Below are 55,315 nucleotides of genomic sequence, written 5' to 3'. Positions count from 1 at the left end.
TCCGCTCCTCGTCGGCATCCGCGAACAGCCCCAGGTCGTCACGCACCGTGCCCGCGAACACATGGGGCTCCTGGCTCAGCATGATCACGGCATCCTGCAGGTCGTGCGGGTGCCACTCCCCGATCGCGCTCCCATCGTGGCGGACGTCTCCCCCGCCCACGGGGAGCGCACCCGCGAGCACGCGGGCGAGCGTCGTCTTGCCCGCACCGCTCGCCCCGACCACCGCGATCCTCTCGCCCGCCGATGCGCGCAGTGAGACACCGGCGAGGTCGTCACGATCGGGACGATGTCCGAAGCGCAGTCCCTCGACGTCGATCGCGCCGCGACGGGCGGGCCTCTCCTGCGTTCGTGGCGCGGGAGAGGGGAGGCCGATCACTCCGAACAGGCGCGCGAGGCTGGCGCCGGCATCCTGCAGGTCGTCGATCCGGTAGAGCAGGCTGCTCATCGGCCCGAAGAGCCCGAGGAAGTAGAGCGCGGCGGCGGTCGCGGCGCCCAGCTCGACCAGACCGCCCGCGACGAGGAAGTACCCCGTCACCAGGACGGCCGCGAGCCCCAGGAACTCGGCCCCGTTGAGGAAGACGTTGAAGTCGTTGCGCACCCGCGTCGCGCGCACCTCGAGCCCGATCGCCTGCTCGCTGGCCTCGGCGATCCCGGCCAGGTGCCTCTCCTCGGTGCGCAGCGCGACGACGGTGTCGACCCCGCGCACCGCCTCGATCGTGCGCTGCCCCCGCTCGGCCACCACCGTGCGATGCGCGCGATAGATCGGAGCGGACCGGCGCAGGAACCAGCGCAGTGCGAAGAACTGCACCGGGGCGGCGCAGAGGGCCGCCAGTGCGAAGCGCGCGTCGAGCGCCCCCATGCCGATCAGGCTCAGCACGATCCCGAAGACCGCGGTCAGGAAGGCGGGCAACGCGCCCTCGACGACTTCGCCCACCGCACGCACGTCGCCCGAGAGACGCGCGACCAGGTCGCCGGTCCCCGCCGCCTCGATCCGCGACGTCGGTTGGGCGAGAGCCGTGCGGAACGCCGACTCGCGCACCTCGCGGATCGTGCCCTGTCCCAGCCGGGCCAGCAGCACGCGCCCCACCCACGTGAGCACGGCCGCCGACACCACGGATGCCGCGAGCACCAGTCCGAAGGGCAGCAGCCCCGTGCCGCCCCCCACGATGTCGTCGACCATGAGCCCGATCACCCACGGGGCGACGAGCGCCGCCCCGACGCCCGCGAACAGGGTCACGAGCGCGAGGAGCACGAGACCCCGTCGATGCCCGAGCGCCGCGAGGAGTCCGCGCGCGGTGTCGCGGCGGCTCGCGACCGGCAGCTTCTCGTCGCTCATGCGTCGCCCCTCCGGTCGCGGTCGTCGCGCGGATCGGGGTCGTCCCGCAGATCGGAATCGTCCCGCGGATCGCGGTCGTCCCGCGGATCGGGGTCCTCCCGCAGATCGTGCACGTGCGCGCACGCCGCGAGCAGCGAGGCGCGGTCGGTGAGCAGCAGGATCGTGCGCCCGTCACGGGCGAGACCCTCGGCGACCTGCGCCTCGGTGATCGGATCGATCGCGGTGGTCGGCTCGTGCAGCACCAGCAGGGGCTGCGGTTGGTGCAGGGCGCGGGCGAGCAGAAGGCGCTGACGCTGACCGCCCGAGAGCCGCAGGCCGCGCTCGCCCACGCGCTCGTCGAGACCGTCGGGTAGCCGGCGCAGCACCTCGTCGAACGCGGATGCCTCGAGGTGCGCGGCGTCGATCGGATCGGCGATGTTCTCGGCCGCCGTGCCGCTGAACACCGCAGCGTCGTGCGGCGGGGCGAACACCCGGGACCGGCGACCCTCGGCATCGAGGCGGGCGGCATCCGTTCCGGTCAGAAGCAGCTCGCCGACCTCGGGCTCGCGCTGCCCGCCGAACAGACGCGCGAGATCGGCGATCCTCGCCGGGTCTGCGCGAATCCCCGTGAGCTCGCCCGCGCAGATCTCGATCGGCCGCCCGTCGACATCGAGGCGCGCGACCACTCCGCCCGCGGGCACTCCACCTGCAGCCAGAGCGCCGGCGTCCGTCACCGGCATCCGCTCGACGGCATCCGCTCCCGCCTCGACGGCATCCATTTCCGCCTCGGCGGCATCCGCTCCCACCTCGGCGGCATCCATTTCCGCTTCGGCGGTGAACTCGGCGATGCGCGTCGCCGACCCGTGCTTGCTCGCGATCTGCGCCGGCAGATAGCCGAGCGCCTGCAGAGGTCCGCGGATCGTCTGCGCGAGCCCCATCGCCGTGACGAATCCGCCGACCGTGATCGCGCCCTCCAGCGCGAGCCAGCCGCCGAGCATCGCGATGCCGGTGAAGGCGAGACCGCTCACCAGCAGGTTCAGTGCGGTGAGCCCGGCCGTCGCCTTCTCGGCGCGATAGGCGGCCTCGCCCGCGACCGCGCTCTCGGCGACGTAGCGTTCGGCCGCTCGGGGCGCTCCGCCCAGGGCGCCGAGCACGCGCAGGCCGGTCGCGAAGTCGGTGCTCACCGCGTCGAGCCGCGCGGCCTGCTTCTGCGCCGCGTATCCGCGACGGCGCAGGCCACCGCTCACGGCGTGCACGACGAACGCCTGCACGAGCGTGCCGATCACGACGGCGATCGCGAGCGGCCAGGCGATGACGAGCAGCGTGATGCAGGCGACGAGCACCGCCGTCGCCGCGGCCGCCTGCTCGGCGATCACCCAGAAGAACCCGGCCGTCTGCCCGGCATCCGACGAGGAGATCGTCAGCACCTCGCCGGCCGGACGGCGCACGCGACGGCGCAGCGCGAGCCCGAGCACCCCCTGCCGCAGCGCGTGCTCGCCGCGCGAGTAGACGACGGTGGCGGAGCGATCACCCACCTGCCACGCGCAGATCAGTACCGCGAACACGGCGACGAGGAACGCCAGCGCCCACCCGAGCGCGACCGGGTCGTGCGGAGCGATCGCGCTGTCGATCACGACGCCCACCGCGACGGGCACCATGACCTCGGCGAGTTGATGCCCGCAGAAACCCGCGATCGACAGCGCCGCGCGCAGCCGACGCCCACGCCCCCACACTCCCTCGCGGAACGCCCCTCCCACGGTCGTCGGAGCAGGATTCGGCGCGAGGTTCGGCGCAGGGCGGGGCATCGGGACTCCAGGAATCGGGGGCCCTCTTCACGCTAGCGACGGCGGGTGTCGCTCAGCGGACAAGTGCTGTCGACCACCGGACCGGTTCGCGGGGCCGGGGATCCCGCCTCGGTCACGGCGTCGATCCGGGCGTGCGTCGCCGCGCGGAGTACTGCCACACTGGTGCGCGGAGAGGGAGTCCCATGAGCGCGCACGACCACGAACCAGAACCGGCACGACCCGCGAAGGCGCGTCGTCCGTGGCGGCGGACGAAGATCGCCGTCGCCTGCGTCGTCGGGGTGGCCGCGGTCGTGGCGATCGTCGGCTCGCTCACTCCGTGGCCGTCGGCCATGATCATCCGCGCCGTGTTCACCAAGGGCGGTGACGAGACAGCGGCGGAGATGGAGAAGCACGTGCCCGACGTCGAGCTCACCGAGCAGCTCGACGTCGCCTACGGGGACCGGGGTGCCGACACGACCCTGGACGTCTTCTCCCCGGCATCCGCCACCGGCCCGCTGCCCACGGTCGTCTGGATCCACGGCGGCGCCTGGATCTCGGGCGCGAAGGAGAACGTCGATCCGTACCTGCGCATCCTCGCCGCCGCGGGTTACACGACGATCGGCGTGAACTACACGATCGGCCCCGAGGGCGTGTACCCGCTCGCGGTGAACCAGCTCAACGAGGCGCTCGCCTACATCGACGAGCATGCCGCCGAGCTGGGCGTCGATCCCACGCGGATCGTGCTCGCCGGGGACTCCGCCGGTGCCCAGCTCGCCAGCCAGATGGCCACGCTCATCACGAGCCCCGACTACGCCGAGATCATGGACATCACTCCGTCGATCGAGGCCTCGCACCTGGTCGCGACCGTGCTCAACTGCGGCGTCTACGATCTGTCGGCGCTCGCGCAGCTCGACGGGATCGCCGGCTGGGGCTTCAAGTCGGCGATGTGGGCGTACTCCGGCACCAAGACCTGGGCCGAGGACTCGACGGGCGCGACGATGTCGACCGTGGACTGGGTGACCGCGGACTTCCCCGCGACCTACATCTCGGGCGGCAACGGTGACGGCCTCACCTGGCTGCAGTCGATCCCGATGGCGAAGCGCCTCGACGAGGTGGGGGTCGAGGTGACAACGCTCTTCTGGCCGGCACCGCACGAGCCGGCGCTCCCCCACGAGTACCAGTTCCACCTCGACCTGCCGGATGCCCGGACCGCCCTGCAGAAGACCATCGACTTCCTGGACGCGCACACGAGTCGCTGAGGCGCGCTGTCAGGCCATGGTGTCGAGGATGCCGACGAGGTCTTCGAAGGTCGTGAGCGGGTTGAGGATCGCGAAGCGCGTGTTCGGGCGGCCCTTGTGCGAGCTCGGCACGACGAAGGCGCGCTGCGAGTCGAGCAGGGCGGCCGACCAGCGGTCGTAGTCGGCGCGTTCCCACCCGTCACGCTCGAACACGACGACCGACAGCTGCGGATCGCGCACGAGCCGGAGCCCGGGGCGTGCCGCGATCTCGTCGGCGATGCGGCGCGTGAGCGCCATCGTCGCCCCGACCGCGTCGCGGTAGGACGTGACGCCGTACGTCGCGAGCGAGAACCAGAGCGGCAGACCGCGGGGGCGCCGGGTGAGCTGGATCGAGTAGTCGGACGGGCTGAAGTCGTCGCCGTCGGTGAGCGTATCGAGGTACTCGGCGTGCTGGGTGTGCGCGCGGCGTCCCGCCTCCGGATCGCGGTAGATCAGGGCGCAGCAGTCGAACGGCGCGAACAGCCACTTGTGCGGATCGACGATCACCGAGTCCGCGCGCTCCACCCCGGCGAAGATGTGCCGCGCCTCGGGCGACAGCATCGCGGTGAGTCCGTACGCGCCGTCGATGTGCAGCCAGAACTCGAACTCGTCCTTCAGAGCAGCGATGCCGGCGATGTCGTCGACGATGCCGAAGTTCGTCGATCCCCCGGTCGCGACGACCGCGCAGATCTCGTCACCGTGTTCGGCGAGGGCGTCGCGCACGGCATCCGCGCGGAGAACGCCGTCGTCGCCCGCCGGCACGAGCAGCACGTCGGCATCCATCACCCGCGCGGCCGATTTGTTCGAGGAGTGCGCCTCGACGCTGCAGACGATCTTCCACCGCGACGGGAGCTGCTTGCCCGCATCGAGGAGCCGTGCCTTGGCGGCCTCGCGCGCGGCGACCAGCGCCGACAGGTTGCCGATCGTACCGCCCTGCACGAAGACCCCGCCCGCGGTGTCGGGAAGCCCGAACTCCTTCGCCAGGAACGAGAGCACCTCGTTCTCGGCGTGCACGGCGCCCGCTCCCTCGAGCCAGCTGCCGCCGTAGAGACCGGATGCCGACACCACCAGGTCGAACGCGATCGCCGCCATGGTCGGCGCGGTGGGGATGAACGACAGGTACAGCGGATGACTCGTGGTCAGGCACGCCGGCGCGAGGATGTGCTCGAACACGCTGAGCGCCCGGTTGGCCCCCAGTCCCGCGTCGGTGATCGTGGCCCCGACGAGCCGGTTGAGCTCGGCCTCGCTCTGCGGCTTGTCGAGCGGCACGTCGGCCGCCAGCATCCGCCGTCGGGAGTAGTCGAGCACCGCGTCGACGATGGCCGTCGACTCGGCCGAGGCGGCGTGCATGCGCACAGCATCCATGGGGCGTTCCTTACTTCGCGGAGGAGGGAGCGGACGCCGGGGCGTCGAGCGGGTTCGGGGTGAGCGTGTTCGGGGTGAGGGGATCCGGGGTGAGGGGATTCGGCGCATCGTCGCGCGGATCGAGCACGACGGCGAGCGTGCGCCGGGCGAGGGCGGCGCGGTCGTGCGGCGCCCACTTCACCAACGAGTGCGCGTTCATGCCGTCGATCATCGCGAGCAGCAGCCAGGCCGCGGTCTCGGTGCGGGTCGCCGAGATCTCGCCCGAGGCGACGGCACGGGCGAGATGCGCCTCGAGGGCGCTCTGCCAGAGGTCCATCTCGGAGCGCACGCGCGCGGCGAGCGCCTCGTTGCGCGCCCCCAGCGCCCACGCCTGCACCCATACGAGGGTGACGTCGTCACGCCGACCGTCGAGCAGCGTCTCGGTCATGTGAAGCAAGTTGTCGCGCACGGTCGCGCCGGGGTCGAACGACGCCATCACCTCGTCGCGCTCGGCCGCCACGATCTCGCCGAAGACATCGGCGAGGAAGGCGTCCATGCCCGGGCGGTAGTGCGCGACGAGAGCCGGGGTGACGCCCACGCGGGCGGCGACGGCACGCAGGGTGAGCGCCTCCAGCCCGCTCTCGCGGGCGAGCCCGACGGCCCCCTCGAGGATCGAGCGGTCGCGCTCTTCGGGAGGGAGGCGCCGGGGGCCGGAGACTCTTGACGTCGTGTTCATCACGGGTTACCGTAGCACCTGTTGATCGCATGTTCAATAACCACTCCACCGCGAGGAGACACCGATGGCCTGGCGCATGCCCGCAGAGACCGCACGCCACGACCGCACCTGGATGGCCTTCCCCGTCGAGGGCCAGACGCTCGGCGAGAGCGCGGCCGAGCGCGACGAGGGGTACGCGACGTGGACGGCGGTGGCGCACGCCGTCGCCGAGTTCGAGCCGGTCACGATGCTGGTCGATCCGCGCGAGCTCGCGCGGGCGAGACGGATGCTGGGAGCGGGTGTCGAGGTCGTGGAGGCACCGGTCGACGAGTTCTGGATGCGCGACTCCGGGCCGACCTTCGTGATCGACGACGAACGCCCCGAGGCGCTCGGCGCGGTCGACTGGATCTTCAACGGCTGGGGCGACCCGGAGTGGGCCGACTGGGCGGCGGCCGCGCAGCACGCCCGCATCATCGCACGCGGCGTCGACGCCGAGCTCGTGAGCTCGACCCTCGTGAACGAGGGCGGCGGGATCCACGTCGACGGCCAGGGCACCGTGCTGCTCACCGAGACCGTGCAGCTCGACCCGCGCCGCAATCCCTACGCCGACCGGCAGCGCGTCGAGGCCGAGATGCTGCGCACGATCGGGGCGACCAAGGCGGTCTGGCTGCCGCGCGGCCTCACTCGCGACTACGACGACTTCGGCACCAACGGGCACGTCGACATCGTGGCGACGATCGTCTCACCCGGGCGCCTGCTGCTGCACGCGCAGAACGATCCCGCGCACCCCGACCACGCGGTGACGCGCGAGCTGCGGGCGCACCTCACCGAGCAGACGGATGCCGCCGGCCGCAGCTTCGAGGTGATCGATCTCCCCGCGCCCTCCACGCTGCGCGATGACGAGGGCTTCGTGGACTGGAGCTACGTCAACCATCTCGTGACGAACGACGGCGTGGTCGCCTGCGGGTTCGGAGACGAACGAGCGGACGCCGTGGCGCGCGAGATCCTCGCCGAGGCCTATCCCGGCCGACGCGTCGTGACCGTCGATGCACGACCGCTGTTCGACCGCGGGGGCGGCATCCACTGCATCACCCAGCAGCAGCCAGCGCTCGGGCAGTCCTCACCCACGGGCGCACTCGCATGATCGATGTCGTCGAGGCGTCGATCGCCGACCTGCGGCGCGCCCTCGACGAGGGAGCGGCGACGGCGGTCGACCTCGTCGACGCCTATCTCGCCCGTATCGACGCCTATGACGGCCCGGGCACGCCCACCGCACTGAACGCGGTCGTCGTGCGCAACCCGGAGGCCCGCGCCGAGGCGGCGGCATCCGACGAGCGTCGGGCGCGCGGCGAGACCCTCGGCCCGCTCGACGGCATCCCCTACACGGCCAAGGACAGCTACCTCGTGCGCGGGCTCACCGCCGCCGCCGGCAGTCCGGCCTTCGCGCGGCTCGTCGCCCAGCGCGACGCGTTCACCATCGAGCGGCTGCGGGCCGGCGGGGCCATCTGCCTCGGACTCACCAACATGCCGCCGATGGCGAACGGCGGCATGCAGCGCGGGGTCTACGGACGCGCCGAGAGTCCGTACAGCGCGCAATGGCTCACCGCGCCCTTCGCCTCCGGATCGTCGAACGGCTCGGGCACCGCGACCGCCGCGAGCTTCGCCGCGTTCGGCCTGGCCGAGGAGACCTGGTCGAGCGGTCGAGGCCCGGCGACGAACAACGCCCTCTGCGCGTACACGCCCTCGCGCGGCGTGATCTCGGTGCGCGGCAACTGGCCCCTCGTGCCCACGATGGACGTGGTGGTGCCGCACGCTCGCACGATGGCCGATCTGCTCGAGGTGCTCGACGTCATCGTCGCCGACGACGCCGAGACGCGCGGAGACTTCTGGCGCACGCAGCCGTGGGTGCCGATCCCGGCCGCCTCCGCGGTGCGTCCCGCCTCCTATCCGGCGCTCGCCGCGACCGGCACGCTCGCCGCGACCGGCACGCCCCCTTCCGTCCGCGCGAGCACCCTCGCCGGCCTCCGGCTCGGCATCCCCCGCATGTACATCGACGCCGACCCCGAGGCGGGCAGCGCCGCGCACCCCGGGATCGGCGGGCCGACCGGTCGACGCATCGACACCCGCCCCTCGGTCCTCACTCGCTGGGCGGCAGCCCGCCGCGACCTCGAGGCGGCGGGGGCGACCGTGCTCGAGGTCGACTTCCCCGTGGTGTCGAACTACGAGGGCGACCGCCCCGGCGCCCCGACGATCGCGACGCGCGGGCTCGTCTCGCCCGCCTACCTGCACCGCGAGATCGTCGATCTCTCGGCGTGGGCGTGGGAGGACTTCCTGCGGGCCAACGGCGACCCCGCCCTCGACTCACTGACCGGCATCGACGGATCCACGATCTTCCCGCACCCGGACGGCGCGCTGCCCGACCGCTACACCGGCTTCGACGACGACATCGCCGAGTACCCCGACTGGGTGCGGGCGCATCCCGACACCGGCCCCGACGACATGCCCGAACTGCCCGAGGGTCTCCGCGGGCTGGAGGAGACCCGGCGCCGCGATCTCGAGCAGTGGATGGACGGCCTCGGCCTCGACGCCGTCGTCTTCCCCGCCGTCGCCGACCTCGGCCCCGCCGACATGGACGTCGATCCGGCATCCGCCGACCTCGGCTGGCGCAACGGCACCTGGATCGCGAACGGCAACCTCGCCATCCGTCACCTCGGCATCCCGACCGTCACGGTGCCGATGGGCCTCCTCGACGACATCGGCATGCCGATCGGACTCACCTTCGTCGGCCGCGCCTACGACGACGCGCGCCTGCTGCGGCTCGCGGCGGCGTTCGAGGCATCCGGAGCACCCGGCGAGCGCCGCACGCCCCCGCCGCACACGCCCGCGCTCTGAACGGCGGACCACAGCAGGGAGATAGGGGATCCCCTCACTCCCAGGTGTGCACCGGCTCCCCGGCCCGCGCGAGCTCGAGGTAGTCGCCGAGCATGCCGTGCAGCGCCTCCGCCCGGGTCTGCCCCGCGCGCTCCCGCGCCGCGACGCTGCCCCGCTGCCAGGTCGCCCCGTTGCGCCCGGTCACGCAGCGCTGCTCGATGATGCCGAGGTACCGATCGCGTGCCGCCGGGTCGACACCGTACGCGTCGAGCCCCTCGGCGGCCATCGGCAGCAGTCGCCGCAGCACGAGCTCGCGCGCGCCGACCCAGCCCACCTCGGGCCAGTAGAGTCGCGCCTCGATCCCGTCGCGCGCGCCCGCCCGCAGGTTCTCGGCCGCGGCATCGAAGCTCATCTGCGTCCACAGCGGACGATCCGCCTCGGCGAGCGTGCGCACGAGACCGTAGTAGAAGGCCGTGTCGGCGAGCACATCCACGACCGTCGGCCCCGCGGGCAGCACGCGGTTCTCGACGCGCAGGTGGGCGGTGCCGTCGACCGTGTCGTAGATGGGTCGGTTCCAGCGGTACACCGTGCCGTTGTGCATGCGCAGCTCGGCGAGGGAGGGCGCGCGGCCGGCGGCGAGTTCCGCGAAGGGGTCCTCGTCGGCGACGGCCGGCAGCAGCGCCGGGAAGTACCGCGAGTTCTCCTCGAAGAGGTCGAAGATCGAGGTGACCCAGCGCTCCCCGAACCACACGCGCGGACGCACGCCCTGATTCTTCAGCTCCTGCGAGCGGGTGTCGGTGGCCTGCTCGAACATCGGGATGCGGGTCTCGTGCCACAGGGCGCGTCCCGCGAAGAACGGGGAGTTGGCGGCGAGCGCGACCTGCACCCCGGCCATGGCCTGCGCCGCGTTCCAGTACGGCGCGAAGGAGTCCGGCTCGACCTGCAGGTGCAACTGCACCGAGGTGCAGGCGGCCTCGGGAAGGATCGTGTCGGTCACGATGTCGAGGCTCTCGCGGGGGCTGCCCGGCAGCGGTACGCCGTCCAGCTTCAGCTCGATGTCCTCCCCGCGCGCGGCGAGGACCTGCTGGCCGAGCAGGCTGTAGCGCGGATCCTCCGAGATCCAGCGCTCGGTGAAGTGGTGCTCGTCGAGGGTGGGCAGCATCCCGATCATCGCGATCGCATTGCCGGTCGCCGCCTGCACCCGGGCATCCGCCTCGTCGATGGCGTTGCGCAACGACGTCTCGAGATCGCGCGTGCGCCCTCCGCCGATCGGGCGCGGCGCGACGTTGACCTCGATGTTGAACCGGCCGAGTTCGGTCTGGAACGCGGGGCTGGCGATCGCTTCCAGCGCCGCTTCGTTGGCCATGGCCGGATCCCCGGCGGGGTCGACGAGGTTGAGCTCGATCTCGAGGCCGAGCTGAGGCAGCGCTCCGTCGAAGCGTCCATCGGCGAGCATCTCGGCGAGCGCGTCGAGGCACTGCTCGGTCTTGGCGCGGAACTTCGTACGGTCCTGGCGCGTGAAACTGCGCGCGTCGATGCGGTCACCCATCCCTCGACGGTAGCGGCCGTACGCGAATCACCCCGACCCCTTGACATTTCATCATTGTGACGAACGGCACATCCGTTATACGTTTGCCCCATGAGCGTCGAGAGCCCGAATCCCGAGAGCACCCCGGCCACGCAGGCCACCCCCGCCGAGAACACCACCGCCGATAACACGCGTGCGCTCGAGGGCGGGATCGTGACCGACCTCGAAGGCAAGATGACCTACGGCTCGTACCTCGGGCTCGACCAGCTGCTCACGGCGCAGCGCCCGGTGAGCAGCCCCGAGCACCACGACGAGATGCTGTTCATCATCCAGCACCAGACCACCGAGCTGTGGCTCAAGCAGCTGCTGCACGAGCTCTCGTCGGCGCGTGAACTGCTCGCCCGCGACGACCTGCGCGAGGCCCTCAAGCGCATCGCCCGCGTCAAGCGCATCCAGGACGTCATGACCCAGCAGTGGGCGGTGCTCGCGACCCTCACCCCCACGGAGTACGCGCAGTTCCGCGGCGCGTTGGGCAACTCCTCGGGCTTTCAGTCGGTGCAGTACCGTGCGGTCGAGTTCGCCCTCGGCAACAAGAACGAGAAGATGCTCGGCGTCTTCCGCGATCACCCCGCCAACCTCGCACTGCTCACCGCCGAGTGGGAGAAGCCGACCCTGTACGACGAGTTCCTGCGCTTCGCCGCCCGCCGTGGGCTGCCGATCCCCGCTGAGATCCTCGACCGCGACGTGCGGGAGCCTTACCGGATGACGACCGAGCTCGTGCCCGCGATCCGCGAGATCTACCAGGACCCGAGCCGGTACTGGGACCTCTACGAGGCGTGCGAAGACCTCGTCGACCTCGAGGACAACTTCCAGTTCTGGCGCTTCCGCCACCTCAAGACCGTGGCCCGCACGATCGGCATGAAGGTGGGCACCGGCGGCTCCAGCGGCGTCGGATTCCTGCAGCGCGCGCTCGATCTGACCTTCTTCCCCGAGCTCTACGCCGTGCGCACCGAGATCGGCAGCTGATGAGGGCGGCGACCTTCTTCGACGGCGAGGAATGGCGCGAGGGCGTGATCGAGACGTCGGGCGATCGGATGCTCGTGCGCGATGCGACCCCGGCCGATCAGCTCCCCCGCCTCGACGGCGTCGTGATGGGCGGGTTCACCGACCACCACGTGCACCTGCAGCTCGTCGACACGACGGGCCTCGCCGCCTCGACGCTCGGCCGCGTCATCGACCTCGGGGCGAACGTGACCGAGATCGCACGGCTCGGCGAGACGCTCGCCCCCGTGCGTCTCGAATACGCCGGCGCCTTCCTCACGGCCCCGGGCGGCTACCCCTCCGACCGCGCGTGGGCCCCGGCGGGTTCGGTGCGCGAGATCAACGACGCGGCGCAGGCCGCCGAGGCCGTGGACGAGATGGCGGATGCCGGTGCCCGGTGCCTCAAGATCGCCAGCAACACGACCGCGGGGCCGGTGTTCGGCGATGAGCTCATCCGCACGATCGTCGACCTGGCCGCCGCCCACGGCCTCACGGTCACCGCTCACGCGGAAGGACCGGGGGAGGCGGAGCGCCTCGCGCGACTCGGCGTCGCGCGCCTCGCGCATGCTCCCTTCACCGAGGTGCTCGACGACGACGAGATCGCCGCGCAGGCGGCATCCGTCGCGTGGATCTCGACGCTCGCCGTGCACGACGACGCGACCCGCGCGGTCGCGGTCGGGAACGTGCGACGCTTCCACGCCGCTGGGGGCACGGTGCTCTACGGCACCGACATGGGCAACGGCCCGACACCCGTCGGTCTGAACCCGGGCGAGATCGCGGCGCTCCGCGACGCCGGTCTCGACGACGACGCCCTGCTGCGGGCGCTGGCACCGCTCGACCCGCGCGACCCCGGCGCCCGACCGCTCGTCATCCCCGGAGCGCCCGGCACCTCCCCCGACCCGCTCCGCGCCCGCCCCCTCCTCTCCGCAGACCTGAAGGTGTGACATGACCGACCTCCACGACTCCGCCGTTCTCGACTCCACCCTTCTCGAGCACGCCCGCGCCCTCGACGCCGCCGATCCGCTCGCGGCGCACCTCGACGCCTTCGCCGATGCCCCGGGCGTCGACGCCTACCTCGACGGGAACTCGCTCGGCCGCCCCCTGCGCGACATCCCGGAGCGGCTCGCGGCCTTCGTGCGCGAGGACTGGGGCACGCGCCTCATCCGGTCGTGGGACGAGCAGTGGATGGCGCTGCCGATGGAGCTCGGCGACCGCATCGGCCGCGTCGCGCTGGGTGCGGCATCCGGTCAGACCGTCGTCGCCGACTCGACGAGCGTGCTCATCTACAAGCTGATGCGCGCCGCGGCCGCCGCCGACCCGATCCGCACCGAGCTCGTGATCGAGGCGGGCAACTTTCCCACCGACCGATTCCTCGCCGAGGGCGTCGCTGCCGAGACCGGCATGACGCTGCGCTGGATCGAGCCCGACCCCGTGCTCGGCGTGAGCGTCGCCGACGTCGTCGCCGTCGTGTCGGAGCGCACCGCGCTCGTCTCGCTCAGCCACGTCGACTACCGCTCCGGCGCGCTGGCCGACATGCCCGCGATCACGGATGCCGTGCACGCCTCGGGCGCACTCATGATGTGGGACCTCTGCCACTCGGCGGGCGTCGTTCCGATGCACCTCGACGCGTGGGGCGTCGACATGGCGGTCGGCTGCACCTACAAGTACCTGAACGGCGGCCCGGGATCCCCGGCGTTCGCCTATCTCAACCGTGCGCACCAGGGCACGCTGCGCCAGCCGATCCAGGGGTGGTGGAGCGCCGCCGACATCTTCGCCATGGGGCCGGAGTACGTGCCCGCCGGCGACATCCGGCAGCTGCTCAGCGGCACGCCGCCGGTCACCTCGATGCTGGCGATGCAGGGGATGCTCGACCTGATCGAGGAGTCCGGCATCGATGCGGTGCGCGCGAAGTCCCGCTCGCTGACCGACCTCGCGGTGCGCGCGTTCGACGAGCAGCTCGCCCCGCTCGGCGTGCGGCTGCTCAGCCCGCGCGACGCCGACCTGCGCGGCGGGCACGTCACGATCGGGCACCCCGACTTCCGGGAGGTCACGCAGAAGCTCTGGGCGGAGGGCGTCATCCCCGACTTCCGGTTCCCCGACGGCATCCGCCTGGGCCTGTCCCCGCTGAGCACCTCGCACGTCGAGACCGTGACCGGCGTGCTGGCGGTGCGTGACGCGCTGCGCGCATGACGGTGACGGCGGAGGGCGCGGGGGCGGCGGCATCCGTCGTCGACGACATCGACGCGCGCCCCGGCAGCACGGCGTCGCTGCTGCGCACGGTCGTGGGCCTGTTCCTGCGCCCGCTCGGCTGGATCTCGACGGCCGATCTCGTCTCGCTCGCCGGTGATCTCGGGATCGAAGCCGCGCAGGCCCGCACCGGCATCGCGCGCCTCAAGCAGAAGGGCCTGCTGCTGGCCGAGCGGCGCGATGCCGTCGGGTACCGCCTGAACCCGGCCGCTCTGGCGATGCTGCAGCGCGGCGATCGGCGCATCTTCGCGATGCGGCAGATGACGGATGCCGATCCCTGGTGCCTCGTGTCGTTCTCGATCCCCGAGACCGAGAGGTCGGTGCGGCATCAGCTGCGCCGGCGCCTGCACTGGATCGGCGCGGGGGTCGTGTCCTCCGCCCTGTGGGTCTGCCCCGGGCACCTGCAGGACGAGGTGCGGCAGATCGTCGACGAGGTCGGGGCGCGGGCGTGGGTCACACTCTTCCCCGCCGGGATGCCGGTGACCGATCGCACGCCGGCCGAATCGGCGGCATCCTGGTGGGATCTCGACGCGCTCGCCGACGAGCACCGCCGGTTCCAGGAGTCGCTCACGACGCTGCCCGCCGAGCCGTTCGCCGCGTACGTCCATCTGCTCGATCGCTGGCGCACACTCCCCTACCTCGACCCGGGTCTGCCCCCGTCGATGCTGCCCGCCGACTGGCCGGGCACCCGCAGCTTCGCCGAGTTCGCCTGGCTGTCGGACACGCTCGAGGGCCCGGCCATGGCGCACGTGCGCGCGGTCACCGGGGGCTGACGGAGGGTCTCGCACGAGACGGGCTCAGCGCCCCGGCGACTCCGGCTGCGGGGCCGTCGTCCCACGCACGACCAGTCGGGTCGGCAGGGTCACGTGGAGCTCGTCGAGCTGCTCGCCGGCGAGCAGCGAGAACACCATCTCGGCCGCGACCGAGCCGAGTCGGCGCATCGGCTGCTGGATCGTCGTCAACGGCTGTGCGCGTCGCGACGCCTCGGGCACGTCGTCGAAACCGATCACGGAGAGGTCCTCGGGCACCCGGATGCCCATCTCGCGGGCGACGTCGATCACGGCGATCGCCGAGAGGTCGTTCGCGGCGAACACGGCCGTCGGGCGGTCCGGGCCGGCGAGCAGCACGCGCGCCGAGTCCCGGGTGGTCTGCCACTCGTAGAGACCGGGACGGATGAGGTCGGGGTCGACGGGCAGGCCGGCATCGCGAAGCGCGCGTCGATAGCCGGCGTCGCGCAGGCCCGCGGAGCGCAGGTCGGGACGCCCGCCGAGGAAGCTGATGCGACGGTGACCGAGCTCGAGCAGATGACGCGTAGCGGTCAGTGCGCCGCCGAAGCTGTCGGACTCGACCGTCGGCAGATCGGCGCGGCCGGTATGCGGGTCGACGGCGACCACCGGGATCTCCGTGGCGGCGTTCACGATCGTCGGCGTCACCATGATCGCGGCGTCGATGAGGGTGCCGGAGAGGCGGCTCAGCGATCGGCGCTCCCACCCCTCCCCCGCTCCCTGATGCGACCCGCTGTAGGCGAGCAGGTCGAACGCCGTGTCGTGCACCGCGGCGCCGACGCCCTTGAGGATCTCGGCGCTGAAGGGCTCGAAGTCGGCGAGCAGCACCCCGATCACGCCGGTGCGCCGCGCGCGCATGCTGCTGGCCACGAGGCTCGATTCGTAGCCGAGCTCGCGCACCGCGTCGAGCACACGACGCACCGTGGCGTCGGCGATGCCGTACCGGCCGTTCACGGCCTTCGACACGGTCGAGACCGAGACTCCCGCCGCCTTCGCGACGTCGTGGATCGTGGTCCGCCCGCTCATGAGCGCCCATCGTATCCGCACAGGTCGGGCTTTCGGAAACTGTTTTCGAAAACGTTTGACGCCCGTCATCTCCGGCAAGAGACTGCTCTGCGACGCGGTCTCACCCTGCTGCCGCGAGCGTCCGCATCGGTGCGGATGCACACACTCTCGATGAGGAGAACGATCACATGAACAGCAGAAGGCACTCCCTCGCCGCCGCGGCGGCACTGACCGCCGTCGGCGCGCTCGTCCTGAGCGGATGCACCGGCGGCACCCCCGACGGCGGCGGCGACGGCGACGGCTCGTCGATGACCCTGTGGCACAACTCGACCACCGGCCCCGGCGTCGAGTTCTGGGAGAAGACGGTCGCCGACTTCGAGGAGGCCAACCCCGGCGTCTCGATCACCGTCCAGTCGATCCAGAACGAAGATCTCGACGGCAAGCTCCAGACCGCGCTCAACTCCGGCGATGCCCCCGACATCTTCCTGCAGCGCGGAGGCGGCAAGATGGCCGCGATGGTCAAGGCCGGTCAGCTCAAGGACCTCACCGGTTCGCTGTCGGATGCCGTGACCGACGAGATCCCCGCCGCCGCGTTCTCGGCCAGCAGCCTCGACGACAAGATCTACGCGATGCCCGTCGCCGTGCTGCCCGGCGGGCTGTTCTACAGCCAGGACCTCTTCGACGAGGCCGGCATCACCGAGAACCCCACGACGCTGTCCGAGCTCGAGGACGCGACGGCCGCGCTGCGCACCGCCGGCATCGAACCCATCGCGCTCGGCGCGAAGGACGCCTGGCCCGCCGCGCACTGGTACTACTGGATGGCCCTGCGCGAGTGCAGCGCCGACACGCTGGCGAAGGCCGCCGACGAGATGAACTTCGACGACGACTGCTGGGTGCGCGCGGGCGAGGATCTCGAGGCCTTCGCCGCGACCGAGCCGTTCAACTCCGGATTCCTCACGACCACGGCCCAGCAGGGTGCGGGTAGCTCGGCCGGACTCATCGCGAACCACCAGGCCGGCATGGAGCTGATGGGTGCCTGGAACCCCGGCGTCATCGGCTCCCTGACTCCCGACCAGCAGCCGCTCGCCGACCTCGCCTGGTTCCCGTTCCCCGAGATCGAGGGTGGCGAGGGCGAGCCCGGTTCGATGATGGGCGGCGTCGACGGGTACTCGTGCTCGGTCGATGCTCCGGACGCCTGCGTCGATTTCCTGAACTACCTCGGGTCGGCCGAGGTGCAGACCGCCTACTACACCGCGTTCAACGCCCCGCCCGTGAACACGGTGGCGCAGGAGGCCGTGACCGAGCCGTACCTGCAGTCGATCCTCGAGGCCTACAACGCCGCGCCGTACGCGTCGCAGTGGCTCGACACCGTCTACGGCCAGAACGTCGGCAACGCCCTCAACGTCGCCGTCGTCGACATGCTCGCGGGTCAGGGATCACCGGAAGACATCGTCAAGGCTGTCCAGGATGCCGCTGCGAAGGCGTGAGGCGGCCGCCCGGCTGGAAGTGATCCTTCTGGCCGGGCCCGCCCTGGTCGTCTTCCTCGCCTTCGTCATCTTCCCCGTGCTGATGGCCGCGTACTACGGCTTCTTCAGCTGGCAGGGGTACGGGGCTCCCACCGACTTCGTGGGTCTGAAGAACTATCTGACGATCCTGCAGGACCCGCTGTTCCACGACGCCCTGGCGCACAACGGCTTCATCCTGGTGATGTCGCTCGTGCTGCAGGGCCCGGCCGCCATCCTGCTCGCACTGCTGCTCAACCGGCGCATGCGCGGGCAGTCGCTGATCCGGGTGCTCATCTTCATCCCCTACGTGATCTCCGAGGTCGTCGTCGGCACCGGGTGGAGCCTGATGCTCCAGACCAGCGGCGCCTTCAACGCCCTGCTCGAGAACGCGGGCCTGGGGTGGCTGGCGGCGGACTGGCTGTCGAATCCCGACATCGCGATCTGGACGCTGATGGTCATCATCACCTGGAAGTACGTCGGGTTCGCCGTGATCCTGTTCCTCGCGGGCCTCCAGGGCATTCCCGAGGAGCTGCACGAGGCGGCCGCGATCGACGGGGCCTCGTACTGGCAGATCCAGTGGCGCATCACGCTGCCGCTGCTCGCCCCGACGCTGCGCATCTGGGCCTTCCTGTCGATCATCGGCTCGCTGCAGCTGTTCGATCTCGTCTACATCATCTGGGGGCAGTACATCGCCTCGACCGCCGGCACCTCGACCATGGCCACGTACATGGTCGGCGAGGGCCGCAACGCCGGCAACTTCGGCTACGGCAACGCCGTCGCCGTCGTGCTGTTCCTGATCTCGCTCGTGGTCGCCCTCATCTATCAGCGCGCCGTGCTCAAGCGCGACACCGAGGGCGCCCTCACCGGGCCCGCCTCCGCAAAGAGGAAGAGGAAGAACCGATGACCGCCACCTCGCTGCTCGTGACGCAGCGTCCCGGGCGCACCGGGCGATCCGCCCGTCCCCGCCTGCCCTGGGCGCACCCGACCGTGTACTTCGTTGCGCTGATCGTCGTCGGGCTCATGCTCGCCCCGATCGCCTACATCGTCATCGGCGGCTTCCGTACGAACGCGCAGATCACGACCGACCCCTCCGGTCTCCCGCAGCCGTGGGTGTTCTCGAACTACCTCGACGTGATCACCGGAGGGATCTTCTGGCGTCAGGTGCTCAACTCGACGATCGTCGCGGTCGCCACCACCGCCGGGGTGGTCGCGCTGGGACTCATGGCCGCCTACGTGCTGGCCCGCTACCGGTTCGCCGGTCGCGGCGTGCTCTACGCCTTCTTCGCGGCGGGGCTCATGTTCCCGCTGACGGTCGCGATCACGCCGTTGTACATCGTGGTGCGCAACCTCGGCCTGATGAACTCCCTCGGGGGCGTGATCCTCCCGCAGATCGCCTTCGCCCTGCCCACCACGATCATCATCCTCGTGCCGTTCCTCCGGGCGATCCCCGACGAGATCCAGGAGGCCGCCTTCATCGACGGCTGCAGCCGCATCGGCTTCTTCTGGCGCATGGTGCTGCCGCTGTCTCTGCCGGGGGTCATCACCACCGGCATCCTGGCGTTCATCGGCAGCTGGAACGGCTACCTGCTGCCGCTGTTCATCCTCAACGACGCCTCGGCGTTCACCCTCCCGCTCGGCGTGCAGTCGTTCTCGTCGCAGTATTCGGTCGACACGGCCAAAGTGCTCGCGTTCACGTCGCTGTCGATGATCCCCGCGCTCATCTTCTTCAGCCTGTTCGAGCGTCGCATCGTGGGCGGGCTGACCGGTGCCGTCAAGGGCTGAACGCGCCATCGGCGCCCCATCGCACTCCGTACGGAAAGAGATCATCGTGTCACACGACACCACTGCGCGCTCGACGCCCACCGCGTCGACGCAGACCCCGCGCCCGCCCCTCTCGCCGCGCGTCGCCGCGCTCCTCGCCGAGATGACCCTCGATGAGAAGCAGGCACAGCTGGTCGGGTTCTGGGTCGACCAGGGAGACGAGGTCGTCGCCCCGATGGCCGGCGAGAAGAAGACCTCGACGCGCTACGAAGAGGCCACCGCGCACGGCATCGGACACCTCACGCGCGTCTACGGCACCCGACCCGTCGACCCCGGCGAGCGCGCCGCATGGCTGTGGTCGGAGCAGGCCCGCCTGCAGCGCGAGACCCGCCTCGGCATTCCCGCGCTCGTGCACGAGGAGTGCCTGACCGGCCTCGCGGCATGGCAGGCGGCGACGTATCCGACGCCGCTCGCCTGGGGAGCGTCGTTCGACCCGGCGCTCGTGGAGCGGGTGGGCGCGGCGATCGGCTCGTCGATGCGCACGCTCGGCATCCACCAGGGGCTGGCCCCCGTGCTCGACGTCGTGCGCGATCCGCGGTGGGGGCGCGTCGACGAGTGCATCGCCGAGGACCCCCTGGTCGTCGGCGTGATCGGCACCGCCTACGTGCGCGGCATGCAGTCGCAGGGCGTGCACGCGACGCTCAAGCACTTCGTGGGGTACTCGGCGTCGCGCGCCGGGCGCAACCACGCTCCGGTGCACGCCGGTGGGCGCGAGATCGAGGACGTGCTGCTGCCGCCGTTCGAGATGGCCGTGCGCGAGGGCGGAGTGCGCAGCGTCATGAACTCGTACACCGACATCGACGGCATCCCGGTGGCGGCCGACGCGCACTACCTCGACGACATCCTGCGCGAGCGGTGGGGGTTCGACGGTGTGGTGGTGTCGGACTACTTCGCCGTCGACTTCCTGCGCTCGATGCACCGCATCGCCGCCGACTCGTCCGAGGCCGCGGCTCTGGCCCTCACCGCCGGCATCGACGTCGAGCTCCCCTCGCCCGACGCGTACACCACGCTCGCGGCGCAGGTGCGCCAGGGCACGCTCGCCGAAGAGCTGCTCGATCGAGCGGTCGGTCGTGTGCTCGCGCAGAAGGAGGAGCTCGGGCTGCTCGACGCCGACTTCACCACCGCTCCGCCGACGGCCGTCGATCTCGACTCCCCCGCGCACCGCGCTCTCGCCCGCGAGCTCGCGGAGGAGTCGATCGTGCTGCTGAGCAACGACGGCATCCTGCCCCTGGTCGCGGACGCCACCAGGCGCATCGCCGTGATCGGCCCCAATGCCGACAGCACCGAGGCGCTGATGGGCTGCTACTCCTTCGTCAACCACGTGCTCGCCCACCACCCCTCGGCGCCCGCCGGCATCGCCCTGCCGACGGTGCTCGAGGCCCTGCGCGCCGAGCTGCCGGACGCGACCGTCACGCACGCGGTCGGCTGCGCCGCCGAAGGGGACGACCGCAGCGGGATCGCGGATGCCGTCGCCACCGCGCGAGCCGCGGATCTCGCCGTGGTCGTCGTGGGCGACCGCGCGGGGCTGTTCGGCCGCGGAACGGTCGGCGAGGGCAACGACGTCGACACCCTCGATCTGCCGGGCGTGCAGCGGGAACTCGTCGAGGCGATCGTCGAGACCGGCACGCCCGTGGTGCTCGTCGCCATGACGGGTCGCCCCTACGCCCTGGACTGGGCGCTGCCGCCGCGTGCGACGCCGGGCGGAGCATCCGCGGGTCTCGGCGCCGTGAACTCCCCCGCGGCGACTCGCGTCTCGGAGGAGGCTCCGGCCGCGCGCCGGCCGGCTGCGGTGCTGCAGACGTTCTTCCCCGGCGAGGAGGGCGCCCCCGCGCTCGCACGCCTGCTCACCGGACGCGTCGACCCGTCGGGGCGTCTGCCCGTCTCCCTGCCGCGTTCCGCCGGAGCGCAGCCGTACTCGTACCTGCACCCCGTGCTCGGCGGACGCACCGACATCACGAGCGTCGACCCCACACCCGTTCGCCCCTTCGGGTTCGGACTCGGCTACACGTCGTTCACGCACCCGGCGATCGAGGCTGATGCGACGGTCGTCGCCGGCGCCTCGTTCCGCGTCGCGGTCGAGGTGAACAACGTCGGAGGGCGTGACGGCGTCGACGTCGTGCAGCTCTACGCGCACGACGAGGTCGCGAGCGTCGTGCGCCCCGTGGCTCAGCTGATCGGATTCGAGCGGATCGGGCTGGCCGCCGGTGAGAGCAGGCGCGTCACGTTCGACGTGCCCACCGAGCGCCTCGCCTTCACCGGGCGCGACGGCGTGCGCCGGGTCGAGCCCGGGCGGATCCGTCTCTGGGTCGGCGAGGCGTGCGACCACGAGGAGGCCGTGACGACCATCGAGATCGTCACGGCCCCCTGAGCGGGGGTGCCCTTCCACAGGCTCAGGGACCCCGCTCGGACAGTGGGTCGCTGAGCCTGTCGAAGCGTCCCCGCACGAGACTCCCTCAGGCGTCGAGGCCGGCGAGGAAGGCGCGCACGTGCTCGCCCAGCTTCACGATGCGCAGGTCGCGGGCGAGTTCGCGGTCGAAGCCCTCATAGGCGAGCGGGGGCAGCCGGCGCACGTTCTCGGAGCATCCGAAGTTCGCGCACACCAGGGTGCCGATCGTGTCGCCCTTGCGACCGGCCGGCCCGGCCTTGCGCGCGGTGAACAGCTGCACGTCGTTGCGGAGCGTGACGTCCTCGCACCACGAGCACTGGGCGCGGGCGATCACGCGCTGCTCGGCCTGCTGCAGCAGGGCGCCGGTGAACTCGCCGTCCACCTCGGTGATCACGTAGGCGCGACGCGGCGCCTTGGGGTCGACCCAGCCGAGATAGTCGATCCGGTCGAAATCGATGTCGGCGAAACCGGCGGGCAGGTTCAGGTCGGAGACCTCTTTGCGGGAGGCGTTGCGGAAGGAGGCGCGGATGGCGCGCTCGTCGATGGGACGCATGGGAGTGGATGCTTTCGTCTGATGCTCGCCGCGGAAGGACGAGTCGAGAGGTGGAGGTGGAGGGAACGATGAAGCACCGGAGACGGCATCCGCCTCCGGCCGATCGTCAGCCTCTGCCCGCGGCGCTGTGCGCGCCTGCGGCTCCTGCCTGCGCCACCCGGGCGCTCCTCGACAACATCACCCGGCGAGCCTACACCCGCCCCGGCGGCGTGGGCCGGGAACGCGGGGGAACGCGACGAAGGCCCGCCCCGTCGTGACGGGGCGGGCCTTCGAACGTGCGCGGGTCAGGCCGTGAGCGTGGGGATCTCGTAGCGGCGCGGGGTGCCGAAGCGGTGCGCCGAGACCGACACGGCCTGCTCGCGCAGGTACGGGAGCATCTCGATGCGACCGGCGGTGAGGACCGGCTGGCCGTAGACCGCGACGGCCGGGGAGCCGCCGGTGCGGGCCGCGGTGTCGGCCGTGCTGCCTCCGACGAGACGGATGCGTCCACCGGTCTGCGCGAGGCGAGCGGCGCGGGCGGTCCAGGCGGTGCCGTTCTCGACCGCGATCGTGACGCCGGCGGCGCGCAGCCACGACGACACGGATGCCGGCAGGTCGGCCGCCGCGCTCACCGTGAGCGCGGCTCCCGTGCGGAGTCCGGCCGCGAGGGCGCGGATCGCGTGCACGGTCGTCGCGTCCTCGATGCGCACGGTGACGGGCACGGCGTCGTAGCGCAGGGCGTTCTGCTCGGTCTCGAGGCCGGTCGCGTCGACCACGGCGCCGAACTCCGCGGCCCATGCCGCCACGTCGGTCGACAGCGCGCCGGCGAGCCAGGCCGCGTCCTCGCCCGAGAGGTCGCCGGCGGCGACGAGCGCGGCCTTCGACAGGGCATCGGTGGGGGCATCCGCGGCGATCGGGGCGTCGATCCAGTCGGACAGGCCGATGAGGTAGCTCGGGCCACCCGCCTTGGTGCCGGCGCCGACGGCGGCCTTCTTCCAGCCGCCGAAGGGCTGACGCTGCACGATGGCGCCGGTGGTGCCGCGGTTGACGTAGAGGTTCCCGGCCTGCACGGTCGCGAGCCACTGGGCGACCTCGTCCTCGTCGAGCGAGTGCAGACCCGAGGTGAGACCGTAGTCGATCGCGTTGACGAGGGCGGTGGCCTCCTCGAGCGTCTTCGCCGTCATGATGCCGAGCACCGGTCCGAAATACTCCGTGAGGTGGAACGGGCTGCCGGCCGCGACACCCGAACGGATGCCGGGGCGCCAGTACTGCCCCTCGTCGTCGAGCTTCTGGGGCTTCATCACCCAGTTCTCCCCGGGCTCGAGCGTGGTGAGGGCGTGGAGCAGCTTGCCCTCGGCGGGTGCGATGAGCGGTCCGATGCGGCTGGAGCCGTCGCTGGGGGCGCCGACCTTGTAGGAGCCGACGGCGTCGACGAGCTGGCGGCGGAATCGCTCGCTCTCGGCGACCGTGCCCACGAGGATCACGAGCGAGGCGGCCGAGCACTTCTGGCCCGCGTGACCGAATGCCGAGTAGGCGACGTCCTTCGCGGCGAGGTCGAGGTCGGCGCTGGGGGTGACGATGATCGCGTTCTTGCCGCTGGTCTCGGCGAGCAGGGGCAGGTCGGGGCGGAAGCTGCGGAACAGCTCGGCCGTCTCGTATCCGCCGGTGAGGATGACGCGCTCGACGGCGGGGTGGCTGATGAGCTGCGTGCCGAGTTCGCGCTCCTCGAGCTGCACGTACTGCAGCACCTCGCGGGGCACGCCGGCCTCCCATAGCGCCTCGACCATGACCGCGCCGGATCGGGCGGCCTGGGCGGCGGGCTTGATCACGACCGGGGAGCCGGCCGCGAGGGCGGCGAGCGTCGATCCGGCGGGGATCGCGACGGGGAAGTTCCACGGCGGGGTGACCACGGTCAGCCCGACGGGACGGTGCCCCGCGCCCGCGATGTTCTCGGCGCGCTTCGCGCTCTCGGCGTAGTAGTGCGCGAAGTCGATCGCCTCCGACACCTCGGGGTCGCCCTGCTCGAGCACCTTGCCGGCCTCCGAGCCCATGACCTCGAGCAGATCGGCGCGACGGGCTTCGAGCACATCGCCCGCACGGTGCAGGATCTCGGCACGACCGGCGGCGCCGAGCGCACGCCAGGCATGGCCTGCGGCGACGGCCTCGGCGATCACGGTGTCGAGGGCTGCGGCATCCGACAGCGTGTGCGTGCGCACGGTCTCGTCGCCGAGCGTCGACGACTCCATGCGCGAGCGGATGCCGTCGCCCCACGCGCGGTTCGCGGCGAGGCTCGGGTCGGTGTCGGGGGTGTTCTCGAAGCCGTCGCGCGGGGCGGCGGGCGCTGCCTGCGTGCGGTCCTGCACGCGGTTCGAGCCGGGGACCTCGGTCGGCATCGACGCGATCGAGGCGAGGAAGCGGTCGCGCTCGCGGGCGAAGAGCGCGGGCTGCTCGTCGAGGTCGAACACGGCCGACATGAAGTTGTCGGTCGACGCGCCCTCTTCCAGGCGGCGGATCAGGTACGCGATCGCGACGTCGAACTCGGCCGGGTGCACGACCGGCGTGTAGAGCAGCAGCGAGCCGACGGTGCGGCGCACGACGGTGGCCTGCGCGGATGCCATGCCGAGAAGCATCTCGAACTCGATCCCGTCGGTGGCGCCGCGCCGGTTCGCGAGCAGCCAGGCGAGGGCGATGTCGAAGAGGTTGTGACCGGCGATGCCGATGCGCACGTTTCCGATGCGGTCGGGGTGCAGGGCGTAGTCGAGCACGGCCTTGTAGGAGGCATCCGATGCCTCCTTGCTGTGCCAGGTGGCGAGCGGCCAGTCGTGCGACTCGGCGTCGACGCGCTCCATGGGCAGGTTCGCGCCCTTGACGACGCGCACCTTGATCGGCGCACCGCCGGAGGCCGTGCGGGCCGCCGACCACTCCTGCAGGCGGATCATCGCACCGAGGGCGTCGGGCAGGTAGGCCTGCAGCACGATGCCGGCCTCGAGCGAGCGGAATTCCTCGCGCTCGAGGATCGTCGTGAAGACCGCGATCGTGAGGTCGAGGTCCTTGAACTCCTCCATGTCGAGGTTGATGAACTTGCCGCGCTTCACGGCGATGCGGTACAGCGGGGCGAGGGCGTCGACGGCGTGCGCCACCGCGTCGTCGAAGGCCCAGGGGCTGTGCGGGGCGACGGTGGAGGAAACCTTGATCGAGACGTAGTCGACGTCGCTGCGCTCGAGCAGGCGACGGGTGCCGTCGAGGCGGCGCGCGGCCTCCTCCTCGCCGAGGATCGCCTCGCCGAGCAGGTTGACGTTGAGGTGCACGCCGTCGGTCGACTTGATGCGCGTGATGGCCTTGCCGAGCTTCGCGTCGGTGGCGTCGACGATGAGGTGGCGCACCATGCCGCGCAGCACCCGGCGGCTGATCGGCACGACGATGCCGGGGAACGCGGGGGCGAGCGCGCCGCCGAGCTTGATGAGCCCGCGCAGCGCGCCGGGCAGGAATGCCGGGGTGAGCGGCACGAGGTCGCGGAGGTTGGCGGCCGCGACCCTGAGGTCTTCGGGGCGCACGACGCCGTCGACGAAGCCGACCGTGAAATCGAGACCGTTCGGGTCGCTCAGCACACCGGCGAGGCGCTTGGCGGCGGTGTCGGCCGGCACCTCGCGGCTCTCGACGAGCCAGCGCTGGACGAGTGCGACCGCGTCATCGGCGAGGGCGGCGAGCTCTGCGCTGCCGGTCGGGGCGGTCTCGGCCGGGGCCGTCTCGGGAGTGGCCGTCTTGGCCGGGGCCGTCTCGGCCGGGGCCGTCTCGGGAGCGGTCTGCGTCATCGGGGGTCCTCTTCGTCTGAGCTCGTACGCCGAGCACGCGCGCGGGTGGGTGCGACTCTCAGTGTGGGGCGCGGCATCCGTTATGAAAAGCGAACGTTTACGATGGGTACTGTTCGATGTCTTCGATGCTTTAGGGAGGTCTCCGTGTTCGAGCTGCGCCGCCTGCGCCTGCTGCACGAGTTGCACCTGCGCGGCACGATCGCCGATGTCGCCGCGGCTCTGTCGTTCAGCCCCTCGACGGTGTCGCAGCAGCTCGCTCAGCTCGAGCGCGAGGCCGGGGTCGCCCTGCTCGAACCCGACGGCCGGCGGGTGCGCCTCACCGCGCGTGGCCGCCTGCTCGCCGCGCACGCCGCGCGCGCGCTCGAACTCGACGAGGCCGCCCGCGCCGAACTGTCGGAGGAGGCGCCGGCGCAGGTGCGCATCGCCGTCATGCCCACGGCCGCGGAGGCGCTCGTGCCGCCGGCGCTCACGCTGCTGGCCGAACGGACGCCGGGGCTCCGCCTCGAGATGGTGGAGCTGCCGCCCGAGATCGCTCTCTTCGAGCTGCAGGCCCGGGCGTTCGACCTGGTCGTCGCCGAGCAGTACCCCGGCCACACGCGGGAGATCGCCGACGGGATCGACCGCACGTTGCTCGGCGTCGATCCGATCCGACTGGCCGTGCCCCGCGGGGATGCCGCGCACGGGCTGGAGGACCTGCGCGATCGGGCGTGGGTGCTCGAGCCTCAGGGCGCCGCGGTGCGGCGATGGGCCGTGCAGCAGTGCCGGGCCGCGGGGTTCGAGCCCGACGTGCGCTTCGAGGCCACGGATCTCGTGTCGCACGCCCGGCTCGTCGCCGCCGGTCATGCCGTCGCGATGCTGCCCGATCTCGTGTGGACCGGAGGGCGGACGACCGTGAGCCTGCGGGAGCTGCCCGGGTCGCCCGTGCGCGAGATCTTCGCCGCCACCCGCGCGTCGTCGCGCGACGATGCGGCGATCACAGTGGTGCGCGACGCGCTGGCCGATGCGCTGTCCGCCCACGAACCGCGCTGACGGCGGGTGGCTGACGGCGGGTGGCTGACGGCGGGTGGCTGCGCCCGGTTGCTGGGCCCGGTTGCTGGGCCCGGTTGCTGGGCCCGGTTGCTGGGCGGGGGCGGGCGCTGGGCTGGTGCTGGGCTGGCGGGCACTGGGCTGGCGGGCGGGCTTGGCTCCCACGACGCGAGCGAGCAGCGAGATGGAGCGCCGTGCTCGACGCTGGGCCCATGGACTTTTCGAGGCGACCCGTGCCGTTCACGCTCCGATTGCTGAGCGAGCGCAGCGAGACGAAGGGCCGCCGCTCATCACCCGGTTCCCGAGCGAGCGCAGCGAGACGAAGGGCCGCCGCTCATCACCCGGTTCCTGAGCTTGCCGAAGGGCCCCGCCCCTGCCGCTGCTGCGCCCCTCAGCTTGTCGAAGGGTTCCGCCCCGTGTGTGCACTCGTTCTACACCGCTGCCGTGTTGTTCCGAGTTCTCCACCGATCACGTAGATACTGACGTTGGCCTGGGGTTTTCGTGTCGGAATGTCGGTGGCTACTGGTGGACTGGGACGTATGAACAGCACCGCCGAAGTCCTGGACCGGGTCGCCGCCGACCTGGCCGCGGTGCTGCGCGCAGACGCGCTGGCGGGGCTGTCGGACGCCGAGAAGATGCAGGTGCTCCGCGCCGCGGGTGAGGTCGCGAGGCGGGTGGATGCGGTGATCGTGGAGACGGTCGGATCGGTCGATCAACGCCCGGCGGGATCGGGCGAGTTGGCGTTCTGCGGACGGTTCGGATGCCGGACGATGAACGAACTCGTCCAACGCGTGCTCCGCACCGACGCGGCGGGGGCGGCACGGGTCGTGAAAGCCGGGAAGGTCGTCCGGCGGGAGCTGGACTTCTCCTCCGGGGCGATGCTGCCCGCCCGATGGCCCGCCCTGCGGGAAGCGCTGCTGGACGGGGCCGTCGGGGTCACGGGGCTACTGGCCGCGACCGGGCCCGTGGAGCAGGCCGGGGCGCGGATCGGTGCGGCGGACCGGTTGCGGGCGGACACCGAGTTGGCGGAGTACGCCCGGGGACTCGTGGCCGTCGAGGGCGACGGGGCTATGGACGGAGACCGTGGTGCCGATGCCGAGCGCGAGTTCGATTCGGGCCCGCCGGCCACCCCGGAAGACCTGAAGCTGTTGTCGCGGGTGATCGTGACCTACCTCGACCCGGACGGCGCGGAACCCGCCGAAGAGCGCGCGATGCGCGCCCGCGGGATCGTCCTCGGACGAGTGAAGGACGGGGTGATCCCGATCCGCGGGTCACTCCTGCCCGAGACAGCAGGACAGCTGCAACGCATCTGGGACGCGTACCTGAACCCGAAAGTCGACGGACCACCCATCCCCGCGGCACCGCGACCAGAGGTGGGGATGGCCGGCGGCGTGCGGTTCGTCCCGACCGTTGACGACGCGCCGCTCCGTGAGACGAACGACTTCCTCGATGGTGATGCTCTGCCCGCCGGTGATCCCAGCTGCATGGTCGATGACCGGTCCCGCGCACAGAAGCAACACGACGCCCTCGCCGCCGCCCTCGGGATCGCCGCCCGCCACAGCGACATGCCCTCCCTCGGCGGCGCCGCCCCGACCCTCGTCGTGTCGGTGACCGCGGAGGACTACGCGACCGGGCGGGGATGGGCGCACGTCGACGGCACCGACACCCCGGTCTCCCTCGCCACCGCCCGGCACACCGCGTGCGGCGGCAGCATCCAACGCGTCACCTCCGACCCCACCGGGCGCATCATCGGAATCGACACCACCGACCGGGTGTTCACCGCCCACCAACGCCGCGCGATCACCCTCCGTGACCGCGAATGCCTCATCCCCGGCTGCCACGTCCCCGCCGCCTGGTGCGAGATCCACCACGTCACAGAACACTCCCGCGGCGGACCCACCCACACCGACAACGGCGTCACCCTCTGCTGGCACCACCACCGCACCCTCGACACCTCCGGCTGGACCATCCGCATGCACAACGGCACACCCCACATCCGCGGACCCGCCTGGTGGGACCCCCACCAAAAATGGCGAACACCCCGACCCGCACCCCGACCGGCACCACGGACCGCACCGCGGACTGCGACTACCACCGCCACCACTGCCACTGCCACTGCCACGGCCACTGCCACCGCCACCGCCACCGCGGCGAGACAGAGAACCCGACCACCGATGCGCGCATGAAGGAGCGCGCGACCTGTCACGCGCCTGACCGGTTGTCAATCCCGTGGTCGCCTCGCGCGGGCGGTGCGAGGGTGGCCATTCCAACGATCCCCACAAGGAGAGGAAGACGCCATGAGCGCGGGAGACGACATCAAGAACAACGCCGAGAAGCTGGCCGGAAAGGCCAAGGAGGGCGTGGGCAAGCTCACCGACAACGAGCGCCTCGAAGCCGAAGGTCGCGCAGACCAGACGAAGGCCTCTGCCAAGCAGGCGGGCGAGAACGTCAAGGACGCCGCGCAGAAGGCCGGCGAGAACGTCAAGGACGCGTTCGACCGCTGAGACCGAAGAACCCCGCTCCTCGGAGCGGGGTTCCGGCCCTCCGGCACGACGTCCGGACACAGAGGAGGCCCGCCACTCGGGCGGGCCTCCTCTTTCTGGTCTAGCTGCGGCGACTGCCGGTGATCGATCGGATGAGCCATGCGATCACGGCGATAGCGAGGAGCACGAGGCCCACCCACAGGAGGAACTGCAGAGACTGCACGAGTCCTCCGGTGATCGCGAGAATCACGGCGATGACGATGACGATGATGAGGAGGATGTTCATCGTTCTTCCCTTCTGTTCGAGGCGGGCGCCCCGAATTGCTGTAACCCTCACGCTAGGGGTCGACGCCCGCCGGGGCAGAGGGGGTTGACGCGGACGCCTCCGGAATGCCAAGGGAATCCGAAATGCCAAGGGAAACAGAGGAGAGGACGACATCATGCCCGGACGACGCGACAGTTCACTGAAGGATCCGGAGCTCTACGAAGAGCTCCGCGACGACGGTGCCTCGAAGGAGAAGGCCGCCCGCATCTCGAACGCGGCTGCCCGCGACGGCCGCAAAGCCGTCGGCAGACGCGGCGGGGAGAGCGGCGACTACGAGGACTGGACGGTGTCCGAGCTGCGCGCCCGAGCGAAGGAGCTCGGAATCACCGGCTACAGCGGCAAGCGTAAGGCCGAGCTCATCTCGATGCTGCGGAACCACTAGGCGGCCTCGGTGACGCGCTTCGGCATCGAGGAGGAGTTCCTGCTGGTCGACCGGAGCACGCTCGTGCCGCTGGCCATGGCCGACGGCACCCGGGAACGGCTCGCACCCGAGGGCGGCGGGCGGATCCTGCCCGAGTTCCTCACCTCGCAGTTCGAGTGCGTCACCGATCCCCTCTCGTCGATGACGGATGCTGCGGCGCAACTGCGGAACCTGCGCACTGCACTCGCGGCGCACGCCACCCCGCTGGACGCCGTGATCGCCGCATCCGGCACGCCGTTCAACACCACCGGGCACGCGACGATCTCGGCGTCGCCGCACTACGACCGCGTCTCGGCGCAGCTCGGCGCGATCGCGCGCGGCCACGAGGTGAACGGGCTGCACGTGCACGTCGAGGTCGCGGATGCCGAGGAGCGCGTGCGGGCGCTCAACCGGGTGCGCGGCTGGTTGCCGGTGCTGCTCGCCCTCACCGGCAACAGCCCCTTCGCCGAGGGGGCGGCGACCGGTTTCGCGAGCTGGCGCAGCATCCTGATCCGTCGCCTGCCCGCGACGTGGACGCCGCCCTGGTTCCACGACCTCACCGACTACGAGGGTCGGGTGGATCGACTGATCGCGCTCTCCGCGATCCCCGAACGGTCGTCGCTGTCGTGGGCGGCACGGCTCTCGGACCGCTTCCCCACGGTCGAGTCGCGCGTGTGCGACGCGCAACTCTCGATCGACGACACGCTCTTCGCGGCGGCCCTCACCCGCGCGATCGTGGTGGCCCACGACGGCCCGGCGTCGGCGGCCCCGGTCGATCAGATCGACGCCGGGCTCTGGGTGGCCGCGCGGCACGGCATGGCGGCGACGATCACCGATCCCACGACGGGCGAGACGACGGATGCCTGGGCCGCGACGCACCGCCTGCTCGACGTCGTACGGCACGCGCTCGAGCAGCTCGGCGACGCGGAGTTCGTCACCGCCCACATCGGCCGCCTCCGGAGGGAGGGAACGGGCGCCGAGCGCCAGCTCCGCGCCCACGCGCACGACGGCCTGCGCGGCCTCCGACGGCTGCACCTCGCGGGGAGCGACACCGAAGAGTTCGCCGGAGACTTCCCCGCGGAGCCCGCCACGGAGTCCGCCGCAGAATCCGCCGAAGACTCCGCCGAGGACTCCGCCGCAGGATCCACCGAAGAGGAGTGAGTTCCCGGCATCCGCCCTCCACGTCCGTGGCCGGGAGTAGCCTTCGCCTGTGGCATCCTTCTCCGGCGTCCAGCGCCTGGTCATCTCGATCGCGGTCCTCGCGTCTTTCGTGACGTTCCTCGACGGCACCGTCGTGAACGTCGCGCTGCCCGCGATCAGCCGCGAGCTGGGCGGCGGCATCACGACCCAGCAGTGGGTGGTCGATGCGTACCTCATCACGTTGAGCGCGCTGATCCTGCTGGCGGGGTCGGTCTCCGACGCCTACGGCCGCGTGCTGGTGATGCGCGTGGGGCTCATCGCCTTCGGAATCGCCTCGATCGCGGTCGCCGCGGCCCCTGACCCGCTGGTGCTCATCATCGCCCGCGCGGCGCAGGGCGCGGCGGGCGCGCTGCTGGTTCCGAGTTCGCTCGCCCTGATCACCGCGACCATGCGCTCCGATGTGCAGGCGCGCGCGATCGGGGTGTGGACGGCGTTCACGACGGCCGCTCAGCTGGTCGGCCCGCTCATGGGCGGACTCTTCGTCGACTACCTGTCGTGGCGCTTCGTGTTCCTCATCAACGTGCTGCCGATCGCCCTGAACCTGATCCTGCTGTCGCGGCTGAAGCTGGCCGAGAAGCCGAGCGGTCGCCGCGTCGACTGGGTCAGCGGGGCGCTGTGCGCGATCGGCCTCGGCGCCGTGGTGTTCGCGCTCATCGAGCAGCCCAACTACGGCTGGGGCTCCCCCGCCATCTGGATCCCGGGCATCGCGGGGGCCGCCCTGTTCGCGTGGTTCCTGCTGCGGCAGCGGGGCTCGGCCTCACCGCTCATGCCGCTGTGGCTCTTCCGCGTGCGCGACTTCGGCTGGGGCAACCTCGCCACCTTCTTCGTCTACGCCGCGCTCTCGCTCAACGGTTTCGTCGTGGGCGTCTACCTGCAGCAGGGCGCGGGGCTCAGCGCCACCGCCGCCGGTCTCGCGAGCCTGCCCATGACGATCCTGATGATCCTCATCAGCTCGCGGGCGGGCGCCTGGGCCGGGCGATTCGGTCCGCGCATCTTCATGACGGTCGGCCCCGCGATCATGGCCGTCGGCGCCCTCATGCTGCTGCTCGTCGCCGAGGACTTCGACTACTGGTGGCAGGTGCTGCCGGCCATGATCGTGACGGGTCTCGGCCTCGCACTCACGGTCGCCCCGCTGACCGCCGCGATCCTCGGCGCGATCGATCAGGAGCACTCCGGCATCGCCTCGGCCGTCAACAACGCCGTCTCGCGCGTCGCCGGCCTCCTCGTCGTCGCGATGCTGTCGACGATCGTCGGCGGCATGCTCGACCTCGACGGGTTCCACAGCGCGGCCTGGGTCACCGCCGCGCTGCTCGTGCTCGGCGCGATCGTGTCGTGGATCGGCATCCGCCGCAATCCCGCCGAGGTCGAAGACGCCGTGACCCCGACATCCGCCCCGTCCCCGGCAGCACCCGCGGCCTGAATAAGGCCCGGCCCGCCTGGACCACGCTCTGCTGCCTGAATCAGGCTTGCCCGCGTGCGCAGGATCTCGGAGATCTGCACCCTTTTCGCACGGACGCGACCGATTCCCTGCGGGATTCCGCGGATCTCCGAAACGACGCCATCGCCTCTTCCGGACGTCGGGATCGACAGGTCGGCCCGGAGAACCGGGGCGGCGACCCGTCGATCCCGCGAGCGGGGCGACGCTCAGGCGCGGCGACGGCGGCGCAGTGCAGCTGCGCCCGCCGTCGCGGCACCGGCGGCGAGCAACCCGCCGGCCAGGAAGAGGGCGGCGGCCGGCACGTCCCCGCCGGTCGTCGCCAGATCGTCCTGGGCGCCTGCATCGGATGCCCCGCCCGACCCCGTTCCGGAGCCGGAGCCGGAGCCCGAGCCGTTTCCGGGGGTGCCCGGAGCCACAGGATCCACGGGGTCCACGGGGTCCACCGGGTCCACCGGATCCACCGGATCGACCGGGTCCACGGCATCCGCGACCGCGACCGGCGCGCTCTCGACGGCCGCCGCGTCCAGTGCGGTCACCACCCAGCTCTCGCCCGCCGCGCGAGCCGCGGCATCCGCATCGCCAGCACCCGCACCACCGGCATCCGCATCGCCGGCACCCGTCGGCAGCGGATACGCGAACTCCGCCGCACCCCCGGCCCACACGGTGTCGACCAGCGTCCCCGGAGCGGCCACGATCTCCTCGGCCGTCCCCGTGCCGCGGTAGATCGCGTACTGCCGGGCCTCCGCCGCATCACCGGCCGCCCAGACGAGGGCGCCATCGTCGACCGCCACATCCGCGGGCGACGCGACCGCACCGTCGGACAGCCACGGCTTCGCCGGCACGATCGTCGGGTGCGCGAACGCCTCGCCCTTCAACAGCTCGATCGCGGTGTTCTTCGCCTGGTTCCGGGGCTGCTGGTCGGCGGGCAGCGCGGCGATGTCACTCGGCTTCATGTCGTTGTAGCTGAACAGCACGCTGCCGTCGATGCCCTCGAGCTTCTGGTTGAAGCGGATCTGGTTCGGAACCTCTTCGGGGTTCATCCACGCGGCCTCCCAGCCGCCGTTGTTGACGTGCTTGTAGAGCGCGTGCCCGACGTAGATCTGGGTGCGGCTCTCGGCGGCGGCATCGCTCCACCACTGCGCGAGCTCCCCGTAAGGGGCTGCCGCCTGGTCGAAGCTCCAGTAGATCTGCGGGGTGAGGTAGTCGATGAGCTCGTCCTGCACCCAGCCGCGGGTGTCGGCGAAGACGGCGTTGCTGTAGGTCTGCGACGACCCGACCGGGGTGTTCGACCCGGCGGGGTCGAGGGCCTTGTGCTCCCAGATGCCGAAGGGGCTGATGCCCAGCTGCACGGCGGTGCCGGCATCCGCGTTGTGCCCGTCGATCGCGCCCGCCACCTGCGTGACGAGACCGGTGATGTTGTCGCGACGCCAGGCCTCGATCCCGTCCTGCGTGTCGGGGTAGCCGGCCGTGAGCCCGAATTCCTCGAAGGTCGCGCGATCCTCGCCCTGGGCGCCGAAGAAGACGTTCACGCCGTCGACGGTGATCCGGTACGGGTAGAAGTAGTCATCGAAGTGGATCGCGTCGACGTCGTAGTTCTCGACGATCTCGGCGACGGATGCCGCGACGTACGCGGGCACCTCGGGCTGCCCCGGGTCGAGGAAGAGCTTCTCCTCGAACGACAGCACCCAGTCGGGATGCTGCACCGCGAAGTTGTCGTCGGCGAGGATGCCGGCGCCGTTGAGCGCGGCGATGTACTCCGGGATCGTGAGGGCCTTCACCTCGTCGGCGGTGAGGCCGAGGGCCGTGAGGATCGCGGGCGCGGTCATCTTGGTGTTGGTGACCCGGTAGGGGTTGAGCCACGCGTGGAACTCCATGCCGCGGGCGTGGGTCGCGTCGACCATCTTCTGCAACGGGTCGTAGCCGGGGTCGGTGCCCTGCGGGCCCCCGAGGAACTCCGACCACGGGTTGAGCTCCGAGGGGTAGTACGCGTCGAGCAGCGGACGCACCTGGAAGATCACGGCGTTCATGTTCCACGACGCGAAGTCGTCGAGCACGGTGGCGTACTTCGCGTCGAAGTCGGCGGCATCCGCGGGCTTGCCGAAGTTGAGGTTGCCGATCGTGCCCACCCAGGCGCTCGAGAAGCGCCGATTCTCGGGCTGGAGCGCGCTGGGGATGGCGACCTGTTCGCCGGAGCCCGGGAAGGTCTCGACCGGATCCGTGCCGTAGCCGTAGGCGCCCGAGGCGTCCTTCACGAACTTGTACAGAGGCTCCTCGTCGGGGGCGGCGGCGACGGCCGCGGCCGGGAGGGCGAGCATCAGCAGGGCGGCGGTCGCGGCCGCGGTGGATCTTCTCAACATCGAGTCCTCGTTCACTTCGGCGTTCACGGTGATAACCATTTCCACTCTCAGCATTGTTAGTGGAACTAACTAACAGCGTGCCACAGCATCCGCCCGATCACCACCCCCGCTCACGCAGAAAGGGCCCGCAGCCGATGGCCGCGAGCCCCTTCGAGACGAGCGATCAGCTGACGGGGCTGAGCGTCTTCGCGATGTGCGTGTGCACGGCGGTGAGCCACGAGAGGAGGAACTCGGTCGTCGACTCGTCGGTGACCTCGCCGTCGTCGGTGATGAGCCCCTCGCGCATGTGCACGTAGGCCTCCGGCTGCGCGAGTTCCGGCGACGCCAGGAAGGAGAGGATCGAGCGCAGGTGCTGCTGCGCGACGGCGGTACCGATCGCGCCGACCGAGGCGCCGATCACGGCGGACGGCTTGCCCGCGAAGCTGTTCTGGCCCCACGGGCGGCTCGCGGTGTCGAGCGCGTTCTTCAGCACGCCCGGCACCGAGCGGTTGTACTCGGGGGTGATGACGATGATCGCATCGGAGGCCTCGATCGCTTTCTTGAACGACGCGGCCTCGGCCGGGATCGCACCGTCGTTGTCGGCCGAATAGAAGGGCAGGTCGACGAGCGGGATCTCGGTGAGGTTCAGGCCCGCCTGCGGCGCGAGCTTCACGAGCGCCTTCGACAGGCGGCGGTTGATCGAGGTCGAGGAGATGCTGCCGACGAGGAAGCCGACGTCGTACGTGGTGGTCATGAGGGGTCCTTCCCAATTACATGCAATTGCATGAAGATGAAACCACGTCCGCGGCATCCGCATTCCCGAATCGTCCGAACAGAATCGCCCAGTAGATTTGCTCACATGCGCGCCCGCCCCACCTCCGCTCTCACGATCGCTGTGCTGACGGTCGCCGCGCTCGCGGGGTGCGCCACGACGGACGCCCCGGCATCCGGATCCTTCAGCGCGCCACCCGCCGGCGCCGCGCCCGACTACCAGCTGGGCGGCGCCTACGCACCGGCATCCGGGGTCGGGATCGTCGGGCGCGATCGCGCGGCCGAGCCCGCCGACGGCCTGTACTCGATCTGCTACGTCAACGGATTCCAGACGCAGCCCGGCGAACTCGACCTCTGGGACGACGACCTGCTGCTGCAGCGTGACGGCGCGCCGGTCTTCGACCCGGACTGGCCCGACGAGGCTCTCGTCGACACCTCGACGCCCGCGCAGCGCGAGCGCATCGCCGCCCTGGTCATCCCGTGGATCGAGGGATGCGCGGATGCCGGGTTCGACGCGGTCGAATTCGACAACCTCGACTCGTACACCCGTTCCGACGGTGCCCTCACCCTCGAGGGGAACCTCGCCCTCGCGACACTGCTCGTCGACGCCGCGCACGGTGCCGGTCTCGCCGCCGGCCAGAAAAACGCCGCCGAGGATGCCGCGGTGCTGCACGACGAGGCGGGATTCGACTTCGCCGTGACCGAGGAGTGCGCCGCCTACGAGGAGTGCTCGGCGTACACCGATGTCTACGGCGAGGCCGTGATCGACATCGAGTACAGCGACGAGCTGCCCCGCACCTTCGCCGAGATGTGCGCCGACGACGAGTCGCCCGCCTCGATGGTGCTGCGCGACCGGAACCTCGTGACCCCCGACGACGAGGCGTACGTGTTCGAGACCTGCGCCGGCTGATCTCTTCGGTGCGGGCTGATCTCTTCGACGCCGGCTGATCTCTTCGGTGCGGGCCGCGCCGATACGGTGGGGGCATGCCCACGGATGCACGCGTGATCGCGATCCTCGAAGAACTGCCCGACCTCGCAGATGCCGGCGAACAAGACGGACGCCGGTGGTTCGCCCGCTGGAACGAGGGGGCGGTTCGGCTGCTCGACGATCAGCTGAGCGAGGTGAACGGCCGGGCTCTCGCGCTCACCGACGAGGTGCGTGTGCGCGCGGCATCCGCCCTCGATCGCCTGGTGCTCACCGCCGGCGGCGACACCGTCCTCGTCGGCGACGACACCGTCACGGTCGCGGGCCTCTCGATCGACGCCGCCGCGTTCGTCGGCGATCTCGTCGTCGCCACCGCGCCGCGTGACGACGGCAGGCATCGGGTGCTGCTGCTCGACCACGCGACGGGGGCGCTGCTCGATGAGCAGGCCGTCGACGCCGACGATGCGATGGCCGTCGTGCACCGGCATCCGATCGATCCGGTCGCCGTGATCGAGCTCGCGATGGGGCAGGACGGATGCCTCGCCCTCCGCGTCGATGTCGATGTCGATGCCTCCCGCCCGGCGGGGGCGCAGCTGCGGCTGACCGAGATCCTCTCAGGACACGACCCGGTGATCGCCGGGTTCCGCCCCGCCGGGGACCGGCTGCTGATGGCTCCGTACCCGAGCGATCCCGAGACCGCCCGGGTGTTCGCGTGGCCGTCACTCGACGAGGTCGGCCAGGTGTCGGCCGCCGACATCGATGCGGAGTACGGTTTCGGACTCGCCGCCTGCTGGGTCGACGACGACCGGGCGGCGCTCGTCGCACCGGAGGACGCGCTCGTGCTCACCGGTCCGGCGCTCGACTCCGCCGTGCGGGTCGACCTGTCGCAGATGCTCGGCGACGACGCGGAGATCGAATCGCTCACCCCTCTCGCCCCCGGCCGCATCGCCGCGGGTGTCTGGACCCCGGACGGGCGATCGACACGGGTGATCGAGTTCGCGGCACCGCGCGACTGAGGCGAGCGACACCCTTTCGTCCGCCTGTCAACGGGCGGGTGCCGATCGAGACGATGCGCGAGGCTGGGCATCCGCCCGGATCGACCGGCGGCCCGTCGACGAGAGGACACCCCATGAGCGACCCGAAAGCGTACCCCGACGACAGCGGCCCCTACGACGCCGCCGCGGATGCCGCCGCCGAACCCGCCGACGACGGCAAGGTCTTCACGGCCGACGAGGGCTCCGATCACGGCGCCCCGCACGACGGGGAGCAGGATCCGCTCGATCAGAGCGACAGCCTCGAGCGCTGAGACGCGCATCTCGTCGAGACCCGCGCCGCGCTGAACGCCGCGCCGCGCTGAGTCCCGCGCCTCGTCGAAACCCACCGAGCGCGACGAGACCCACCGAGCACGTCGGTGGGTCTCGATGCGTCCGAGCGGCACCGCGAGGGTGCCGAGGGTCAGATACGGTCGTCCTCGACGACCGTCGTCGTGCCGCGGGTGCGACCGCGTCGGGAGACCATGACGATGATTCCGATGATGGCCGTGATCGCTCCGGCGGCCATGAGGATGTAGCCGACGAGGTCGAGGTTCACCCAGTCCAGCTGCACGTTCAGTGCGAACGCGAGGATCGCGCCGATCACGAAGAGGACGATTCCGGTTCCGATGCTCATGAGAGTGCTCCTTCCGGCATCCGACGATGCCGTCGCGCCTCATGCTCCCGGAATACCCCGGGCTCCGGAAAGGGCTTGACTTCGGCGCAGGCGTCGGGGCGGCCCGCGACGACGGCGCCCGATCCACGGAGACCGCGGCTCACCCGTCTTCGCGTCCGAGCATCCGGAAGTGCCGTTCCAGCATGGCCCGCGCGCGAGCACCCGCATCGGAGTCCGTGCTCCACAGCAGACGCAGCGCGAGCCCGTCGAGCAGCGCGTGGAGACGGTCGCCCTCGAAGGCGGCGTCGACCGACGCGGGCACCTCGCCCGCGCGCACGAGTTCTGCGATGGCGGCGTCGCACACCCGCCGCACCCCGCCGCTGAGCTCGCGCACCGAGGGAGCCAGCGAGCCGTCGGTCAGCGCCAGGCTGCCCAGCTGGAGCTGGACCATCAGCTCGGTGCGCCGCACCTCGTCGAGAGGGAGGAGTTCCTCGAGCATCGCGATCACGAGGCGCCCACCGTCGCCGTCGAGGCGCCGCAGGCGATCGGCGACAGCGGAGCGGATCCCGTCCAGGCAGAACGACCGCAGGGCCGCCTGCGTCGGGAAGGCGCGGCGGAGGGATGCCGTCGCGAGCCCCGCCTCCTCGGCGACCTTCCGCACCGAGAGCGCGACGAGGCCGTCCCGCGCGAGGACGCGCATCGCCGCCTCGCCGATCTCACGGTCGCGCTGCGCGTGGTCGATCAGCTTGGGCATGTCCTCACCGTACCGGGGCGGCCTCCGCGGGCGCCTTCTTCGGCCAGAGCGTGTAGCTGACGGCCCAGATCACGTCGACCGCCAGGACGATCCCGAGGATCCGGAAGAACCCGAGCAACTCGGCCGTGCGGTCGGGAGCCGCCACGATGGCGATGAGTCCCCCGAGGATCGCGGCCGCGATGGCGACCGCGAGCACGGTGCGCGCCACGTCCTTCCAGCAAGCCACCGTGTACGCCGCCCCCGTGAGCGGAGCACGGCGCGGCGCCCCGCGGAACCGCGTCGCGAACTTCGCGTCCAGCCACGCGATCATCCGATGCCCGTAGGCGATCGAGATGCCGATGTAGAGGGCGGCGAGACCGTGGTGCCAGGATGCCGTCGCCCCGCCGAGGAGGTCGACCGTGACGAGCGTCAGGAGTACGAGATCGATGAGCGGTGCGGCGACGAGGAATCCGACGCCGAGCCTCGGCCGGCGGAGCGGGTACCGCGCGACGAGGCCGGCGACGATCGCGACCCAGAAAGCGATCTCGCAGGCGATGATGGCGACGAGGATCATCGGCGCGGACCCGGGGTGCGTGTACTCATGGCGTTAAGTTAGCACAGTCGTACTAAAACGTCGGCAGGCAGGTGCCGGCACCGCATCGACGCCTGACGCCTAGGCTCGGCGGGGCGCGGCGGTGGAGGCCCGCACGATGAGCTGCGAGCTGAGCGTCGCGGCCTCTCCGACCACGGCGCCGGCGATCGCCTGCAGCAGCAGGTCGACACCGAGAGCGCCGCTGCGCTCGATCGGCATCTGCACGGTGGTGAGGCCCGGGGTCACGGCGCCGGCGAGATCGATGTCGTCGATGCCGACCAGGCTCACGTCGTCGGGGCAGGTGAGCCCGAGGTCGAGGAGCCCCGCCTCGAGGCCGATCGCGACGAGGTCGTTGTAGGCGACGACGGCGGTCGCTCCGCTGGCCGCGGCGAGCGCGGCGGCGGCTCGGCCTCCCTGGATCGACGCCTCGTGGTGGCTGAGCCGGGTGAGACGGATGCCGTGGCGATCGCACGCGCGCTCGATGGTGTCGTATCGACGGGCGTCCGCCCACGAACCGCGGGGACCGGAGGCGTAGGCGATGTGCTCGTGCCCGAGCGCGAAGAGGTGCTCGATCGCCTGCGCGGGGCCGTGCTCGGCGTCCATGAGCACGCTGGGGATGCCGTCGATCTGTCGGTTGACGACGACCGAGGGCGTGCCGCCGATGAGGGCTGTGACGTCGGCATCGGGCAGGCGCGGAGAGCAGAGCAGGATGCCGTCGAGCTTGCGGGCCTGCTCGATCTGCTCGCGCTCGCGACGCAGGTCCTCGTCGGCGTCGAACAGCACGATGCGATGGCGCCCGTGCCACGCCTGGCCCTGGATGGCCTTCAGGAGCTTGCCGTAGACGGGGTTGGCGACGTCGGGCACGATCACGCCGAAGGTGCGGGTGGCGGTGCCCGCCTGGGGGTTCGCGTAGCCCAGGTCGGCGGCGGCTTCGAGCACGCGCTCGCGGGTGGTGGGGGCGAGGCGGTCGGGTTCTCCGAAGGCGCGCGATGCCGTGGCGATCGATACGCCTGCGCGCTTCGCCACGTCCGTCAATGTCGCTGCCACGTCCACCCCTCCGGTTGCCGTAATCCTATGGCACGTTCCCCACCATGAAACGGGCTTGACAAGTTTGTACAACTCATACACACTGCTTTACATGACGATCAACGCCGATCTCCGGATCCTGAGCCGCGCCACCCCCGCGGCCACCGCTCCGCTGGTCACCCCCACCGGCACCGGCATCCTGCACCTGGGTCTCGGCAGCTTCCACCGGGCGCACCAGGCGATGTACACCGCCGCCGCCATCGCCCAGGACGGCGGGGACTGGGGCATCATCGGTGCCGCCTCCCGCTCGCGCACCGTCGTCGACGCGATGCACGCGCAGGACTTCCTCTACTCGGTCGCCACCATCTCCCCCGCCGGCACCAGCCTCGCGATCCCCGGCGTGCACACCGACGCCTTCGTCGCCGGCGACGAGCCCGAGCGCGTGGTCGCCCACATCGCCGACGCCGGCATCCGCATCGTCACGCTCACCGTCACCGAGAACGGCTACAGCTACTCCCCCGCCACCGAGCACCTCGACCTCGACGACGAGACCGTGCGCGCCGACCTGCAGGGCGGCGCGCCGCGGTCGACGATCGGCCAGCTCGCCCGCGGACTCCAGGCCCGCGCCCGCGCCGGCGGCGAACCGATCTCGATCCTCAGCTGCGACAACCTCGCCGCGAACGGCAAGCACACCGAGAAGCTCGTGCGCGAGTTCCTGCAGGCTCTGCCCGGCGGCGAAGCATCCGACGCCCTCGGCTACCTCGACCGCGCCGTCACCTTCCCCTCGAGCATGGTCGACCGCATCGTGCCGTCGACGACCGCACGACTGCGCGACGAGGTCACCGGCCTCCTCGGCGCGGTCGACGCCATCCCGGTGCCGGGCGAGCCGTTCACGATGTGGGCCATCGAAGACGCATTCGCCGGCGGACGGCCGGCCTGGGAGGCCGGCGGCGCCGTCTTCACCTCGGAGGTCGCCCGCTACGAGCAGATGAAGGTGCGCCTCCTCAACGGCACGCACTCGCTCATCGCCTACCTCGGCGCGCTGCGCGGGGTCGGCACGATCCCCGAGGCGATCGGCATCGACCGGATCGCGGATGCCGCGCGCGGCGTCATGCGCAACGAATACGAGCCGTCGGTCGACGTGCCCACCGGTGTCGACATCCGCGCCTACGAGGCCGAGCTGTTCGAGCGCTGGGGCAACAGCGCCCTCGGGCACCAGACCCGCCAGGTGGGATCGGACGGCTCGGTGAAGCTGCGCCAGCGCATCCCGGAGCCCGCGCTCCTCGCGCTCGGACAGGGGCGGATGCCGCACCTCATCGCCCTCACGGTCGCCGGCTACCTGTCGTGCCACGCCCCGCTCGGCGGTTTCGACCCCGGCGTGCACGCGGCCGCGATGACCGACCCCGCCCGCGAGCGCCTCGCCGTGCTGGCGTCGGGCGCACGCGACGGCGTCGACCTCGCGCGCCGCGTGATCATCGACCACCGTCTGTTCGGCAGCGAGCTCGCCCACCAGGACGCCTTCGCCGCACGCGTCGGCGAACTGGTCGACACGATCCGTCGCAGCGGCGTCGACGCTGCGATCGCCGACGCCCTCTCCGCCACGGAAGAGGGCATGCTCGAGAACGACCCGACCGATCCGAACGCCACGAACGCCACGAAGGAGGCCCGCCGATGAAGTCGCTCGTCATCCACGGCAAGGAAGACATCCGCTGGGACGACCGGGAGATCCCGGAGCCCGGTGCGGGCGAGGTGCGACTGCGCGTCGGCTTCGTGGGCATCTGCGGATCCGACCTGCACTACTACTTCCACGGCGCCAACGGCGAGTACACGATCCGCGAGCCCCTGGTGCCCGGACACGAGCTCTCCGGCGTCGTCGACCTCGACCCCTCCGGCCGCCTCGCCCCGGGCACTCCGGTGACGGTGCACCCGGCCCGCTACGGAGCATCCGTCCCCGGCCTCGAGGACCGCCCGCACCTGCGCCCCGGCGGCGACTACCTCGGCAGCGCCGCGGCGAACCCGCACCGTCAGGGCGGGGCGTCCGAGTACCTGATCGTCGAGGAGCACATGATCCGCGTGCTGCCCGACGGCCTGCCGCTCGAGCGCGCCGCACTCGCCGAGCCCCTCGCCGTCGCGCTGCACGCCGTGGGTCTCGCAGGTGATGTCAGCGGCAAGCGCGTGCTCGTGATCGGCGCCGGGCCCATCGGGCTGCTGGTGGTCGCCGCGGCCGTGCACGCCGGTGCCGGCGTCGTCGGCGCGAGCGACGTGCGCACCGAGCCCCTCGACCGCGCGCAGGCGCTCGGCGCGACCGAGGTCGCCCTCGTCGGCCGCGACACGATCGAGAACGAGTCGTACGACATCGTCTTCGAGTGCTCGGGCGTGGGCGTCGCCCTCACCCAGGCCGTGCGCGCCACCCGTCGCACCGGCACGATCGTGCAGGTCGGCATGCTCCCGAACTCCGACATCGGCGTGAACCTCGCGCCGTTGCTCGCCAAGGAGCTCACGATCCGCGGCGCGTTCCGCTTCTCGACCGAGATCGACGACGCCGTGCGCATGCTCGCGGAGTCGGATGCTCTCGACCCCGTGATCTCGCACGTGCTCCCGGCATCCGATGCCGTGAACGCGTTCACGATCGCGCGCGACCCCTCCGCCTCCGCGAAGGTGCTGCTCGCCCTCTAGCGCTCTCTCCCGTTACCCGCGGCCCCGCCGCATCCGACACCCCCCTTTCTGGTCCGAAGGAGTACCTCCCATGTCAGACGCCACCACGACGGCCCCGGCCGCCGATCCCACCGCGAAGAGGTCGGTGCGTGACCTCGTCCGCGCCGCCATCTCGGGGTGGCTCGGCACCGCGCTCGAGTTCATGGACTACCAGCTGTACTCGCTGGCAGCCGCGCTCGTCTTCGCCGATCTGTTCTTCTCGTCCGAGAACCCCGCAGTCGCGGTCGTCGCCGCGATGGCCACCTACGGCGTCGGCTACGTCGCCCGCCCCGTCGGCGCGTTCTTCTTCGCCCGCCTCGGCGACAAGACCGGCCGCACCAAGGTGCTCTTCTACACGATCCTGCTCATGGGTCTCGCGACGACGCTCATCGGTTTCCTGCCGACGTACTCGCAGGTGGGCGTGCTCGCGCCGATCCTGCTCGTGCTCCTGCGCATCGCCCAGGGCTTCGGTGCGGGAGCCGAGATCTCCGGCGCCGGCGTCATGCTCGCCGAGTACGCCCCGGCCAAGCGCCGCGGCATCATCGCCTCGCTCGTCGCCCTCGGCACGAACTGCGGCACGCTGCTCGCGTCGGGCATCTGGGCGATCCTGCTCGTCGCCTACAGCGAGGACGAGGTCATCGACTGGGCCTGGCGCATCCCCTTCATCGCCAGCGCCGTCATCATGCTGTTCGCCATCTGGGTGCGCTTCAATCTCAAGGAGACCCCGGTCTTCGAGGAGCGCGACGACGTCGTCGACGGCAAGGCCCTGTCCCGCGAGGAGACGATCCAGCTCGCCACCGAGACCGGAGACATCCGCACGCTCGAGGCGATGCAGCGCAAGCCGTGGAAGGCCTTCTCGATCGCCCTGCTGCTGCGCTTCGGTCAGGCCGGCAACTCCGGCATGATCCAGACGTACCTCATCAGCTACATCACGGTCGTGCTGCTGCTCGACCGCTCGATCGGCGTCAACGCCGTGATCGTCTCGTCGCTCGTCGCCTTCATCACGGTGCCGCTGTCGGGCTGGCTCGGTGACCGCTTCGGCCGCAAGCGCATGTACATGGTGTGGGCGATCATCGCCCTGATCGTCATCGTTCCGACGATGCTCATGATCAGCAGCAAGGACACCACGCAGGTCTTCATCGGCTACGTGGTGCTGCACAACCTCGCGGTGATGAGCTTCGCCTCGCTCGAGAACCTCACGCTCCCCGAGCTGTTCGGAGCCCGCAACCGCTACACCTACACCGCGATGGCCCGTGAGATCGCGGCGATCATCGCGACCGGCGCCGGCCCCGTCATCGCCGCCGCGTGGGTCTCGGCCGTCACCGGTTCGTTCATCCCGATCATCATCATGCTCGTGTTCTTCACGCTCTGCGCGCTCGTCGCGTCGATCTGGATGCCCGAGGTCGCCGGTCGCGATCTGACCGATCCGCGCGACGCGATCTGATCGCACCACGCACCACGACCCGGGGTGCGGCCGAGACCTTCGGCCGCACCCCGCACCACACCCATCACGCCCCCGCACGACACCCCGCTTCACCAGGAGAACCGAGAACGCCATGACCATCGAGCTCGTCGACGTCAACATCACCAGCCCCGGACGCAACTTCGTCACGCTCAAGATCACGACCTCCGACGGCATCACCGGCCTCGGTGACGCGACCCTCAACGGACGTGAGCTCGCGGTCGCCTCGTACCTCGCCGACCACGTCGCCTCGATGCTCGTCGGCCGCGACGAGGATCGCATCGAGGACACCTGGCAGTACCTCTACCGCGGCCCGTACTGGCGCCGCGGCCCGGTCACGATGGCGGCGATCGCCGCGGTCGACATGGCCCTGTGGGACATCAAGGCCAAGAAGGCCGGCATGCCCCTGTACCAGCTGCTCGGCGGAGCCAGCCGCGAGGGCGTGCGCGTCTACGCCCACGCCTCCGGCACCGACTACGCCGCCCTCAAGAACGCGATCACCGGCTACGAGGAGCTCGGCTACACAGCCGTGCGCGTGCAGACCGGTGTGCCCGGTCTCGGCCAGATCTATGGCGTCTCGTCGTCGGGCCCGGGCGTGCGCTACGACTACGAGCCCGCCAAGCGCTCGGGCGACCGTCCCAGCGAGGAGCGGTGGGACACCCGCAACTACCTGAACCACATGCCCGGCGTCTTCGCCAGCATCCGCGAGGACTTTGGCTCCGACCTGCGCATCCTGCACGACGGGCACCACCGCATGACCCCGATCGAGGCGGCGCGCTTCGCGAAGGACATCGAGCCCTACGACCTGTTCTGGCTCGAGGACTGCACCCCCGGCGAGGACCAGACGGCGCTGCGCCTGGTGCGCCAGCACTCCACGACGCCGCTCGCGATCGGCGAGGTCTTCAACTCGGTCTACGACTACCAGACGCTCATCACCGAGCGTCTGATCGACTACGTGCGCTCGGCTGTCACCCACACCGGCGGCATCACCGCCATGAAGAAGCTCCTCGACTTCGCCGCGATCTACGGCATCAAGTCCGGCATCCACGGCCCGACCGACATCTCGCCGGTCGGCATGGCCGCAGCGCTGCACCTCGACCTGGCGATCCACAACTTCGGGATCCAGGAGTACATGCCGCACAACGCCCAGACGCTCGAGGTCTTCCAGACCTCGTTCACCTTCGACAAGGGCTTCCTGCACCCGGGCGACAACCCCGGCCTGGGCGTCGAGCTCGACGAGGATGCCGCGGCGGGCCACGAGTACACCAAGGCGTACCTGCCGGTGAACCGTCTGCTCGACGGCACCGTCCACGACTGGTGACGCGTTCATGACGGGTGACGATCGCGGGATGATCACGCCCGGCGGGGTGATCACTCTCGGCGAGAGCATGGCGCTGATGCGCACCACCGAGATCGGCTCCCTCCGGCACGCGAGCGCGATGGCGCTCGGTGTGGGAGGGGCCGAGAGCAACGTGGCCATCGGGATGCGCCGACTCGGGGCATCCGTCTCGTGGCTCGGCCGGGTCGGCGACGACTCGCTCGGCGAACGGGTGCTGCGCGAGATCCGCGCCGAGGGCGTCGACGTGCACGGCATCGTCGATGCGGATGCCCCGACCGGGCTCATGGTGAAGGAACGGCCGTCCGCGGCATCCACCGCCGTGCACTACTACCGCGCGGGCTCGGCCGGATCTCGGCTGCGGCCCGACGACCTCCCCGCGGAGTGGATCGAGCGCGCGGCGATCCTGCACGTCACCGGCATCACGCCGCTGCTGTCGACCTCGGCGCGCGAGGCGCTGCTGGTCGCGGTCGATCGCGCGACGGCCGCCGGGGTGACGGTGAGCGTCGACATCAACTACCGCTCGGCGCTGGCCCCGGTCGCCGTCGCCGGGCCCATCCTGCGGGAGCTCGCGGAGCGCGCCGATCTCGTGTTCGGCGGTGCCGAGGAGTTCGCGGTGCTGTACCCCGGGGCATCCGCGACCGAGGCGGCGGCGCTGCTGCACGCCGCGGGCGTCGGTCAGGTCGTGGTGAAGCAGGGTCCGGACGGGGCTACCGTCTTCACGGTCGACGGCGTCACCCCCGCTCCCGGCTTCGCGATCGACGTGGTCGACACGGTCGGCGCGGGTGACGCGTTCGTGGCGGGCTACCTCAGCGCGCGACTCGAGGGGCAGGGCATCGCCGACAGCCTCCGGCGCGCCAACGCCTGCGGTGCGATCGCCTGCCTCGTGCCGGGCGACTGGGAGGCCGCTCCCACGATGCGCGACCTCGCGCGATTCCTCGACGGCGGGGGCGACCCGGTACGTCGCTGAGCGGCCTCCGCCCGCGAGCGTCTCTCAGTTCTGCGGCGTCTCGGGCGTCTCGGGCGTCTCGAGCATCTCGTCGACGAGGCTGATGCCGCCCGAGGAGTTCGCCGACATCATCAGCTGCTCGACCCACTTCAGGTTCAGCTGCGGCGCCTCGGGGTCGTCGAACGTGAAGCGCAGCGGAATCGAGGGGTGCAGCCAGATCGTCGACCGCCCGTTCTCGTCGCCGTCGCCGTGCCGCCACGACAGCGTGAAGCTCTCGTTGCGGCGCAGCTTCGTGGCGATCGCCACCTTGAGGTGCGCGAGCGCGCGGTCCTCGATGCGGATCGGGGAATCGGAGCCGCCGTAGTGCAATGAACCCATGGTCGAAACGATAGTCGCGGTCGCACGACGTCGGCCGGAGCGACGGCTACCAACGGCATCCGAGTCGCGCAACCCCCTCAGGATCGGCCGGGATCGGGTCTACCGTCGAGCGCATGGACGAGCCGAGGACGAACACGAGAGCACGCATCGACATCGATGGCCGCGAGTTCCTCCTGGACGGCGACCGCGACCTGTTGGAACTCATGGGGCGTATCGAAGCCGCGGCCCGATCGGAGCCCACGTTCGTCGACATCTCCGATCGCAACGGGCTGGTGAGCGTGCTGGTCTCGCCGGGCGCTCGCGTCGTCATCTCGGTCGAGCACGTGAGCTCGGTCGCGCTCGTGGAGGAGGCTCCCGTGCACCCGATCGCCGACTGGGATCTCTGAGATCAGTTGATGATCTCGGCGCGCTCGTCGCCCTGCAGCGCCGCGAGCTTGCGCCGCCACTCGGCGAGCGCCTCGGGCGCCGACCGCACCCAGTCGTCGACCTCGCGCACGACCCGCAACCCGGCGGCGCTGCGATAGGAGCGAGTGGGGTTGCCCGGGAACTTCTTGTCGGTGACGTTGGGGTCGTTCTCGAACTCCCCGGTCGGCTCGACCTCGTACACACGGGGAGCACGGTCGCCGGGGGCGAGCTCGGCTGCAAGACCCGCGCCGTTCGGCATCGCCGTGAAGTAGATGTGGTTCATGACGATCTCGGGGCGATAGTTCGAGGGGAACCCCGCGGTCAGCAGATCGCCCGGCCGCAGATCGGCCTTCGTGCCGTGGAAGAACGGTCCGTCGTCGAGTGCGTCGCTCACGCCGACAGCCTATGCCGGAGCTCTCGCCCACCGATCGTGACAACCGTCAGCGCCCGACGGCGACGATGACGGCTCCGATCGCGACGGCCGCGCCGACGACGACCGCGCCGAGGGGGAGGACGTGCGAGAACCTCTCGCCGCGCCCGACCGAGCCCGGATAACGACGCGTCGCCTCGGATGGGGTGAGCGGATCCGCGATCGTGACGGGAGCCCATCCGCACCTCGCGAGGTCCGCGACGACGGCCGCATCACGCGGGGTGAACGTCGCGACCACCGCACCCTCCCTCCGCAGGACGACCCGTGGTCTCGGCGCCGTCGCCACGCGTGACGGCAGGATCAGGTCGGCGAGCACCACGACCTCGTCCACGTCCGCGATCTCCACGACCCTGCGACGACCCCACACCCGCCGGATCACGAGGCCGTGCGCATCGACCGTCGCCTCGACGAAGGGCACGGTGAGGACGGCACCGACGACCCACAGCACGGCGGCGATGCCGCCGATCGCCAGAAGGATGCCCAGCCCACCGGCATCCGATCCCGTGCTCCGCCACGCCACACCTGCCCCGACGAGCGCGGCGACGCACACCGCCCCCGTGATCGCGAGGAAGACACGACCAGCCAGCACCGACACGGGCACCGTCCTCTCTGCGGACGACCCGATCGCCGAGGCATCCGTCCTCACCAGCATGACGGATGCCCCGCACTCATCGCTGCGGCAGCTCGACCGTCTCGTTCTCGCCCTCGTAGGGCTCGCCGGTGATCTTGGACTTCACGAAGCTGAACAGCGAGGCGATCTTCCCGCCCGGGCTGTCCCAGTACTCGGCGGATTCGGCAGTGAACTTCAGCAGGCCCACCTCGGGGTCGTCCGGCCCGTTCGTGAACCAGGCTTCGACCGTGGGGCTCCAGAGCTCGCGCACCTTCGCCGGGTCGTCGACCAGCTCCGCGGTGCCCGAGAGCGACACCCACGAGTCGTTCGAGCTGAGCGAGACGCCCACCCGCTCGTCGGCCTGCGCGTCGAGTACGAGCGTGGCGCTCTTCGACACGAGGAACCACAGGTCGCCGTCGAACTCGGCCTCCTGCACGGTGAGCGGATGCGAGACGAGTCGCCCCTCGGCGTTGCGCGTGGTGAACATCGCGAAGCGGAAGTCCTTGAGGAGCTCGGCGACCCGCTGGACGGGTGTGGTGTCGGTCATGAGAGTGTCCCTTCTGCGCCACGATTCGCGCGGCATCCCGGCCATCCTGCGACGAGCGGATGCCGGCGCCGAGGGGGTTGCGATTCCGGCCGAGAGGGCATAGCGCGACGCGCGATGGTTGCGCAATCAGCGCGCGTCGCTTCTGCCAGACTGGGATGGTCGAGGGGAACGACGAGGGAGAGATCGATTCGATGACTGCAGGAGCCGCCGAAGACCTCGAACGGTCACTCGCCTCCGCGCGGGACGACGACGACTGGACCGGGGTGATCGGCATCCTGGGCTCACGCTGGAGCGACCTCTATCAGGACCATCCGCAGCTGCTGATCCGCACGATCGAGTCCCTGCCCCCGGCCGTTCTCGAGGCGCACCCGCGCCTGCGCTTCGCCGAGGAGCACCTGCGCCGACGGTCGAACCGGATTCCCGAGCGGCGCGCCTACCCCGACATCCTCTCGGACGACCCCGGTGCACCGCCGCTCGACCGGCTCGCCGCCCTCACCGGCCGCATCGCGACCGCGCGCGGCGACGGACGCCTGGCCGACGCCGCCGCGTCCGCCGACCAGGCCGTGGAGACCCTGCGCGCCGTCCCCGTCGAGATGGTGCCCACCTTCGCGAACGCCCTTCCCGAGCTCCACTACCACTGGGCCGTGACGTACTTCCTCGCCAGTCGGTTCGACGATGCGCTCGAGCAGTTCGCGCGCAGCTACGACTGGGCCGAGTCGGTCGACAACCGTCTCGTGCGCACGACGTCCGGGGGCGCCAGCGCCCTCATCCACGCGCTGCACGGTCGCGGGCGCGACACAGCTCGATGGCTCAGCCGGCTCCCGGAGGTTCCGGCCGATGCCTGGTGGGCCGCGGATGCCCCGGCCGCCGGCCGCATGGCCGATGCCGTGCTGCACATGGATCGTCTCGAGATGGACGCCGCGCGCGGCATCCTCGACGGGATCGACATCACGCTGTCGCTCGATTTCTGGGGCCCGTACTTCGCACTGCGCGCCTACAGCACCCCGCCGGATCGGCGCGACGAGGCCCAGGTGCTGATGTCGGAGTTCGACTCCTTCGTCTCCGGCCTCGCCCCGGAGTACGCCCAGGTTCCCGTGAACGCCGAATACACGGCCATGGTGCGCTATCTGCTGCTTCTGCTGCTGCACCAGCCCGACCGCGCGGCCCGGGAACTCGGGAGCACCGCGCCCGATGCCGATGCGAGCGTCGTGGCGCAGACCGGTGCCGCTCTGCTCGCGCGCCGTCTGCTGCAGCGCGAACAGCCCGCCGCCGCGCGCAGCCTGATCGCTCCGCTCCTGCAGGCGTCGAGCGCTCGGCCTCGCGTGATCATCCCGGCCCTCGTCATCGCCGCCGAGACGGGCTCGCCCTCGCAGCGCGACGACCTGTTGCAGCGCGCCGCAGCGCTCGCCACCTGGAACGGCCTCTACTCCGCCTTCCCTTCGGCGTCGACCGCCGCACGCCGGACGCTCGCCGACCTGCTCGAGGAGCGCGGCGAGCCCGGGATCGCCGCCCTCCTGCGCGGGCTGTCGGAGACGACGGCCGTCGCCGGGACCGAGGCCCTCACCCGCCGTGAAGCCGCGGTCGTGGCGTCGGCCCTGGCCGGGCTCTCAAACACCGAGATCGCCGCGAAGCAGCACGTGAGCGTCAACACGGTCAAGTCGCAGCTGCGCGGCGCGTTCCGCAAGCTCGAGGTCTCGAGCCGTCAGGAGCTGATCGAGCTGTTCCAGCTCGGACGCTGAGCCGGGGCAGAAGCTGAGCCGGGGCGGACGCTGAGCCGGGGCAGAAGCTGAGCCGGGACTCAGGTGCACGGGATAGCGTCAACGGGTACGACCACCGCGATCCCCGACACCTGAGGACACGATGAGCCGCATCGCCCCCGCCCTGGAAGCATCCGCCCCCGCCTACGACGGTTTCGTCGGGTGGGTGCTGAGCCTCATCGAATCGCTCGGGGAGGTGGGCGTCGGCATCGCGATCCTCATCGAGACGTTCGTGCCACCGATCCCCTCGGAGGCGATCCTGCCGGTCGCCGGGTTCCTCGCGTACGAGGGCCGGATGAGCGCGTGGGGCGCATGGGCGGCGGCCACTCTCGGCGTGCTCGTCGGCGCACTGATCTGGTACGCGATCGGCGCCGCGGTCGGGCGCGACCGCACGCGTCGGATCGTCGGGCGCATCCCGCTGCTCGACTACGACGACTTCGACAAGGCCGAGGCGTTCTTCGCCCGCTGGGGCGGCGGGGCGGTGCTCTTCGGACGCTGCGTGCCGCTCGTGCGGTCGTTCATCTCGATCCCCGCGGGCATCGAGCGCATGCCGCTGTGGAAGTTCACGCTCTACACGCTGATCGGCTCGGGCATCTGGAACGCGATCTGGATCGGTCTCGGCTTCGCGTTCGGCCCGGCCATCAAGCCGGTGCTCGAGGAGTGGAGCGGCCTCATCTCGAACATCGCGGTCGGGGCGATCGCGCTGCTCGTGCTGGTCTTCATCGCCGTGCGCATCCGGCGGCGGCTGCGCGAGGGCTCGACGCGACGGATGCCGCAGCCCGACGCCGAGTGAGCCCTCCGCGAGTGAGCCCTTCCCGAGTGCCCCCTCCCCGAGTGCATCGATCGGTGCGAAATGTCGGTCATGGCGCCTCGTCGCCGACGTTTCGCACCGATCGATGCACTACGGGTCAGCCGTCGGCGGCGCGCGCGGCCCGCTTCGCGTCCTGGAACACCCGGATCGCCTCGTAGCGCTCCGCCGAGCGCGCCTGGCGCTTGGCGGCCTCCTCCTGACGATTCTTCGGCGGCGCCGAGGTGACGAGTCCGTCGAGCAGACTCCGCACCGACCGCTCGATCTCGGCGATCGCCCGGTCGAACACCTCCTGGTTGGCTCGCGACGGAGCGTTCGTCCCCGAGATCTTGCGCACGAACTGCAGAGCGGCGTCGTGGCATTCGTCGTCGGATGCCGGGGGCTCGAGGTTGTTCAGGGGGATGATGTTGCGGCACATGCCAGCCAGGCTAGATCGCTGAGCGGCGGAGTCAAGGGGTGGCGGCGCGGCCACGGCATCCCGCGCATCCGACGCGCCCACCCGTTCGCACGGGTCTACCCCTCCGAACGGGTGGTCAGCCGCGCGCGATCGCCGCGAGCTCGACCCGCGAGGTCGCCCCGGACTTGCGCAGCAGGTTCGAGACGTGGAACTTCACGGTGTTCTCGCTGACGCTGAGCGTGTGCGCGATCTCGCGGTTGCGTCGACCGGCGGCGATCAGCCGCAGAACGTCGCGCTCGCGAGGACTGGCGTCGATCGCGGCGGGCAGGTCGCCGGCATCCGCGGGCGGGTCGAGGGGCAGGCGGATGCCGACCTCGGACCCCCAGCCCGGGGTGGCCGACACCGAGAAGTCCCCGGCGAGGGCCGACACCTGCTCGCCGATCGAGCGCAGCGTGTCGTCGTGGGTGGTGAGGTCGCCGCGGCCGTCGTCGCGGATGCCGATGAGCAGGTTGAGGCCGTCGCAGTCCCACTGGATGCGCACGCGCCGGGTGTCGCCGCGGTCGACGATCGCCAGCACGGTGCTGCGCACGATGGCTCGTGCGGAGTGCGCGATGTCGCCGGGGAGAGCACGCCCGTTGGCGGGCGGTTCGACGAACTGCACGTCGAGCTCGCTGTACCGCACGAGTGGGCGCAGGTCTCCACGCAGCCGTTCGAACGCCCCGGTGACCGGCTCGAGGCCCGCCCCCTGCTCGTCGTTCAGAGTGCGCAGCCCCACGAGGGCACCGGCGGCGACATCGACAGCGATCGTGCGCGCCGCCCGGTCGTCGAGGCGGGTCGAGCGCAGCGTCGCGAGCAGGGACTCGAGCGTGAGCGCGTACCGGTCGCGCTGCTCGGCGAGCGCGCGGGAGTGATCGGCGGTCAGGCGGCGCGACGTGGTCTGCGCGGTGCGGTCGGTGCGGTCGGTGGCGCTCATGGGCACCCACTCTATCCCGCCCCCTCCTTTCAGGTAGGGGGAACGGTCCCGAGGCAGGAGCGCCCGACGATCGGATGCTGGCGAGGCTGGGTACATGCCCCTCACCGCCACCATCTCCCCGGGAGCGGCAATCTCCCTCGTCGCCAACGAGCTCCTGCACGCCGCCGAGCGCACGAGCGTCGCGAACGCACGACAGCTCGACGACCTCGCCGCCCTCCTCACCGACGCCGACCGCGTCTTCGTGATGGGCGCGGGCCGCTCGGGACTCGCTCTACGCATGACGGCGATGCGCCTCATGCACCTCGGCCTCGAGGTGCACGTGGTCGGCGACACCACCACTCCGGCCATCGCGGCGGGCGACGTGCTGCTCACCGCGAGCGGCTCGGGCACCACGGAGTCCATCGTGCGCGCGGCCACCCGCGCCTCCGAGATCGGCGCACGCGTCGGCGTGATCACCACCGCCGAGTCGTCGCCCCTCTCCGACCTCGCCGACGTGCGCGTGCGGGTGCCCGCGGCGCAGAAGCTCGACCGCAGCGCCGAGGCGTCCGCTCAGTACGCGGGCGGCCTGTTCGAGCAGATCGTCGTCGTGATCGGCGACGGGCTCTTCCACGCGCTCTGGCAGCGCCAGGGATCGAGCGCCGACGAGCTGTGGCCGCGGCACGCGAACCTCGAGTGACCCGCACCGCCCCTCACCCCTCGAACCATCCCCAGAAGAACGGAACACCCATGAAACTGCAGTTCGCCATCGACACCCTCAGCACCGAGAAGGCCCTGGAGCTGGCCGCGGCCGCCGCGGCGCACGTCGACATCCTCGAGCTCGGCACGCCCCTCATCAAGAGCGAGGGCCTGTCGGCGATCACCGCGCTCAAGGAGGCGCACCCCGACAAGGTCATCTTCGCCGACCTCAAGACGATGGATGCCGGTGAGCTCGAGGCCGACATCGCCTTCGGCGCGGGCGCCGACCTCGTGACCGTGCTCGGCGCCGCCGACGACAGCACCATCGCCGGCGCCGTGAAGGCCGCGAAGAAGCACGGAAAGGGCATCGTCGTCGACCTGATCGGCGTCGCCGACAAGGCCGCCCGCGCCCAGCAGGTCATCGGCCTCGGCGCGGAGTTCGTCGAGATGCACGCCGGCCTCGACGAGCAGGCGCAGGAGGGCTACTCCCTCGACAGCCTCCTCACCGACGGCGCAGCATCCGGCGTCGCGTTCTCGGTCGCGGGTGGCGTGAATGCGTCGAGCATCGCCGCGGTGCAGGCATCCGGTGCGCAGGTCGCCGTCGCCGGCAGCGCGATCTACAGTGCCGACAACGTCGGCGACGCGGCGGCAGCGCTGCGCGCGGCGATCGTCTGACGGTCTCCCCACCCCTCGCGCGCCCTCTTGCGAGCGCATCGATCGGTGCGAAATGTCGACTTCCATTCCCCAGAATCGACGTTTCGCACCGATCGATGCATTTCGGGATGCCGCCGGGCCTCGACGTGCGCGCGTCAGGCCTCCGAGCGCGACTCCTCGAGCGACGGGTAGTCGGTGTAGCCCTCGGCGGTCGAACCGTAGAACAGCTCGGGACGGGGCTCGTTGAGCTCGGCCCGCGTGCGCCAGCGCTCGACGAGGTCGGGGTTGGCGATCACGGGGCGCCCGGCGGCGACGGCATCCGCCCAACCCTCGTCGACGAGTTCCACGGCCTCCTCACGGGTGGTCGGGG

At 71.1% G+C, this 55,315-nt stretch carries 52 protein-coding genes (2 of these 52 only partly in view); 30 read left to right on the top strand and 22 right to left on the bottom strand.

The features are described 5' to 3' along the window. On the bottom strand, positions 1-1,336 hold the 5' portion of the coding sequence (locus ACI2JZ_RS10220) for an ABC transporter ATP-binding protein (RefSeq protein WP_404597424.1). It extends 398 nt beyond the left edge of the window; the window shows 1,336 of its 1,734 coding nt (coding positions 1-1,336); the start codon lies at positions 1,334-1,336; its stop codon lies beyond the left edge, outside the window. Continuing rightward, positions 1,333-3,120, bottom strand: a complete 1,788-nt coding sequence (locus tag ACI2JZ_RS10215) for an ABC transporter transmembrane domain-containing protein (protein ID WP_404597423.1) — start codon at positions 3,118-3,120, stop codon at positions 1,333-1,335. The genes ACI2JZ_RS10220 and ACI2JZ_RS10215 overlap by 4 nt, the downstream gene beginning before the upstream one ends. 182 nt (positions 3,121-3,302) lie before the next feature. On the opposite strand from ACI2JZ_RS10215, the gene ACI2JZ_RS10210 reads away from it, so the two are divergent. After that, positions 3,303-4,358 carry an alpha/beta hydrolase gene (locus ACI2JZ_RS10210; protein WP_404597422.1) on the top strand — a complete coding sequence of 352 codons (1,056 nt, stop codon included), beginning with the start codon at positions 3,303-3,305 and terminating at the stop codon, positions 4,356-4,358. A 9-nt stretch (positions 4,359-4,367) separates the two neighbouring features. On the opposite strand, the gene ACI2JZ_RS10205 is transcribed toward ACI2JZ_RS10210, so the two are convergent. Both ACI2JZ_RS10205 and ACI2JZ_RS10200 read right to left on the bottom strand, forming a co-directional pair. Beyond that, the gene (locus ACI2JZ_RS10205; RefSeq protein WP_247624667.1) at positions 4,368-5,741 is read right to left on the bottom strand and encodes a pyridoxal-dependent decarboxylase; all 1,374 of its coding nucleotides are present in this window, start codon (positions 5,739-5,741) and stop codon (positions 4,368-4,370) included. A gap of 10 nt (positions 5,742-5,751) precedes the next feature. Beyond that, a complete protein-coding gene (locus ACI2JZ_RS10200) occupies positions 5,752-6,456 on the bottom strand; it encodes a TetR/AcrR family transcriptional regulator (RefSeq protein ID WP_404597421.1) in 705 nt (234 codons plus the stop codon). Positions 6,457-6,520: 64 nt separating this feature from the next. Here ACI2JZ_RS10200 and ACI2JZ_RS10195 point away from each other — a divergent pair, with 64 nt between their 5' ends. Both ACI2JZ_RS10195 and ACI2JZ_RS10190 read left to right on the top strand, forming a co-directional pair. Continuing rightward, positions 6,521-7,579 carry an agmatine/peptidylarginine deiminase gene (locus ACI2JZ_RS10195; protein WP_404597420.1) on the top strand — a complete coding sequence of 353 codons (1,059 nt, stop codon included), beginning with the start codon at positions 6,521-6,523 and terminating at the stop codon, positions 7,577-7,579. Beyond that, the gene (locus tag ACI2JZ_RS10190) at positions 7,576-9,327 is read left to right on the top strand and encodes an amidase (RefSeq protein ID WP_404597419.1); all 1,752 of its coding nucleotides are present in this window, start codon (positions 7,576-7,578) and stop codon (positions 9,325-9,327) included. Before ACI2JZ_RS10195 ends, ACI2JZ_RS10190 begins: the two co-directional genes overlap by 4 nt. Positions 9,328-9,361: 34 nt before the next feature. Here ACI2JZ_RS10190 and ACI2JZ_RS10185 read toward each other — a convergent pair whose 3' ends face one another. Beyond that, a complete protein-coding gene (locus tag ACI2JZ_RS10185; RefSeq protein ID WP_404597418.1) occupies positions 9,362-10,855 on the bottom strand; it encodes a glutamate-cysteine ligase family protein in 1,494 nt (497 codons plus the stop codon). 213 nt (positions 10,856-11,068) lie between these two features. Here ACI2JZ_RS10185 and ACI2JZ_RS10180 point away from each other — a divergent pair, with 213 nt between their 5' ends. The 4 genes from ACI2JZ_RS10180 to ACI2JZ_RS10165 are packed head-to-tail and all read left to right on the top strand — an operon-like array spanning position 11,069 to position 14,895. Beyond that, positions 11,069-11,860, top strand: a complete 792-nt coding sequence (locus tag ACI2JZ_RS10180; RefSeq protein ID WP_247624766.1) for a tryptophan 2,3-dioxygenase — start codon at positions 11,069-11,071, stop codon at positions 11,858-11,860. Then, a complete protein-coding gene (locus ACI2JZ_RS10175; protein ID WP_404597417.1) occupies positions 11,860-12,819 on the top strand; it encodes an amidohydrolase family protein in 960 nt (319 codons plus the stop codon). The genes ACI2JZ_RS10180 and ACI2JZ_RS10175 overlap by 1 nt, the downstream gene beginning before the upstream one ends. A 1-nt stretch (position 12,820) precedes the next feature. Continuing rightward, a complete protein-coding gene (locus ACI2JZ_RS10170; RefSeq protein WP_404597416.1) occupies positions 12,821-14,065 on the top strand; it encodes a kynureninase in 1,245 nt (414 codons plus the stop codon). Next, the gene (locus ACI2JZ_RS10165) at positions 14,062-14,895 is read left to right on the top strand and encodes a PaaX family transcriptional regulator C-terminal domain-containing protein (protein WP_404597415.1); all 834 of its coding nucleotides are present in this window, start codon (positions 14,062-14,064) and stop codon (positions 14,893-14,895) included. The genes ACI2JZ_RS10170 and ACI2JZ_RS10165 overlap by 4 nt, the downstream gene beginning before the upstream one ends. A gap of 24 nt (positions 14,896-14,919) precedes the next feature. Here ACI2JZ_RS10165 and ACI2JZ_RS10160 read toward each other — a convergent pair whose 3' ends face one another. Then, positions 14,920-15,933, bottom strand: a complete 1,014-nt coding sequence (locus ACI2JZ_RS10160; RefSeq protein ID WP_404597414.1) for a LacI family DNA-binding transcriptional regulator — start codon at positions 15,931-15,933, stop codon at positions 14,920-14,922. 167 nt (positions 15,934-16,100) lie between these two features. Between ACI2JZ_RS10160 and ACI2JZ_RS10155 the strand changes: the two genes are divergently transcribed. The 4 genes from ACI2JZ_RS10155 to ACI2JZ_RS10140 all read left to right on the top strand — a co-directional run bounded on the left by ACI2JZ_RS10155 (position 16,101) and on the right by ACI2JZ_RS10140 (position 21,606). Continuing rightward, complete coding sequence (locus tag ACI2JZ_RS10155) at positions 16,101-17,399, top strand: extracellular solute-binding protein (RefSeq protein WP_404597413.1); 1,299 nt, start codon at positions 16,101-16,103, stop codon at positions 17,397-17,399. After that, entirely contained in the window at positions 17,380-18,321 is a 942-nt protein-coding gene (locus tag ACI2JZ_RS10150; protein ID WP_404597412.1) for a carbohydrate ABC transporter permease, read from the top strand. The genes ACI2JZ_RS10155 and ACI2JZ_RS10150 overlap by 20 nt, the downstream gene beginning before the upstream one ends. Further along, the gene (locus ACI2JZ_RS10145; protein WP_247624656.1) at positions 18,318-19,199 is read left to right on the top strand and encodes a carbohydrate ABC transporter permease; all 882 of its coding nucleotides are present in this window, start codon (positions 18,318-18,320) and stop codon (positions 19,197-19,199) included. The genes ACI2JZ_RS10150 and ACI2JZ_RS10145 overlap by 4 nt, the downstream gene beginning before the upstream one ends. Positions 19,200-19,341: 142 nt before the next feature. Beyond that, positions 19,342-21,606 carry a beta-glucosidase gene (locus ACI2JZ_RS10140; protein WP_404597436.1) on the top strand — a complete coding sequence of 755 codons (2,265 nt, stop codon included), beginning with the start codon at positions 19,342-19,344 and terminating at the stop codon, positions 21,604-21,606. Between the two features lie 85 nt (positions 21,607-21,691). Here ACI2JZ_RS10140 and ACI2JZ_RS10135 read toward each other — a convergent pair whose 3' ends face one another. Beyond that, complete coding sequence (locus ACI2JZ_RS10135; protein WP_247624655.1) at positions 21,692-22,177, bottom strand: FBP domain-containing protein; 486 nt, start codon at positions 22,175-22,177, stop codon at positions 21,692-21,694. Between the two features lie 284 nt (positions 22,178-22,461). After that, positions 22,462-25,968 (bottom strand): bifunctional proline dehydrogenase/L-glutamate gamma-semialdehyde dehydrogenase, encoded by a 3,507-nt coding sequence (locus ACI2JZ_RS10130; RefSeq protein WP_404597411.1) that lies wholly within the window; start codon positions 25,966-25,968, stop codon positions 22,462-22,464. A gap of 144 nt (positions 25,969-26,112) precedes the next feature. On the opposite strand from ACI2JZ_RS10130, the gene ACI2JZ_RS10125 reads away from it, so the two are divergent. The 3 genes from ACI2JZ_RS10125 to ACI2JZ_RS10115 all read left to right on the top strand — a co-directional run bounded on the left by ACI2JZ_RS10125 (position 26,113) and on the right by ACI2JZ_RS10115 (position 29,498). Beyond that, complete coding sequence (locus ACI2JZ_RS10125; protein ID WP_404597410.1) at positions 26,113-26,997, top strand: LysR family transcriptional regulator; 885 nt, start codon at positions 26,113-26,115, stop codon at positions 26,995-26,997. Between the two features lie 536 nt (positions 26,998-27,533). After that, positions 27,534-29,180 carry a DUF222 domain-containing protein gene (locus ACI2JZ_RS10120; protein WP_404597409.1) on the top strand — a complete coding sequence of 549 codons (1,647 nt, stop codon included), beginning with the start codon at positions 27,534-27,536 and terminating at the stop codon, positions 29,178-29,180. 111 nt (positions 29,181-29,291) lie between these two features. Continuing rightward, positions 29,292-29,498, top strand: coding sequence for a CsbD family protein (locus ACI2JZ_RS10115; protein WP_402790992.1), 207 nt, complete (start codon positions 29,292-29,294; stop codon positions 29,496-29,498). 100 nt (positions 29,499-29,598) lie between these two features. Here ACI2JZ_RS10115 and ACI2JZ_RS10110 read toward each other — a convergent pair whose 3' ends face one another. Beyond that, positions 29,599-29,763, bottom strand: a complete 165-nt coding sequence (locus ACI2JZ_RS10110) for a hypothetical protein (RefSeq protein WP_247624650.1) — start codon at positions 29,761-29,763, stop codon at positions 29,599-29,601. 154 nt (positions 29,764-29,917) lie between these two features. On the opposite strand from ACI2JZ_RS10110, the gene ACI2JZ_RS10105 reads away from it, so the two are divergent. The 3 genes from ACI2JZ_RS10105 to ACI2JZ_RS10095 are packed head-to-tail and all read left to right on the top strand — an operon-like array spanning position 29,918 to position 32,822. Continuing rightward, complete coding sequence (locus tag ACI2JZ_RS10105; protein ID WP_404597408.1) at positions 29,918-30,184, top strand: Rho termination factor N-terminal domain-containing protein; 267 nt, start codon at positions 29,918-29,920, stop codon at positions 30,182-30,184. Between the two features lie 9 nt (positions 30,185-30,193). Further along, positions 30,194-31,363: a YbdK family carboxylate-amine ligase gene (locus ACI2JZ_RS10100; RefSeq protein WP_404597407.1), complete on the top strand. Its 1,170-nt coding sequence runs from the start codon at positions 30,194-30,196 to the stop codon at positions 31,361-31,363. Between the two features lie 49 nt (positions 31,364-31,412). Further along, the gene (locus ACI2JZ_RS10095; RefSeq protein ID WP_404597406.1) at positions 31,413-32,822 is read left to right on the top strand and encodes an MFS transporter; all 1,410 of its coding nucleotides are present in this window, start codon (positions 31,413-31,415) and stop codon (positions 32,820-32,822) included. A gap of 224 nt (positions 32,823-33,046) precedes the next feature. Here the strand turns inward: ACI2JZ_RS10095 and ACI2JZ_RS10090 are convergent, their stop codons facing one another. Beyond that, positions 33,047-35,236, bottom strand: coding sequence for a glycoside hydrolase family 10 protein (locus ACI2JZ_RS10090; RefSeq protein WP_404597405.1), 2,190 nt, complete (start codon positions 35,234-35,236; stop codon positions 33,047-33,049). A 124-nt stretch (positions 35,237-35,360) separates the two neighbouring features. Beyond that, on the bottom strand, positions 35,361-35,930 hold the full coding sequence (locus ACI2JZ_RS10085; protein WP_247624645.1) for an NADPH-dependent FMN reductase: 570 nt from the start codon (positions 35,928-35,930) through the stop codon (positions 35,361-35,363). 105 nt (positions 35,931-36,035) lie between these two features. On the opposite strand from ACI2JZ_RS10085, the gene ACI2JZ_RS10080 reads away from it, so the two are divergent. From ACI2JZ_RS10080 to ACI2JZ_RS10070, 3 genes are all read left to right on the top strand, one after another. Beyond that, positions 36,036-36,857, top strand: coding sequence for an endo alpha-1,4 polygalactosaminidase (locus ACI2JZ_RS10080; protein WP_404597404.1), 822 nt, complete (start codon positions 36,036-36,038; stop codon positions 36,855-36,857). 74 nt (positions 36,858-36,931) lie between these two features. Next, complete coding sequence (locus ACI2JZ_RS10075) at positions 36,932-37,888, top strand: hypothetical protein (RefSeq protein ID WP_404597403.1); 957 nt, start codon at positions 36,932-36,934, stop codon at positions 37,886-37,888. A gap of 113 nt (positions 37,889-38,001) precedes the next feature. Further along, on the top strand, positions 38,002-38,178 hold the full coding sequence (locus ACI2JZ_RS10070; RefSeq protein ID WP_247956826.1) for a hypothetical protein: 177 nt from the start codon (positions 38,002-38,004) through the stop codon (positions 38,176-38,178). Positions 38,179-38,327: 149 nt separating this feature from the next. On the opposite strand, the gene ACI2JZ_RS10065 is transcribed toward ACI2JZ_RS10070, so the two are convergent. The 4 genes from ACI2JZ_RS10065 to ACI2JZ_RS10050 all read right to left on the bottom strand — a co-directional run bounded on the left by ACI2JZ_RS10065 (position 38,328) and on the right by ACI2JZ_RS10050 (position 40,870). Continuing rightward, complete coding sequence (locus ACI2JZ_RS10065) at positions 38,328-38,540, bottom strand: DUF6458 family protein (RefSeq protein ID WP_247624641.1); 213 nt, start codon at positions 38,538-38,540, stop codon at positions 38,328-38,330. Between the two features lie 139 nt (positions 38,541-38,679). Beyond that, positions 38,680-39,273 (bottom strand): TetR/AcrR family transcriptional regulator, encoded by a 594-nt coding sequence (locus ACI2JZ_RS10060; protein WP_404597402.1) that lies wholly within the window; start codon positions 39,271-39,273, stop codon positions 38,680-38,682. 4 nt (positions 39,274-39,277) lie between these two features. Continuing rightward, positions 39,278-39,826, bottom strand: coding sequence for a hypothetical protein (locus tag ACI2JZ_RS10055; protein ID WP_404597401.1), 549 nt, complete (start codon positions 39,824-39,826; stop codon positions 39,278-39,280). Positions 39,827-39,925: 99 nt separating this feature from the next. Further along, a complete protein-coding gene (locus tag ACI2JZ_RS10050) occupies positions 39,926-40,870 on the bottom strand; it encodes a LacI family DNA-binding transcriptional regulator (protein ID WP_247633932.1) in 945 nt (314 codons plus the stop codon). A gap of 112 nt (positions 40,871-40,982) precedes the next feature. On the opposite strand from ACI2JZ_RS10050, the gene ACI2JZ_RS10045 reads away from it, so the two are divergent. The 5 genes from ACI2JZ_RS10045 to ACI2JZ_RS10025 all read left to right on the top strand — a co-directional run bounded on the left by ACI2JZ_RS10045 (position 40,983) and on the right by ACI2JZ_RS10025 (position 47,332). Beyond that, entirely contained in the window at positions 40,983-42,545 is a 1,563-nt protein-coding gene (locus tag ACI2JZ_RS10045) for a mannitol dehydrogenase family protein (RefSeq protein WP_404597400.1), read from the top strand. Further along, positions 42,542-43,546: an L-idonate 5-dehydrogenase gene (locus tag ACI2JZ_RS10040; protein ID WP_404597399.1), complete on the top strand. Its 1,005-nt coding sequence runs from the start codon at positions 42,542-42,544 to the stop codon at positions 43,544-43,546. Before ACI2JZ_RS10045 ends, ACI2JZ_RS10040 begins: the two co-directional genes overlap by 4 nt. A 70-nt stretch (positions 43,547-43,616) precedes the next feature. After that, positions 43,617-45,008: an MFS transporter gene (locus tag ACI2JZ_RS10035; protein ID WP_247624635.1), complete on the top strand. Its 1,392-nt coding sequence runs from the start codon at positions 43,617-43,619 to the stop codon at positions 45,006-45,008. Between the two features lie 112 nt (positions 45,009-45,120). Next, entirely contained in the window at positions 45,121-46,347 is a 1,227-nt protein-coding gene (gene manD, locus ACI2JZ_RS10030) for a D-mannonate dehydratase ManD (RefSeq protein ID WP_247624634.1), read from the top strand. 28 nt (positions 46,348-46,375) lie between these two features. Further along, positions 46,376-47,332 (top strand): sugar kinase, encoded by a 957-nt coding sequence (locus ACI2JZ_RS10025; protein WP_404597398.1) that lies wholly within the window; start codon positions 46,376-46,378, stop codon positions 47,330-47,332. 24 nt (positions 47,333-47,356) lie between these two features. Here ACI2JZ_RS10025 and ACI2JZ_RS10020 read toward each other — a convergent pair whose 3' ends face one another. Further along, complete coding sequence (locus ACI2JZ_RS10020) at positions 47,357-47,689, bottom strand: hypothetical protein (RefSeq protein ID WP_404597397.1); 333 nt, start codon at positions 47,687-47,689, stop codon at positions 47,357-47,359. A 113-nt stretch (positions 47,690-47,802) separates the two neighbouring features. Between ACI2JZ_RS10020 and ACI2JZ_RS10015 the strand changes: the two genes are divergently transcribed. Next, complete coding sequence (locus ACI2JZ_RS10015; protein ID WP_247624631.1) at positions 47,803-48,075, top strand: hypothetical protein; 273 nt, start codon at positions 47,803-47,805, stop codon at positions 48,073-48,075. Positions 48,076-48,077: 2 nt separating this feature from the next. On the opposite strand, the gene arr is transcribed toward ACI2JZ_RS10015, so the two are convergent. Genes arr through ACI2JZ_RS10000 form a run of 3 tightly spaced genes read right to left on the bottom strand, consistent with a single transcriptional unit; the run spans position 48,078 to position 49,681 of the window. Further along, positions 48,078-48,488, bottom strand: a complete 411-nt coding sequence (arr, locus tag ACI2JZ_RS10010) for an NAD(+)--rifampin ADP-ribosyltransferase (RefSeq protein WP_404597396.1) — start codon at positions 48,486-48,488, stop codon at positions 48,078-48,080. A gap of 46 nt (positions 48,489-48,534) precedes the next feature. Next, entirely contained in the window at positions 48,535-49,176 is a 642-nt protein-coding gene (locus ACI2JZ_RS10005; protein ID WP_336641824.1) for a hypothetical protein, read from the bottom strand. Positions 49,177-49,192: 16 nt separating this feature from the next. Then, positions 49,193-49,681: a pyridoxamine 5'-phosphate oxidase family protein gene (locus ACI2JZ_RS10000; RefSeq protein WP_247624628.1), complete on the bottom strand. Its 489-nt coding sequence runs from the start codon at positions 49,679-49,681 to the stop codon at positions 49,193-49,195. A 191-nt stretch (positions 49,682-49,872) separates the two neighbouring features. Here ACI2JZ_RS10000 and ACI2JZ_RS09995 point away from each other — a divergent pair, with 191 nt between their 5' ends. Next, the gene (locus tag ACI2JZ_RS09995; protein WP_404597395.1) at positions 49,873-51,420 is read left to right on the top strand and encodes a LuxR C-terminal-related transcriptional regulator; all 1,548 of its coding nucleotides are present in this window, start codon (positions 49,873-49,875) and stop codon (positions 51,418-51,420) included. Between the two features lie 121 nt (positions 51,421-51,541). Next, complete coding sequence (locus ACI2JZ_RS09990; protein WP_404597394.1) at positions 51,542-52,231, top strand: DedA family protein; 690 nt, start codon at positions 51,542-51,544, stop codon at positions 52,229-52,231. 115 nt (positions 52,232-52,346) lie between these two features. Here ACI2JZ_RS09990 and ACI2JZ_RS09985 read toward each other — a convergent pair whose 3' ends face one another. Further along, the gene (locus tag ACI2JZ_RS09985; protein WP_404597393.1) at positions 52,347-52,664 is read right to left on the bottom strand and encodes a DUF2277 domain-containing protein; all 318 of its coding nucleotides are present in this window, start codon (positions 52,662-52,664) and stop codon (positions 52,347-52,349) included. A gap of 115 nt (positions 52,665-52,779) precedes the next feature. After that, positions 52,780-53,616: a LuxR C-terminal-related transcriptional regulator gene (locus tag ACI2JZ_RS09980; protein ID WP_281732852.1), complete on the bottom strand. Its 837-nt coding sequence runs from the start codon at positions 53,614-53,616 to the stop codon at positions 52,780-52,782. 94 nt (positions 53,617-53,710) lie between these two features. On the opposite strand from ACI2JZ_RS09980, the gene hxlB reads away from it, so the two are divergent. Together hxlB and hxlA are read left to right on the top strand one after the other, a co-directional pair. Then, a complete protein-coding gene (gene hxlB / locus ACI2JZ_RS09975; protein WP_247624624.1) occupies positions 53,711-54,292 on the top strand; it encodes a 6-phospho-3-hexuloisomerase in 582 nt (193 codons plus the stop codon). A gap of 50 nt (positions 54,293-54,342) precedes the next feature. Beyond that, complete coding sequence (gene hxlA, locus ACI2JZ_RS09970) at positions 54,343-54,966, top strand: 3-hexulose-6-phosphate synthase (RefSeq protein ID WP_247624623.1); 624 nt, start codon at positions 54,343-54,345, stop codon at positions 54,964-54,966. Positions 54,967-55,100: 134 nt separating this feature from the next. On the opposite strand, the gene ACI2JZ_RS09965 is transcribed toward hxlA, so the two are convergent. Continuing rightward, a protein-coding gene (locus ACI2JZ_RS09965; protein WP_404597392.1) for an alkene reductase crosses the window boundary here: on the bottom strand, positions 55,101-55,315 show its 3' end. It continues 874 nt past the right edge of the window; only the last 215 of its 1,089 coding nucleotides appear in the window; the start codon falls outside the window, past its right edge; the stop codon is at positions 55,101-55,103.

Source organism: Microbacterium sp. NPDC087868 (genome assembly GCF_044900755.1).
Lineage (GTDB): Bacteria > Actinomycetota > Actinomycetes > Actinomycetales > Microbacteriaceae > Microbacterium > Microbacterium galbinum.
The sequence above is the reverse complement of the archived record's forward strand: the minus strand, read 5'-3'. Positions and strand labels throughout refer to the sequence as shown.

Excerpts from the sequence above, each read along its gene's own strand:
- ACI2JZ_RS10215 (WP_404597423.1), bottom strand. The coding sequence starts at position 3,120 with ATGCCCCGCCCTGCGCCGAACCTCGCGCCGAATCCTGCTCCGACGACC.
- ACI2JZ_RS10210 (WP_404597422.1), top strand. The coding sequence starts at position 3,303 with ATGAGCGCGCACGACCACGAACCAGAACCGGCACGACCCGCGAAGGCG.
- ACI2JZ_RS10205 (WP_247624667.1), bottom strand. The coding sequence starts at position 5,741 with ATGGATGCTGTGCGCATGCACGCCGCCTCGGCCGAGTCGACGGCCATC.
- ACI2JZ_RS10200 (WP_404597421.1), bottom strand. The coding sequence starts at position 6,456 with ATGAACACGACGTCAAGAGTCTCCGGCCCCCGGCGCCTCCCTCCCGAA.
- ACI2JZ_RS10195 (WP_404597420.1), top strand. The coding sequence starts at position 6,521 with ATGGCCTGGCGCATGCCCGCAGAGACCGCACGCCACGACCGCACCTGG.
- ACI2JZ_RS10190 (WP_404597419.1), top strand. The coding sequence starts at position 7,576 with ATGATCGATGTCGTCGAGGCGTCGATCGCCGACCTGCGGCGCGCCCTC.
- ACI2JZ_RS10185 (WP_404597418.1), bottom strand. The coding sequence starts at position 10,855 with ATGGGTGACCGCATCGACGCGCGCAGTTTCACGCGCCAGGACCGTACG.
- ACI2JZ_RS10180 (WP_247624766.1), top strand. The coding sequence starts at position 11,069 with ATGACCTACGGCTCGTACCTCGGGCTCGACCAGCTGCTCACGGCGCAG.
- ACI2JZ_RS10175 (WP_404597417.1), top strand. The coding sequence starts at position 11,860 with ATGAGGGCGGCGACCTTCTTCGACGGCGAGGAATGGCGCGAGGGCGTG.
- ACI2JZ_RS10170 (WP_404597416.1), top strand. The coding sequence starts at position 12,821 with ATGACCGACCTCCACGACTCCGCCGTTCTCGACTCCACCCTTCTCGAG.
- ACI2JZ_RS10165 (WP_404597415.1), top strand. The coding sequence starts at position 14,062 with ATGACGGTGACGGCGGAGGGCGCGGGGGCGGCGGCATCCGTCGTCGAC.
- ACI2JZ_RS10160 (WP_404597414.1), bottom strand. The coding sequence starts at position 15,933 with ATGAGCGGGCGGACCACGATCCACGACGTCGCGAAGGCGGCGGGAGTC.
- ACI2JZ_RS10155 (WP_404597413.1), top strand. The coding sequence starts at position 16,101 with ATGAACAGCAGAAGGCACTCCCTCGCCGCCGCGGCGGCACTGACCGCC.
- ACI2JZ_RS10150 (WP_404597412.1), top strand. The coding sequence starts at position 17,380 with ATGCCGCTGCGAAGGCGTGAGGCGGCCGCCCGGCTGGAAGTGATCCTT.
- ACI2JZ_RS10145 (WP_247624656.1), top strand. The coding sequence starts at position 18,318 with ATGACCGCCACCTCGCTGCTCGTGACGCAGCGTCCCGGGCGCACCGGG.
- ACI2JZ_RS10140 (WP_404597436.1), top strand. The coding sequence starts at position 19,342 with ATGACCCTCGATGAGAAGCAGGCACAGCTGGTCGGGTTCTGGGTCGAC.
- ACI2JZ_RS10135 (WP_247624655.1), bottom strand. The coding sequence starts at position 22,177 with ATGCGTCCCATCGACGAGCGCGCCATCCGCGCCTCCTTCCGCAACGCC.
- ACI2JZ_RS10130 (WP_404597411.1), bottom strand. The coding sequence starts at position 25,968 with ATGACGCAGACCGCTCCCGAGACGGCCCCGGCCGAGACGGCCCCGGCC.
- ACI2JZ_RS10120 (WP_404597409.1), top strand. The coding sequence starts at position 27,534 with ATGAACAGCACCGCCGAAGTCCTGGACCGGGTCGCCGCCGACCTGGCC.
- ACI2JZ_RS10115 (WP_402790992.1), top strand. The coding sequence starts at position 29,292 with ATGAGCGCGGGAGACGACATCAAGAACAACGCCGAGAAGCTGGCCGGA.
- ACI2JZ_RS10110 (WP_247624650.1), bottom strand. The coding sequence starts at position 29,763 with ATGAACATCCTCCTCATCATCGTCATCGTCATCGCCGTGATTCTCGCG.
- ACI2JZ_RS10105 (WP_404597408.1), top strand. The coding sequence starts at position 29,918 with ATGCCCGGACGACGCGACAGTTCACTGAAGGATCCGGAGCTCTACGAA.
- ACI2JZ_RS10090 (WP_404597405.1), bottom strand. The coding sequence starts at position 35,236 with ATGGTTATCACCGTGAACGCCGAAGTGAACGAGGACTCGATGTTGAGA.
- ACI2JZ_RS10085 (WP_247624645.1), bottom strand. The coding sequence starts at position 35,930 with ATGACCACCACGTACGACGTCGGCTTCCTCGTCGGCAGCATCTCCTCG.
- ACI2JZ_RS10080 (WP_404597404.1), top strand. The coding sequence starts at position 36,036 with ATGCGCGCCCGCCCCACCTCCGCTCTCACGATCGCTGTGCTGACGGTC.
- ACI2JZ_RS10075 (WP_404597403.1), top strand. The coding sequence starts at position 36,932 with ATGCCCACGGATGCACGCGTGATCGCGATCCTCGAAGAACTGCCCGAC.
- ACI2JZ_RS10070 (WP_247956826.1), top strand. The coding sequence starts at position 38,002 with ATGAGCGACCCGAAAGCGTACCCCGACGACAGCGGCCCCTACGACGCC.
- ACI2JZ_RS10065 (WP_247624641.1), bottom strand. The coding sequence starts at position 38,540 with ATGAGCATCGGAACCGGAATCGTCCTCTTCGTGATCGGCGCGATCCTC.
- ACI2JZ_RS10060 (WP_404597402.1), bottom strand. The coding sequence starts at position 39,273 with ATGCCCAAGCTGATCGACCACGCGCAGCGCGACCGTGAGATCGGCGAG.
- ACI2JZ_RS10055 (WP_404597401.1), bottom strand. The coding sequence starts at position 39,826 with ATGATCCTCGTCGCCATCATCGCCTGCGAGATCGCTTTCTGGGTCGCG.
- ACI2JZ_RS10045 (WP_404597400.1), top strand. The coding sequence starts at position 40,983 with ATGACGATCAACGCCGATCTCCGGATCCTGAGCCGCGCCACCCCCGCG.
- ACI2JZ_RS10040 (WP_404597399.1), top strand. The coding sequence starts at position 42,542 with ATGAAGTCGCTCGTCATCCACGGCAAGGAAGACATCCGCTGGGACGAC.
- ACI2JZ_RS10035 (WP_247624635.1), top strand. The coding sequence starts at position 43,617 with ATGTCAGACGCCACCACGACGGCCCCGGCCGCCGATCCCACCGCGAAG.
- manD (WP_247624634.1), top strand. The coding sequence starts at position 45,121 with ATGACCATCGAGCTCGTCGACGTCAACATCACCAGCCCCGGACGCAAC.
- ACI2JZ_RS10025 (WP_404597398.1), top strand. The coding sequence starts at position 46,376 with ATGATCACGCCCGGCGGGGTGATCACTCTCGGCGAGAGCATGGCGCTG.
- ACI2JZ_RS10020 (WP_404597397.1), bottom strand. The coding sequence starts at position 47,689 with ATGGGTTCATTGCACTACGGCGGCTCCGATTCCCCGATCCGCATCGAG.
- ACI2JZ_RS10015 (WP_247624631.1), top strand. The coding sequence starts at position 47,803 with ATGGACGAGCCGAGGACGAACACGAGAGCACGCATCGACATCGATGGC.
- ACI2JZ_RS10005 (WP_336641824.1), bottom strand. The coding sequence starts at position 49,176 with ATGCTGGTGAGGACGGATGCCTCGGCGATCGGGTCGTCCGCAGAGAGG.
- ACI2JZ_RS10000 (WP_247624628.1), bottom strand. The coding sequence starts at position 49,681 with ATGACCGACACCACACCCGTCCAGCGGGTCGCCGAGCTCCTCAAGGAC.
- ACI2JZ_RS09995 (WP_404597395.1), top strand. The coding sequence starts at position 49,873 with ATGACTGCAGGAGCCGCCGAAGACCTCGAACGGTCACTCGCCTCCGCG.
- ACI2JZ_RS09990 (WP_404597394.1), top strand. The coding sequence starts at position 51,542 with ATGAGCCGCATCGCCCCCGCCCTGGAAGCATCCGCCCCCGCCTACGAC.
- ACI2JZ_RS09985 (WP_404597393.1), bottom strand. The coding sequence starts at position 52,664 with ATGTGCCGCAACATCATCCCCCTGAACAACCTCGAGCCCCCGGCATCC.
- ACI2JZ_RS09980 (WP_281732852.1), bottom strand. The coding sequence starts at position 53,616 with ATGAGCGCCACCGACCGCACCGACCGCACCGCGCAGACCACGTCGCGC.
- hxlB (WP_247624624.1), top strand. The coding sequence starts at position 53,711 with ATGCCCCTCACCGCCACCATCTCCCCGGGAGCGGCAATCTCCCTCGTC.
- hxlA (WP_247624623.1), top strand. The coding sequence starts at position 54,343 with ATGAAACTGCAGTTCGCCATCGACACCCTCAGCACCGAGAAGGCCCTG.